The organism is Lactobacillus gasseri ATCC 33323 = JCM 1131 (genome assembly GCF_000014425.1).
Taxonomy (GTDB): domain Bacteria; phylum Bacillota; class Bacilli; order Lactobacillales; family Lactobacillaceae; genus Lactobacillus; species Lactobacillus gasseri.
The window spans coordinates 1,089,754-1,147,424 of sequence record NC_008530.1; the positions used below are offsets into that span (position 1 = coordinate 1,089,754).

Annotated in this window: 56 protein-coding genes and 2 pseudogenes (2 of these 58 only partly in view); 11 read left to right on the forward strand and 47 right to left on the reverse strand. The window is 34.6% G+C overall.

Annotation, left to right across the window (positions count from 1 at the left end):
- Window positions 1–2,640 carry the 3' portion of a phosphoenolpyruvate carboxylase gene (gene ppc / locus LGAS_RS05330; protein WP_003647219.1) on the forward strand. The gene continues 99 nt to the left of window position 1, outside the view, so 2,640 of the gene's 2,739 nt are visible here — the last part of the coding sequence; the start codon falls outside the window, past its left edge; its stop codon occupies window positions 2,638–2,640.
- 30 nt (window positions 2,641–2,670) lie between these two features.
- Window positions 2,671–3,216, forward strand: coding sequence for a cysteine hydrolase family protein (locus LGAS_RS05335; protein WP_003647218.1), 546 nt, complete (start codon window positions 2,671–2,673; stop codon window positions 3,214–3,216).
- Between the two features lie 110 nt (window positions 3,217–3,326).
- Here the strand turns inward: LGAS_RS05335 and pyrR (LGAS_RS05340) are convergent, their stop codons facing one another.
- The 7 genes from pyrR (LGAS_RS05340) to LGAS_RS05370 all read right to left on the reverse strand — a co-directional run bounded on the left by pyrR (LGAS_RS05340) (window position 3,327) and on the right by LGAS_RS05370 (window position 12,171).
- Window positions 3,327–3,863 (reverse strand): bifunctional pyr operon transcriptional regulator/uracil phosphoribosyltransferase PyrR, encoded by a 537-nt coding sequence (gene pyrR, locus LGAS_RS05340; RefSeq protein ID WP_003647216.1) that lies wholly within the window; start codon window positions 3,861–3,863, stop codon window positions 3,327–3,329.
- A 26-nt stretch (window positions 3,864–3,889) separates the two neighbouring features.
- The gene (gene carB / locus LGAS_RS05345; protein WP_003651666.1) at window positions 3,890–7,078 is read right to left on the reverse strand and encodes a carbamoyl-phosphate synthase large subunit; all 3,189 of its coding nucleotides are present in this window, start codon (window positions 7,076–7,078) and stop codon (window positions 3,890–3,892) included.
- Entirely contained in the window at window positions 7,071–8,159 is a 1,089-nt protein-coding gene (locus tag LGAS_RS05350) for a carbamoyl phosphate synthase small subunit (protein WP_003647211.1), read from the reverse strand. Before LGAS_RS05350 ends, carB begins: the two co-directional genes overlap by 8 nt.
- Complete coding sequence (locus LGAS_RS05355; RefSeq protein ID WP_003647210.1) at window positions 8,156–9,433, reverse strand: dihydroorotase; 1,278 nt, start codon at window positions 9,431–9,433, stop codon at window positions 8,156–8,158. Before LGAS_RS05355 ends, LGAS_RS05350 begins: the two co-directional genes overlap by 4 nt.
- Window positions 9,433–10,389, reverse strand: a complete 957-nt coding sequence (locus LGAS_RS05360) for an aspartate carbamoyltransferase catalytic subunit (protein ID WP_003647209.1) — start codon at window positions 10,387–10,389, stop codon at window positions 9,433–9,435. Before LGAS_RS05360 ends, LGAS_RS05355 begins: the two co-directional genes overlap by 1 nt.
- 147 nt (window positions 10,390–10,536) lie before the next feature.
- A complete protein-coding gene (gene pyrR / locus LGAS_RS05365) occupies window positions 10,537–11,079 on the reverse strand; it encodes a bifunctional pyr operon transcriptional regulator/uracil phosphoribosyltransferase PyrR (protein WP_003647208.1) in 543 nt (180 codons plus the stop codon).
- Between the two features lie 168 nt (window positions 11,080–11,247).
- Window positions 11,248–12,171, reverse strand: a complete 924-nt coding sequence (locus LGAS_RS05370; protein ID WP_003651670.1) for a dihydroorotate dehydrogenase — start codon at window positions 12,169–12,171, stop codon at window positions 11,248–11,250.
- Between the two features lie 251 nt (window positions 12,172–12,422).
- Here LGAS_RS05370 and pyrF point away from each other — a divergent pair, with 251 nt between their 5' ends.
- From pyrF to LGAS_RS05385, 3 genes are all read left to right on the forward strand, one after another.
- Window positions 12,423–13,130, forward strand: coding sequence for an orotidine-5'-phosphate decarboxylase (gene pyrF, locus LGAS_RS05375; RefSeq protein ID WP_003647206.1), 708 nt, complete (start codon window positions 12,423–12,425; stop codon window positions 13,128–13,130).
- 1 nt (window position 13,131) lies between these two features.
- Window positions 13,132–13,770, forward strand: a complete 639-nt coding sequence (gene pyrE, locus LGAS_RS05380) for an orotate phosphoribosyltransferase (protein WP_003647205.1) — start codon at window positions 13,132–13,134, stop codon at window positions 13,768–13,770.
- A 247-nt stretch (window positions 13,771–14,017) separates the two neighbouring features.
- Window positions 14,018–15,613: an Mbeg1-like protein gene (locus LGAS_RS05385; RefSeq protein WP_003647204.1), complete on the forward strand. Its 1,596-nt coding sequence runs from the start codon at window positions 14,018–14,020 to the stop codon at window positions 15,611–15,613.
- Between the two features lie 40 nt (window positions 15,614–15,653).
- Here the strand turns inward: LGAS_RS05385 and LGAS_RS05390 are convergent, their stop codons facing one another.
- Window positions 15,654–16,475, reverse strand: coding sequence for a Cof-type HAD-IIB family hydrolase (locus tag LGAS_RS05390; RefSeq protein WP_003654594.1), 822 nt, complete (start codon window positions 16,473–16,475; stop codon window positions 15,654–15,656).
- 4 nt (window positions 16,476–16,479) lie between these two features.
- Window positions 16,480–17,508: a YdcF family protein gene (locus tag LGAS_RS05395; protein WP_003647202.1), complete on the reverse strand. Its 1,029-nt coding sequence runs from the start codon at window positions 17,506–17,508 to the stop codon at window positions 16,480–16,482.
- Window positions 17,509–17,637: 129 nt separating this feature from the next.
- Here LGAS_RS05395 and LGAS_RS05400 point away from each other — a divergent pair, with 129 nt between their 5' ends.
- Window positions 17,638–17,964 carry a heavy metal-binding domain-containing protein gene (locus LGAS_RS05400; protein WP_003647201.1) on the forward strand — a complete coding sequence of 109 codons (327 nt, stop codon included), beginning with the start codon at window positions 17,638–17,640 and terminating at the stop codon, window positions 17,962–17,964.
- A gap of 29 nt (window positions 17,965–17,993) precedes the next feature.
- On the opposite strand, the pseudogene LGAS_RS05405 reads toward LGAS_RS05400, so the two are convergent.
- The 3 genes and pseudogenes from LGAS_RS05405 to LGAS_RS05415 all read right to left on the reverse strand — a co-directional run bounded on the left by LGAS_RS05405 (window position 17,994) and on the right by LGAS_RS05415 (window position 21,093).
- Window positions 17,994–19,388: pseudogene (locus LGAS_RS05405) on the reverse strand (RsmB/NOP family class I SAM-dependent RNA methyltransferase).
- Entirely contained in the window at window positions 19,388–20,365 is a 978-nt protein-coding gene (locus LGAS_RS05410; RefSeq protein WP_003647199.1) for a hypothetical protein, read from the reverse strand. Before LGAS_RS05410 ends, LGAS_RS05405 begins: the two are co-directional and overlap by 1 nt.
- Complete coding sequence (locus LGAS_RS05415) at window positions 20,365–21,093, reverse strand: hypothetical protein (protein WP_003654588.1); 729 nt, start codon at window positions 21,091–21,093, stop codon at window positions 20,365–20,367. The genes LGAS_RS05410 and LGAS_RS05415 overlap by 1 nt, the downstream gene beginning before the upstream one ends.
- 90 nt (window positions 21,094–21,183) lie before the next feature.
- Here LGAS_RS05415 and lepB point away from each other — a divergent pair, with 90 nt between their 5' ends.
- Together lepB and LGAS_RS05425 are read left to right on the forward strand one after the other, a co-directional pair.
- Entirely contained in the window at window positions 21,184–21,753 is a 570-nt protein-coding gene (gene lepB / locus LGAS_RS05420) for a signal peptidase I (protein ID WP_003647197.1), read from the forward strand.
- Window positions 21,754–21,783: 30 nt separating this feature from the next.
- Window positions 21,784–21,969: an LBP_cg2779 family protein gene (locus LGAS_RS05425; RefSeq protein ID WP_003648964.1), complete on the forward strand. Its 186-nt coding sequence runs from the start codon at window positions 21,784–21,786 to the stop codon at window positions 21,967–21,969.
- A 70-nt stretch (window positions 21,970–22,039) separates the two neighbouring features.
- Here the strand turns inward: LGAS_RS05425 and LGAS_RS05430 are convergent, their stop codons facing one another.
- From LGAS_RS05430 to rpsU, 17 genes are all read right to left on the reverse strand, one after another.
- On the reverse strand, window positions 22,040–22,876 hold the full coding sequence (locus LGAS_RS05430) for a hypothetical protein (RefSeq protein WP_003647195.1): 837 nt from the start codon (window positions 22,874–22,876) through the stop codon (window positions 22,040–22,042).
- 9 nt (window positions 22,877–22,885) lie between these two features.
- A complete protein-coding gene (locus tag LGAS_RS05435; protein WP_003647194.1) occupies window positions 22,886–23,704 on the reverse strand; it encodes a hypothetical protein in 819 nt (272 codons plus the stop codon).
- Between the two features lie 2 nt (window positions 23,705–23,706).
- Window positions 23,707–24,414, reverse strand: coding sequence for an ATP-binding cassette domain-containing protein (locus tag LGAS_RS05440; protein ID WP_003647193.1), 708 nt, complete (start codon window positions 24,412–24,414; stop codon window positions 23,707–23,709).
- A 1-nt stretch (window position 24,415) separates the two neighbouring features.
- The gene (locus LGAS_RS05445) at window positions 24,416–24,784 is read right to left on the reverse strand and encodes a GntR family transcriptional regulator (RefSeq protein WP_003647192.1); all 369 of its coding nucleotides are present in this window, start codon (window positions 24,782–24,784) and stop codon (window positions 24,416–24,418) included.
- A gap of 310 nt (window positions 24,785–25,094) precedes the next feature.
- Entirely contained in the window at window positions 25,095–26,342 is a 1,248-nt protein-coding gene (pepT, locus tag LGAS_RS05450; protein WP_003651680.1) for a peptidase T, read from the reverse strand.
- A gap of 10 nt (window positions 26,343–26,352) precedes the next feature.
- Window positions 26,353–27,150: a Nif3-like dinuclear metal center hexameric protein gene (locus LGAS_RS05455; protein ID WP_003647190.1), complete on the reverse strand. Its 798-nt coding sequence runs from the start codon at window positions 27,148–27,150 to the stop codon at window positions 26,353–26,355.
- A complete protein-coding gene (locus LGAS_RS05460; RefSeq protein ID WP_003656194.1) occupies window positions 27,147–27,860 on the reverse strand; it encodes a tRNA (adenine(22)-N(1))-methyltransferase in 714 nt (237 codons plus the stop codon). The genes LGAS_RS05455 and LGAS_RS05460 overlap by 4 nt, the downstream gene beginning before the upstream one ends.
- Before the next feature lie 89 nt (window positions 27,861–27,949).
- Entirely contained in the window at window positions 27,950–29,071 is a 1,122-nt protein-coding gene (gene rpoD, locus LGAS_RS05465) for an RNA polymerase sigma factor RpoD (RefSeq protein WP_003647189.1), read from the reverse strand.
- 15 nt (window positions 29,072–29,086) lie between these two features.
- Window positions 29,087–30,904 carry a DNA primase gene (gene dnaG, locus LGAS_RS05470; protein ID WP_003651685.1) on the reverse strand — a complete coding sequence of 606 codons (1,818 nt, stop codon included), beginning with the start codon at window positions 30,902–30,904 and terminating at the stop codon, window positions 29,087–29,089.
- Window positions 30,905–30,927: 23 nt separating this feature from the next.
- Window positions 30,928–33,000: a glycine--tRNA ligase subunit beta gene (glyS, locus tag LGAS_RS05475; protein WP_003647187.1), complete on the reverse strand. Its 2,073-nt coding sequence runs from the start codon at window positions 32,998–33,000 to the stop codon at window positions 30,928–30,930.
- Window positions 32,993–33,910 (reverse strand): glycine--tRNA ligase subunit alpha, encoded by a 918-nt coding sequence (gene glyQ / locus LGAS_RS05480; protein WP_003647186.1) that lies wholly within the window; start codon window positions 33,908–33,910, stop codon window positions 32,993–32,995. The genes glyS and glyQ overlap by 8 nt, the downstream gene beginning before the upstream one ends.
- A gap of 293 nt (window positions 33,911–34,203) precedes the next feature.
- Window positions 34,204–34,956 carry a DNA repair protein RecO gene (recO, locus tag LGAS_RS05485; RefSeq protein WP_003647185.1) on the reverse strand — a complete coding sequence of 251 codons (753 nt, stop codon included), beginning with the start codon at window positions 34,954–34,956 and terminating at the stop codon, window positions 34,204–34,206.
- Window positions 34,957–35,868 carry a GTPase Era gene (gene era, locus LGAS_RS05490; protein ID WP_003656193.1) on the reverse strand — a complete coding sequence of 304 codons (912 nt, stop codon included), beginning with the start codon at window positions 35,866–35,868 and terminating at the stop codon, window positions 34,957–34,959.
- Window positions 35,869–35,890: 22 nt separating this feature from the next.
- Complete coding sequence (ybeY, locus tag LGAS_RS05495; RefSeq protein ID WP_003647183.1) at window positions 35,891–36,418, reverse strand: rRNA maturation RNase YbeY; 528 nt, start codon at window positions 36,416–36,418, stop codon at window positions 35,891–35,893.
- A 3-nt stretch (window positions 36,419–36,421) separates the two neighbouring features.
- On the reverse strand, window positions 36,422–37,330 hold the full coding sequence (locus LGAS_RS05500) for a PhoH family protein (protein ID WP_223225661.1): 909 nt from the start codon (window positions 37,328–37,330) through the stop codon (window positions 36,422–36,424).
- Window positions 37,331–37,411: 81 nt separating this feature from the next.
- Window positions 37,412–37,855, reverse strand: a complete 444-nt coding sequence (locus LGAS_RS05505; RefSeq protein ID WP_003647181.1) for a GatB/YqeY domain-containing protein — start codon at window positions 37,853–37,855, stop codon at window positions 37,412–37,414.
- A 102-nt stretch (window positions 37,856–37,957) separates the two neighbouring features.
- Window positions 37,958–38,134, reverse strand: a complete 177-nt coding sequence (rpsU, locus tag LGAS_RS05510; RefSeq protein ID WP_003647180.1) for a 30S ribosomal protein S21 — start codon at window positions 38,132–38,134, stop codon at window positions 37,958–37,960.
- 149 nt (window positions 38,135–38,283) lie between these two features.
- Between rpsU and LGAS_RS05515 the strand changes: the two genes are divergently transcribed.
- Window positions 38,284–39,126 carry a pyruvate, water dikinase regulatory protein gene (locus LGAS_RS05515; protein ID WP_003647179.1) on the forward strand — a complete coding sequence of 281 codons (843 nt, stop codon included), beginning with the start codon at window positions 38,284–38,286 and terminating at the stop codon, window positions 39,124–39,126.
- A gap of 75 nt (window positions 39,127–39,201) precedes the next feature.
- Here LGAS_RS05515 and LGAS_RS05520 read toward each other — a convergent pair whose 3' ends face one another.
- From LGAS_RS05520 to msrB, 4 genes are all read right to left on the reverse strand, one after another.
- Window positions 39,202–40,080 (reverse strand): YitT family protein, encoded by an 879-nt coding sequence (locus LGAS_RS05520; RefSeq protein WP_003647178.1) that lies wholly within the window; start codon window positions 40,078–40,080, stop codon window positions 39,202–39,204.
- Between the two features lie 96 nt (window positions 40,081–40,176).
- Window positions 40,177–40,734 carry a peptide-methionine (S)-S-oxide reductase MsrA gene (gene msrA / locus LGAS_RS05525; protein ID WP_003651693.1) on the reverse strand — a complete coding sequence of 186 codons (558 nt, stop codon included), beginning with the start codon at window positions 40,732–40,734 and terminating at the stop codon, window positions 40,177–40,179.
- Window positions 40,735–40,879: 145 nt separating this feature from the next.
- Window positions 40,880–41,641 carry an SGNH/GDSL hydrolase family protein gene (locus LGAS_RS05530; RefSeq protein ID WP_003647176.1) on the reverse strand — a complete coding sequence of 254 codons (762 nt, stop codon included), beginning with the start codon at window positions 41,639–41,641 and terminating at the stop codon, window positions 40,880–40,882.
- A 3-nt stretch (window positions 41,642–41,644) separates the two neighbouring features.
- A complete protein-coding gene (gene msrB, locus LGAS_RS05535; protein ID WP_003651696.1) occupies window positions 41,645–42,076 on the reverse strand; it encodes a peptide-methionine (R)-S-oxide reductase MsrB in 432 nt (143 codons plus the stop codon).
- Between the two features lie 107 nt (window positions 42,077–42,183).
- Between msrB and LGAS_RS05540 the strand changes: the two genes are divergently transcribed.
- Complete coding sequence (locus tag LGAS_RS05540; RefSeq protein WP_003647174.1) at window positions 42,184–43,368, forward strand: aminotransferase class I/II-fold pyridoxal phosphate-dependent enzyme; 1,185 nt, start codon at window positions 42,184–42,186, stop codon at window positions 43,366–43,368.
- A 66-nt stretch (window positions 43,369–43,434) separates the two neighbouring features.
- Here the strand turns inward: LGAS_RS05540 and LGAS_RS05545 are convergent, their stop codons facing one another.
- The 10 genes from LGAS_RS05545 to LGAS_RS05590 all read right to left on the reverse strand — a co-directional run bounded on the left by LGAS_RS05545 (window position 43,435) and on the right by LGAS_RS05590 (window position 52,075).
- Window positions 43,435–43,632, reverse strand: coding sequence for a hypothetical protein (locus LGAS_RS05545; RefSeq protein WP_003647173.1), 198 nt, complete (start codon window positions 43,630–43,632; stop codon window positions 43,435–43,437).
- Window positions 43,633–43,837: 205 nt separating this feature from the next.
- Window positions 43,838–44,755, reverse strand: coding sequence for a M48 family metalloprotease (locus tag LGAS_RS05550; protein ID WP_003647172.1), 918 nt, complete (start codon window positions 44,753–44,755; stop codon window positions 43,838–43,840).
- A gap of 141 nt (window positions 44,756–44,896) precedes the next feature.
- Window positions 44,897–45,322: an HIRAN domain-containing protein gene (locus LGAS_RS05555; protein WP_003647171.1), complete on the reverse strand. Its 426-nt coding sequence runs from the start codon at window positions 45,320–45,322 to the stop codon at window positions 44,897–44,899.
- Window positions 45,323–45,646: 324 nt separating this feature from the next.
- Window positions 45,647–45,844 (reverse strand): PTS sugar transporter subunit IIB, encoded by a 198-nt coding sequence (locus tag LGAS_RS05560; RefSeq protein ID WP_003651702.1) that lies wholly within the window; start codon window positions 45,842–45,844, stop codon window positions 45,647–45,649.
- A gap of 439 nt (window positions 45,845–46,283) precedes the next feature.
- Window positions 46,284–47,270: a dTDP-4-dehydrorhamnose reductase gene (gene rfbD / locus LGAS_RS05565; protein ID WP_003647169.1), complete on the reverse strand. Its 987-nt coding sequence runs from the start codon at window positions 47,268–47,270 to the stop codon at window positions 46,284–46,286.
- Between the two features lie 16 nt (window positions 47,271–47,286).
- Window positions 47,287–47,895: a dTDP-4-dehydrorhamnose 3,5-epimerase gene (rfbC, locus tag LGAS_RS05570; protein ID WP_003647168.1), complete on the reverse strand. Its 609-nt coding sequence runs from the start codon at window positions 47,893–47,895 to the stop codon at window positions 47,287–47,289.
- A 32-nt stretch (window positions 47,896–47,927) separates the two neighbouring features.
- A complete protein-coding gene (gene rfbA, locus LGAS_RS05575; protein WP_003647167.1) occupies window positions 47,928–48,812 on the reverse strand; it encodes a glucose-1-phosphate thymidylyltransferase RfbA in 885 nt (294 codons plus the stop codon).
- Between the two features lie 6 nt (window positions 48,813–48,818).
- Entirely contained in the window at window positions 48,819–49,856 is a 1,038-nt protein-coding gene (rfbB, locus tag LGAS_RS05580; protein WP_003647166.1) for a dTDP-glucose 4,6-dehydratase, read from the reverse strand.
- An 81-nt stretch (window positions 49,857–49,937) separates the two neighbouring features.
- Window positions 49,938–51,113: a MerR family transcriptional regulator gene (locus LGAS_RS05585; protein ID WP_003657170.1), complete on the reverse strand. Its 1,176-nt coding sequence runs from the start codon at window positions 51,111–51,113 to the stop codon at window positions 49,938–49,940.
- 2 nt (window positions 51,114–51,115) lie between these two features.
- Window positions 51,116–52,075: an Abi family protein gene (locus tag LGAS_RS05590; RefSeq protein ID WP_011678908.1), complete on the reverse strand. Its 960-nt coding sequence runs from the start codon at window positions 52,073–52,075 to the stop codon at window positions 51,116–51,118.
- Between the two features lie 438 nt (window positions 52,076–52,513).
- On the opposite strand from LGAS_RS05590, the pseudogene LGAS_RS05600 reads away from it, so the two are divergent.
- A pseudogene (locus LGAS_RS05600) lies at window positions 52,514–53,763 on the forward strand (ISL3 family transposase).
- A 94-nt stretch (window positions 53,764–53,857) separates the two neighbouring features.
- Here LGAS_RS05600 and LGAS_RS05605 read toward each other — a convergent pair.
- The 4 genes in view from LGAS_RS05605 to LGAS_RS05620 are tightly spaced (at most 18 nt apart) and all read right to left on the reverse strand, a layout consistent with a single transcriptional unit that may run on beyond the window.
- The gene (locus LGAS_RS05605; protein ID WP_003657173.1) at window positions 53,858–54,880 is read right to left on the reverse strand and encodes an acyltransferase; all 1,023 of its coding nucleotides are present in this window, start codon (window positions 54,878–54,880) and stop codon (window positions 53,858–53,860) included.
- A gap of 6 nt (window positions 54,881–54,886) precedes the next feature.
- Entirely contained in the window at window positions 54,887–56,314 is a 1,428-nt protein-coding gene (locus tag LGAS_RS05610; RefSeq protein WP_003647162.1) for a flippase, read from the reverse strand.
- Between the two features lie 5 nt (window positions 56,315–56,319).
- Complete coding sequence (gene glf, locus LGAS_RS05615; protein ID WP_003647161.1) at window positions 56,320–57,438, reverse strand: UDP-galactopyranose mutase; 1,119 nt, start codon at window positions 57,436–57,438, stop codon at window positions 56,320–56,322.
- 18 nt (window positions 57,439–57,456) lie between these two features.
- A protein-coding gene (locus tag LGAS_RS05620; RefSeq protein WP_003647160.1) for a hypothetical protein crosses the window boundary here: on the reverse strand, window positions 57,457–57,671 show its 3' portion. The gene runs 946 nt beyond the window's last position; only the last 215 of its 1,161 coding nucleotides appear in the window; its start codon lies off the right edge, out of view; the stop codon is at window positions 57,457–57,459.

Genomic DNA, 57,671 nt, shown 5'->3' on the forward strand with positions numbered 1-57,671 from the left:
AGCGGCGACGTTGTTTTTAATAAGATCCAAGACTTGATCAAGATTTCTGCTCAAAAAGACTACGATGCTCTTGAAAAGCAAATTGCTAGTTTAACTAATCAAGAGATGATGGTGGTTGCTCGCTACTTTGCAACCCTTCCCTTATTAGTTAATATTTCTGAAGATGTAGAATTAGCAAGCGAAGTTAACTTGCTCAACAATACTGATCAAGATTATCTGGGCAAGCTTGAAGATACAATTGATTTAGTTGCGCAAAAAGAAAACGCTAATGAAATCTTAAAGCATGTTAATGTTGTTCCAGTTTTAACCGCGCACCCTACTCAAGTGCAAAGAAAGACTGTTCTTGAACTAACTGACCAGATTCACAACTTATTGCGTAACTACCGCGAAGTTAAAAACGGAACCATCAATCAGGCTGAATGGACTGAAAAGCTCCGTGCATATATTGAGATTTTAATGCAGACAGACATTATCCGTAGTCACAAGCTGCAAGTATCTAACGAAATTACTAATGTTTTAGCTTACTATCCTAAGGCTTTGATTCCAGCAATTACCAAATTTACGGCTCGCTATCAAGAATTAGCTAAGAAGTATAACTTAGATCTTAAAGGCGCAACCCCAATTACGATGGGAATGTGGATTGGCGGCGACCGGGATGGTAATCCTTATGTAACAGCTGACACTTTAAAGTTAAGTGCAAGTTTGCAGAGCCAAGTAATTTTTGAATATTACATCAAAAAGCTAAATAAACTTTACCGCACTATCTCAATGTCTACATCTTATATGAAGACTTCCACAGCTGTTGAAAAACTTTCAGCACTTTCAAATGACGATTCACCATTTAGAACCAATGAACCTTATCGTCGTGCTTTTTACTATATTGAGAGTCGCTTGCTTCATACTGAGTACCAACTTTTAGGTACAGTAGATAAAAATAGTTTTGTTAAAAGACGTGACTTAGAAAACTTAGATAAAATTCCTGTTTATAATAATCCTCAAGCTTTTAAAGCAGATCTAATTACGATTAAAGAATCACTTGAACAAGACCATGATCAAGCAGTTATCAGAAGTTTCTTCACTGAACTTTTAGAAGCAATTAATATTTTTGGCTTTCATTTGGCAACAATTGATATGCGTCAAGATTCTAGCGTAAATGAAGCATGTGTTGCAGAGTTACTAAAAAGCGCAGGAATTTGTGACAATTATAGTGAGTTGCCAGAAAAAGAAAAAGTTCAAGTTCTACTTAAAGAGCTAAATGACGATCCACGCAATCTTCATGCTAATAACAAGCCTAAGTCTGACCTACTTCAAAAAGAATTAAAAATCTACAAGACTGCACGTGAGCTCAAAGATCGTATCGGTGAAGATGTAATTAAGCAACATATTATTTCGCACACGGAAAGTGTTTCCGATCTTTTAGAACAAGCAATTATGCTTAAAGAATATGATCTTTTAGACAATCAAGGTGCTCGCATCCAAGTAGTTCCATTATTTGAAACAGTTGAAGACTTAGAGAACTCGCGTGAAATCATGAAAGAGTTTTTGAACTTAGATATTGTTAAAAAATGGCTTGCTTCCCAGAACGATTATCAAGAAATTATGCTCGGCTACTCTGATTCAAACAAAGACGGCGGCTACTTAGCTTCTTGTTGGAACCTCTATAAGGCTCAAAAAGATTTAACTGCAATGGGCAAGAAATTAGGTGTTAACATTACCTTTATGCATGGACGTGGTGGAACTGTTGGCCGAGGTGGCGGTCCTTCATATGAAGCCATTACCGCTCAGCCTTTCGGTTCAATTAATGACCGGATTAGAATGACTGAACAAGGTGAAATCATTCAAAATAAATATGGTAATCAAGACACTGCCTACTACAACTTAGAAATGCTTGCTTCAGCAACAATCGACCGAATTGTTTCTAAACAAATCGTAAGCGAAGATGACATTGGCGGATTCCGTGATTCAATGGATAAGATTGTGCTTGACAGCAATAAAGTTTACCGCAAATTAGTTTTTGAAACGCCTGCCTTTCTTGACTATTTCTTGCAAGCTACACCAATCAAACAAATTTCTAACTTAAATATTGGTTCTCGACCTGCCGCAAGAAAGAAAATCACTGACTTCTCAGGATTAAGAGCTATCCCTTGGGTCTTCTCCTGGTCACAAAGTCGGATCATGTTTCCAGGTTGGTATGGTGTTGGATCTGCCTTCAAGCATTTTATCGATGCCGATTCTCACAACTTAGAAACTTTACAAAAGATGTATCAGGGCTGGCCATTCTTCCACTCTCTACTTTCTAACGTCGATATGGTTTTATCGAAATCTAACATGGATATCGCCAAGCAATATGCGGACCTATGTGAAGATGAAGATACTAAGCAAGTCTTTGATACTATCTACCAAGAATGGAAACTTACCAAAGAAGTTATTCTTCAAATTGAAGGTAACAAGGAGCTGCTAGCTGATAATCCAAGCCTGCAAATGAGCTTAAATTACCGGATGCCTTACTTTAACATTCTTAACTACATTCAGATTGAAATGATTAAACGTGATCGAGTTGCTGACATCGCCGGAGTTTATGAAAGCATCTTACCAATTACAATTAATGGTGTAACTTCTGGCTTACGTAATTCGGGATAGTTTTAAGAAATTTATTTTGAGGGAAGTAACATGACAAAAGCGCTATTAATTATTGACTATACTAACGATTTTATTGCCGATAATGGTTCACTCACTTGTGGTAAGCCTGCTCAAGCATTGGAAGATTATTTAATTGAGCTTGCAGATCAGTTTTATGAAAATGGTGACTACGTAATTTTCCCAACCGACGGTCACACGGGTGATAAATTCAGCCCTGAGTATAAGCTTTTTCCACCACATAATATCGTTGGCACTCCTGGTCAAGAACTTTATGGTAAATTAAAAGACTGGTACGAAAATCATAAGTCTAGCGACCGCGTTTATAAATTTAATAAAAATCGCTACTCTTCTTTCCAAAATACCAATCTTGATAACTACCTACGTGAACGTAAAATTGATGATCTTTGGCTGACTGGTGTATGTACTGACATTTGTGTTCTTCATACAGCAGTGAGTGCCTATAATTTAAACTACGGTATTACAGTCCCAACTAAAGGTGTGACAACATTTACTGAGCATGGACAAGAATGGGCATTAGACCACTTCAAGAATTCGCTTGGTGCAACCTTGATCTAAGGTTCTGAATTAAGAATAATTACTATACTAATGTACAAGTTAAATAATTAAAAATAAGCTGTATCATTTCTACAAACAATGATACAGCTTATTTTCTTTGCTTAAAATTTCTACTTTAAATTGATTAATTCAATACTATCAACACCATCAATTTCACTGACATTAACTGACACTTGCTCATTAAGTGAAGTTGGAATATTTTTACCAACAAAATCAGCTTTGATCGGTAATTCTCGATGTCCCCGATCGACTAAAACCGCTACAGAAATCGACTTTGGTCGTCCATTTGCAATCAGGGCATCCATCGCTGCCCTAATTGTACGACCAGTATAGAGAACATCGTCTACTAAAACAACATTTTTATTAGTAATATCTAGATCCATCGGCTCTAAATCAGGTATTTTTTCTTGACTAAAATCTTTTTTTCGATCATCCCGATAAGGCGTAATATCTAATTCACCTACTGGAACATCTACTTTTTCGACTTCTTTCAGCCTATCACGCATTCTACGAGCTAAATATACTCCGCGCGTCTTAATACCAACTAAGACTAGATCTTCTACTCCCTTATTTCTTTCAATAATTTCATACGTAATTCTGACAAGAGCTCGCTTCATTGCAAGCTTGTCCCAAATTTCTTTTGTCATTATATCTCTTCCTTAATCAAGGATTTTTATTTTAAGGCGTCTGTCGCAAATGATCTATTTTCAAGAGCAGTTAAAAGAGCATCGGCTGTGTCAAGAGCAGTTAACAAAGGAACATTTTGTTGAATAGCCATCCGTCTAATAATAAAGCCATCTGAATTCTTTTCAATATCATGTCCCATAGTATTAATTACTAAGTCAATCTTTCCATCTCTCAGTTCATTCAAGATATTATCATCTTTATTTTCGCCTTCATGAACTTTAGTTACTAGATCAACATGCAAACCATTACTCTTTAAAAATTCAGCTGTACCCTTAGTAGCAAAGATCCGATAGCCAATTCTAGCAAAACGCTTAGCAATCGGTAAAATTTTGTCTTTATCTCTATCTTCAATTGTCAATAAAACATTTCCGTTTTCAGGTATCTGCATTTTAGCTCCAGCAAAGGCCTTATAAAGTGCTTTAGCAAAAGTATGGTCGCTTCCCATTACTTCACCAGTTGACTTCATTTCAGGTCCAAGATATGAATCAACATCAGCCAACTTACTAAAGCTAAACACAGGAGCCTTAACGCTAATCATTTCTGGCTCTGGTGCAAGACCATCGCTATAGCCTTGCTCAGCTAAGCTTTCACCCATAATTACTCTAGTTGCAACTTGCGCCATTTCAATTCCGGTTATCTTGCTTAAAAATGGTACTGTTCTACTTGCCCGAGGGTTTACTTCAATTACGTATACTTCACCATTTCTAACAATAAACTGAATGTTCATAATTCCAACACAGTTAAGAGTAAGCGCCAATTTCCGAGTAACGTCCATAATCTTCTCTTTAACGTCATCAGTAAATGTTTGCGGAGGATATACCGCCATTGAGTCACCTGAGTGAACACCAGCATGTTCAATGTGTTCCATAATTCCAGGCAACAGAACATCTTTACCATCGCAAATTGCGTCAACGTCACATTCACGGCCATCTAAATAATCATCAACTAAAATTGGGTGATCAGCAGCAATATCTACATGATCGTGTAAGTATTCTTCTAGTTCGCTCTTGTTATAAACAATTTCCATTGCTTTTCCACCAAGCACATAACTTGGACGAACTAAGACAGGATATCCCAACTCTTCAGCTGCTTTAATTACGCCTTCATGCGTCGTAGCAGTCAATCCTTTTGGTTGATTAAGCTTAAGCTTTTTAATAATTTGATCAAACAATTCACGGTCTTCTGCACGGTTAAGATCTTTAACTGTCGTTCCTAAAATTTTAACTCCATGTCTTTCTAAACCAGCTGCAAGGTTAATAGAAGTCTGACCACCAAATTGAACAATAACACCTTCTGGTTTTTCTAAATCACAAACATTCAAAACATCTTCTAAAGTCAAAGGTTCAAAGTAAAGCTTATCTGAAATTGAGAAGTCAGTTGAAACAGTTTCTGGATTTGAGTTAATTACAATTGCTTCATAGCCCATTTTTTGTAGTGCTTTAACACAGTGAACTGTTGCATAATCAAACTCAACACCCTGTCCAATTCTAATGGGACCAGAACCAATAACAACGACTGATTTCTTACCAGATTTATGTGATTCATTTTCACCATCATAAGTTGAATAGAAGTATGGTGTTTTTGATTCAAACTCAGCAGCGCAGGTATCAACCATCTTATAAACCGGGATGATACCATGTTTTTTACGTAAGTCTCTAACTTGGTCAGCTTTTTCATTCCATAAAGCAGCTATAGTTGGATCGCTAAAACCATATTTTTTAGCTAAACGTAAAGTTTCAAGATCATCCTTATTTTCTTTAATGGTCTTTTCCATTTCAACCATATGACTCACAATATCTAAGAAATAAAAGTTGATCTTCGTTAATTCGTGTACATCTTCAAGACTATACCCTCTTCTAAAGGCTTCAGCTAAATAAAAGAGACGATCATCTTGTGCTTTAACTAGTTTTTGCTCAATTTCTTCATCACTTGCTTTGTGAGCTTTTTCTGAATATAAATCTTTTTCATCAATCTCAAGTGACCTTACTGCTTTCTGCATTGCTTCTTCAGCAGTTCGACCAATTGCCATCACTTCACCGGTTGCTTTCATTTGCGTGCCCAAAGTGCGATCAGCCTTAGAGAACTTATCAAATGGCCAGCGTGGAATTTTGCAGACAACATAGTCTAATGCTGGTTCAAATTCTGCATAAGTTGTTCCAGTTACTGGGTTCTTAATTTCATCTAAAGTCATTCCGATTGCAATTTTAGCTGCCATCTTGGCAATTGGATAACCGGTTGCTTTTGAAGCAAGAGCACTCGATCTTGACACTCTTGGATTAACTTCAATCACATCATAATCAAAACTATTTGGATCTAAAGCTAGTTGTACATTACAACCACCTTCGATCTTAAGAGCACGAATTAAGCGTAATGAACAATCTCTAAGCATTTGGTACTCTTTATCGCTTAAAGTTTGACTAGGTGAAAAGACAATTGAATCTCCCGTATGAATACCAACCGGATCAAAGTTTTCCATGCAGCAGACAATCATTGCATTATCGTCATGGTCCCGCATTACCTCAAACTCAATTTCTTTATAACCAGCGATTGATTTTTCAATTAAACATTCAGTCACTGGAGAAAGCTCTAACCCATTCTTAGCGATTTCAGCTAATTCTTCATGACTATGACAGATTCCGCCACCAGTTCCACCCATTGTAAATGCTGGTCTAACAATGATTGGATAACCGATTTCATCCCCAAATGCTAAAGCATCTTCAACGGTATTAACAGTCTTTGATGGAGGAACTGGTTCACCTAATTTTTTACATAATTCTTTAAACTTCTCCCTATCTTCTGCTTGTTCAATGGAAGAAAGTTTTGTTCCTAGTAATTCAATATTTAATTCGTCTAAAATTCCAGTTTTAGCCAAAGCTAGCGCCATGTTTAATCCAACTTGACCACCAAGAGTTGGCAGGATTGCATCAGGATATTCTTGTCTAATAATTCTTGAAATTGATTCTACTGTTAAAGGTTCAATATAGACCTTATCGGCAATAGTCGTATCAGTCATAATCGTTGCCGGATTTGAATTGACTAAGACAACCTCATAGCCCTCTTCTCGAAGAGCTAAGCAGGCTTGAGTACCTGAATAATCAAACTCAGCAGCTTGACCAATAATAATTGGGCCAGAACCAATCACCATAATTTTATGAATATCTGTTCTTTTAGGCATGACGCTCTTCTTCCTTTCTTTGGTCAATCATTGACATGAAATCATCAAATAATGAATCTTCATCATGAGGACCTGGTGTTGCATCAGGGTGGAATTGTACTGAAAATGCTGGATACTTTTTATGGCGTAAACCTTCAACAGTCCCGTCATTTACTTCAACATGCGTAATCATCAGATTTTCTTTATCAATTGAGGCAGGATCAACTGCATAACCATGATTTTGCGAAGTAAAACCAATATTTCCAGTTGCAATTTCTCGTACTGGATGGTTAAACCCACGGTGTCCAAATTTCATCTTGTAGGTTTTAGCACCGTTAGCAAGCGCAAAAACTTGGTGCCCCATACAAATTCCAAACAAAGGAACATGTTTTTCAACTTCTTGAACCATCTTTGCAGCTTCAACCATTTCTTCTGGATCTCCAGGTCCATTAGATAAGAGCACGCCATCTGGATTAAGACTTAAAATTTCATCAGCACTTGCAGTGTAAGGTAAAACAATGCAATTACAATCTCTTTCAGCTAACTCTCGTAAAATACTATGCTTAATTCCAAAATCAACTACAACAATGTTACGTTTAGATCCTGGGACTGGATATGAATTTTTAGTTGAAACGCGGCTAATCACACCTTGAGTAATATTTTTTTCTTTTAATTCTTGAGCAATCTTAACAGCATTTTCTTTAGAATCAGTGATCTTTCCTTTTAATGTACCGTGAATTCGAAGCTTTTTAACCAATTCGCGCGTATCAATTCCTTGTAGACCGGGAATATTTAATCTTTCTAAAAATTTTGGCAAAGTTGTTTGCATTCTCCAATTATCAGGATGACGAGCAACTTGATGACATACTACACCCTTAATTTGCGGTTCAAGTGATTCATAGTCGGCTAAAGTAATCCCATAATTACCAATTAAGGGATTGGTAAAAACTAAAATCTGGTCAGCATAACTTTGATCAGTAATTGCTTCTTGGTAGCCAGTCATTCCTGTTGTAAAAACAACCTCACCACTACTTTCGCAGTCAGCTCCGAAGCCTTCTCCTTCATAAATACTGCCATCTTCTAAAATTAAATAGCGTTTCATTTTGTTCCCCTTTGATATACAACTTCACCATCGACAAGCGTCATTACTGTTTCGCCATATACTTTTTGACCAGTAAATGGTGTATTTACACCTTTTGACTTAAAATCAGCTTCCTTGATTTCGTTTTTATGCTCAATATCAAAAATTGCAACATCGGCATTCTTTCCTGGTTCTAAAACTCCCGCATTCTCGATTCCAAATACTTTAGCTGGTTTGTCGCTGAGAAGTGCTAATAGCTGCTCAAGGCTTAAAACTTTTTCTTCCTTTACGAATTTAGTATAAAGTGTACTAAATGCAGTTTCACTTCCCGTAATTCCAAAAGCGGCATTTTTCATACCGCCTTGTTTTTCACTTTTCGCATGTGGCGCATGATCAGTGGCAATCAAATCAATAGTTCCATCTAGTAAGCCAACCAAAAGAGCTGCTTGATCTTCTTTATTTCTTAATGGCGGATTCATTTTAAAGTAACCATTATCTTTAGGAATATCACTATCAGTCAATAAAATATGATGCGGGGCAACTTCACAAGTTACGTTGATTCCACGCGCTTTAGCTAGGCGCACCAATTCAACGCTTGTCTTAGTTGAAACGTGGCAAATATGATAATGAACTCCAGTTTTTTGTGCTAAAAGCAGGTCACGTGCAATTTGAGTTGTTTCTGCAAGTTCAGTAACTGGCGGTAAATCTAGCTTCTTCGCTGCTACTCCTTCGTTCACGATTCCTTTATTAAAAAGCGAATCATCTTGGGCGTGAGTTGCAATGATTAAGTTATTTTCTTTAGCCTTTTGCATTGCTAAATACATGGTTTGTGCAGTCTGTACGCCATGTCCATCATTACTTAAGGCAAAGGCTCCTGCCTTTTTCAAGGCTGCATAATCAGGGATAATATCAGTTGTTTCATCATTGGTTATCGGTCCATATTGAAAAATATGAACTACACCTTTGTGTTTATTTTCCTCCACCATCTTTTTCATTAATTCAGGTGTATTAGGAACTGGCGTAACATTAGGCATTGCACCTACAGTTGTAAAACCACCACGTGCTGCGGCTTCACTACCAGTCTTAATATCTTCTTTATATGTTTGACCAGGATCGCGGTAGTGAACATGAACATCAACCAAACCTGGACTAACAAGCATCCCTTGAGCATCAATAATTTTTTCGGCATCCAAATCTGTCCCAATAGCCTTTATTTTTTTACCTTCAATTAAGACATCAGCCTTAATTAAGCGCCCATTCTGATAAACTGTTCCATTTTTTATTACAGTTGCCATTAGTTAAGCCCTCCTAATTTTCTTCCCCGCAAAACTGCTTCAATCATTGCCATTCTCATAAATACACCGTTTTGCATTTGGCGGGTAAACATGCACTTGTCACTTTCAACTAAGTCACCACTTAACTCAACATCGTGATTAATTGGGCCTGGGTGCATAATAATCGTGTCGGGTTTTAATTCTTGGTAACGCTTATGATTAATTCCATATTCTTCATGGTATGCTTGGGCATCAAAGTTCTTTTCATTCGGATCATCACTGTGTCTTTCGTGTTGAACTCTCAAGAGCATCATGACATCCATTTCAGGAATTAGCTTGTCTAATTTTTCATATTTTCCATACTTATCATATTCGCTTGAATACCAATACTCAGGACCTGAGAAGTAGACTTCTGCACCTAGTCTAGTCAACAATTCCATATTACTTTTGGCCACACGTGAATTAGTAATGTCGCCAACGATAGCCACTTTCAAGCCTTTAAAATGGCCAAAATGTTCATGAATTGTCATCATATCCAATAAGCATTGACTAGGGTGTTGTCCACTTCCGTCACCTGCGTTAATTACGCCAATATTTAAATGTTGGTGCTTTTTTGGATGAATTAAATCTTGATAGTATTCATTCTGTGAGTGCCGAATCACTTCAATATTTACTCCAACGGCATCCATAATCAAAGAAGTGTCATATAAAGTTTCACCTTTATTAACTGAAGAATGTGCTGGATCAAAAGGAATTACTGTTAAACCTAATTTTCTTTCAGCCATTTCAAAACTAGTATGCGTCCTGCTTGAATCTTCAAAAAACATATTTGAAATATAAACTGGCTGAGTTAAACGCGGTGTTGCTCCACCATTTTTAAAGTACTCTGCTCGATTAATTAAGGCTTCAACTTCTTCAGCGCTTAAATTTTCTACACTAACAAAATGTGGTAAACTAACAAGATTTAATTTTTCCATTTTTATATTCTTTCTAAAACAAAAGGCCTGAAGCATTTAATTGCTCCAGGCCTATTTTTCGTATTCTGGTACACGAAAAATATAGCAACCCTTCTGGCCCTCTCTGGAGTCAATTAAATGGTTGACTATTAAATTAATATTTCCAAACTATTTTGGTAATGACTTCAATTCAACTGAATCCCTACCGTCTTTTTCTACCATGTTAACAGCAACTTGTTCGTCAGCTGCTGTTGGAATGTTTTTACCAACAAAATCAGCACGAATCGGCAATTCTCGATGTCCACGATCTACCAAAACTGCAACTTTAATTGAACTAGGGCGTCCATCATCCATTAAAGCGTCCATTGCTGCTCGAATTGTACGACCAGTATAGATTACGTCATCAATTAAGATAACCTTCTTATCGTTAATATCAACGCTTATTTTATTGGAATTAATTACTGGATCTTGCTTCAATGAAGCATCATGACGATCATCACGATAAAGAGTGATGTCTAGTTCATCAACTGGCACATCAACGTCTTCTAATTTTTGAATACGATCATGAATTCTCTTAGCTAGGTAAACACCACGAGTTTTGATACCGATCAAAACCAGATTATCTGTTCCTTTATTTTGTTCAATAATTTCATAAGTAATTCGAGTTAGTGCACGCTTCATTGCTAATGCATCCCAAATTTCCTTTGCCATCTTTTACCCTCCTGGTCTTGCCCATGAAAAAAGCTCCTAGTGTCAGAGACTAGGAGCTTATAGTAAAGTCATACTTATTTAAGCCTGCCTTGCTAGCCTCACGGGACTAATTTTAAAGGACATTCATTGCTTTAAAATTACTGTAAATTATCTTCTTTGTCAAGCAATTTAATTAAATTCAACTTGATTGACCAAGTCATTAATGTCTTCAATACCTAATTTTTCTAATTCATTAGGCAATTCATCAGCAATATGCTTTGACGCAATACTGTCTTTAAAATGAGCTGTTCCAACCGCAACAGCATTAGCACCAGCAAGCATGAATTTGATTACGTCTTGAGCTGAACTAATTCCGCCCATTCCAATAATCGGCAAACTTGTACTTTGACGAACTTGGTGAACCATTCTAAGCGCAACTGGCTTGACTGCTTCTCCAGAAAGACCGCCAATATTGTGGCCTAAAACAGGTTTTCTTGTTTTAATATCAATATCCATCCCTAAAAGAGTATTAATTAAGGACAAACCATCTGCACCGCCTTTTTCAGCAGCTTTAGAAATTTGTGTAATATCAGTCACATTTGGAGTTAACTTCACATAAATGGGAACATTAGTCACTGCCTTAATTTTCTTAGTTAAAGATTCAACTACATCTGGATGAACACCAAAACTCATTCCGCCTTGGTTTACGTTAGGACAAGAAACATTAATTTCTAAAGCATTAACTAAACCTGAATCAGATAATTTTTTAGCTACTTCAACATAACCTGCTTCATCTTCGCCACCAACGCTAGCCATGATTGGCAAATCAGGATAACTCTGACGTAAAGGTTTTAACTTATCTTCAATTACCGCATCAACTCCAGGATTTGTTAATCCAACTGAATTTAAAACTCCGGTCTCTAAAACAGCTATTTGCGGCTGAGGATTACCTGTTGTTGCATGCGGAGTAGTAGTCTTAATAACCATTGCTCCAAGATCATTTAAATCAAACTTCTTAGCTGCTGGCACATCTCCAAAACCAAAAGTTCCACTTGCTGGCATAACTGGATTCTTTAAATCTAATCCCGGTAATTTTACATGCGTATTAATCATATTTTCCTCCAAAATGAATGCTCACGGTCATTCGATTATTTTTCAAGAACTGATTGTACACGCTTTTTTATTTTTTTCAAAGTTAAAAATTTTATTTGTAATTCTCGACCGAAGGTGCTAAACTTCATTTTGATTAAACTTTAAACGGTACAGAGAGACCGCAAGTTAAAAATTATTGGCTTAAATTATCTGGGAAAGTCTATACCTAGTGTCTCTCTGCGCTCGGTGTAGACTTTTTTTATGGAGGAAAAATGACAAGACCAGTTATCGTTGCCTTAGATTTAGACAATGAAAAGAAATTAAATGAACTCTTACCTAAGCTAGGTAAACCAGAAAATGTTTTTATTAAAATTGGAATGGAACTCTTTTTTAATGAAGGTCCTGCAATTGTTAGAAACTTATCTAGACAAGGCTACCAAATTTTTTTAGATTTAAAGATGAGTGATATACCTAATACCGTCTACAATGGTGCTAAAGCCTTAGCTCAATTAGGAATCACTTATACTACTGTCCATGCTCTTGGTGGTAGTCAAATGATTAAAGCAGCAAAAGAAGGTTTAATTGCTGGCACCCCGGTCGGTAAAAATATCCCTAAATTATTAGCTGTTACAGAATTAACTTCAATTTCTGATGATATTTTGCACGAAGAACAAAATTGTAACTTATCAATGAACCAGCAAGTTTTAAGTCTAGCTGAAACTGCCAAAAAGGCTGGAGCTGATGGAGTAATTTGTTCACCATTAGAAGTTAAGAATTTGCGTCAAAATGTTGGCGATGACTTTTTATACGTAACTCCTGGCATTCGCCCAGCAGGAAATGCCAAAGATGATCAATCTAGAGTAGCTACCCCAGCCCAAGCAAAAGAATGGGGTTCAACCGCTATCGTCGTAGGACGACCGATTACCCTAGCAACTAATCCAGAAGCAGCATACGAAGCAATTAAGAAGGAGTTCAACTAAAATGCATAAAGATCAAATTATCAGCCAATTAATCCAAGAAAAAATTATTACCATTTCACCTGATAAGCCATTTACATACGCAAGCGGAATGCTTTCACCAATCTATACCGATTTACGCTTAACTGTTTCCTATCCTGAATTGCGTGACATGATTGCTAGCGACTTGGCCAACTTAATTGCAAAAGAATTTCCTGAAGCAACAATTGTCGGAGGTGTTGCAACAGCAGGAATTCCACATGCTGCTTTAGTTGCTGAAAAATTGCATCTACCAATGATTTACGTTAGACCTAAGCCAAAAGATCATGGAAAAGGTCGTCAAATTGAAGGCCGCTTCTCAGAAAATGATAAGATCGTTTTGATTGATGATTTAATTACCACCGGTGGATCAGTCCTTAATGCAGTTAAAGCCACAGAAAAAGATGGTGGTCATGTTGCTGGTGTTTCTTCAATTTTCACTTATTACTTACCAGATGCCAAAGAAAACTTTAAAAAGGCAAATGTAAAATATGCACCACTTCTTTCCTACCCTGAATTGCTGAAGAAAGAAAACGAATCTGGTCATATTACTAGTGAACAATATGATATTTTGAAGACTTGGCATGAAGATCCATGGGCTTGGGGTAAAAAGTTCAATAATTAAGACAAATATTTGAAAAGCAGAGATGATAGACAACGATTATGTTGCAATTATCTCTGCTTTTTTGTTTTCTAATCATTTCCTTTATCTTTTGAAATTTCTACAAAAACAAAGTTAATTAATCGCTTTATTTCGCTTGTGTTAGACTTAAGAAGAGTAAGCGATTTTCTTTTTTATTAGCACTTTGTTAATAAAAAATACAACATTTTTATATATAATAATTGTAGCTAGCAGAAAGGATGGATGAAATATGGATACAAATAATATTTTGTCTTACATAAAATGGCGTGGCGATATTTCCCTTTCTGCACGACCATTTGACGAAGTAGATGCATTAGTGATTGCCACATTTTCTTATATTCATCTCGATGGAATCGTCCCAGACTCTAATAAAGAAATTTCAATTAAAGAAGTCGCTAAAAAATATTTTAATTCATCAAATCAAAACTTAGATCACTACAAGTATCAAGATTTACTTAAATTAATGGCTAATTCCGTTCGGTTTGGGGATGCCAAATTATCTTATTTTGCAGACGTTCTAACTGACCGCATTCAGTTTTCTGCGATAAAAATCAGCTTAGATAATGATACTAATTTTATTTCTTTTCGCGGTACTGACGATACATTAGTTGGCTGGAAAGAGGATTTTGAGATTAGTTTTAGAACTACTGGAGCTCAAAAATATGCCTTGAAATATCTCACAAATATTCTTAAAAACACTAATCAGGTGTATAGCCTCGCAGGCCACTCTAAAGGAGGCAATCTAGCTGAATATGCAGCTGTTAATTTACCAGATGATTTAAAAGATAATATTGATACTATCTATACCTTTGACAGTCCTGGCTTGAGTACCCAAGTTGACGGTGTAACCGATAAATTGAAACGCTATGTTCCCGAATTTAGTATTATTGGACGATTGTTTGAGCCAGAAAATATTACTCCAACCATTTTAGTCAGTGATCGGCCTAAACTTGCCCAGCATGATCCAATGAGTTGGGAAGTTTCAGGATCTCACTTTATTACTAGAGCTCACAGGAACCCTACTTCTAAAATATATAATCAAATTATCAATCAATGGATTGGCGAAGCAAATCTACAAGAGCGAGAAGCCTTAACTAATGATTTGTTCAGTGCTTTTGCCGCAAGTGGTGCAACCAAAATTACTGAACTTAATAAAAATGGTTTTGGTGGTTTCGGCGCAATCCTTTTTTCACTTACAGATTCTTCAAGAAGAACTAGGTTCGTTTTAGGTAGTTTATGGGAAACCATTTGGCGAAGCATTAAAGCAACCCACCTTGAAAAACTTTTTATTAACACTAATTCAATTATTGGCTGGGTTCTAATTCTTCTGGGTATTGTCGATCTCACAATTCCTGATTATGCTTATCGTGCGTTTGGTGGCTTAGTCGCCCTCTTCTGCATAGGTTGGAGTGGTTATCACATTGTTGAGGCTGCAAATTCTCATCTCTTACCTAAACCCAAACGATTCTTCATTATTACCTACTTAATAGTCTTTGGTCTCGCAATTGCAATTATTTCAAATAATCGCTTGCTTAACTTCCTAGCACACTACGTTTTAGGTATTTTCTTAATTGGTTTTGCTTACGTAAGATTACGTAGCGTAATTGTCAAAAATAAGAAAAATGGGATTTTTAGAAATATCATTGATGTCCTAGAAAGTTTAATTGCCTTTGCTGCTGGAATTATTGTGATTATAAATCCAAATTACTTTAGTAGGCAAGCAGTAATTAGCTTAGGAATTTTATTAATCATTTATGGCTTTTTCCAACTAATAATGGAATTATTCAAACAAAGAAAATTACGCATGCCATCTAAACATCGCTAAAGTCACAAAAGGCTTTCGGAAAATTCACTCCGAAAGCCTTTTATTTTTCTTGTAAAACTTTTTCAATTGCTGCAGCAACCCCATCATGATCACAATCTTTGGTAATCATTTGAGCATTATCTTTTACAAGCGTTACTGCATTTCCCATAGCTACTCCAATTCCAGCATATTTAATCATACTTAAATCGTTCTCTTCATCCCCAATCGCCATTATATTTTCACTAGTTAAATTCAATTTTTGACAAAGAAATTTCAAGGCATTTCCTTTTGAAACACCTTTTGGATTAGCTTCATAGTAAAACGGTGCAGTTTTTGTAAATGTAATTTTATCGTCTAAATGTGCAAATGGCATATGATCCGCGATTTTTTTATCTAAGTACTTTTGTTCATCAACGTACATGCATTTAATAATTGGAATATTTTTCATTTCAGCCGGTGTTCGATAAGAAATACCTAAATTAACCAAATTAGCCTCATATAGCGTAAAATCTCCGATATCACGATCGGCTGTATAAATTCGATCTGGAGCAGAAGCATGAAAATGCAGTCCTAATTTTAAAGCTATTGTTTCTAAATCAAGATAATTATCATAGGTCAGTTGCTTTTCAAATAAAACATTGCCAGAAGTTGTTACAACCACGCCGCCTCCAAAGCAAACAACATATTCATCATTTTGATTAGCTAAGTCTAATTCATGCAGAATTTGCTTTACACCGCTTAATGGTCTTCCAGTTGCAATCACAATTTTAATTCCAGCTTTTCTCGCCATTAAAATTGCATTCTTTACTCCCCTGGTCAATTGCTTTTTAGAATTCAATAAAGTTCCATCAACATCAATCGCAATTACTTTAATTTCATTCATCCTATTACCTCAATAAAGCTCCTAATAAAACAACTAAGCCAATAAAACCAACTATACTCAGCTGTAAACGCCAAGTAATCGTTAAATAAGCAATAAATTCCCGCACAAATGCATTTAAAGTGAAATACCATTTGGTTTTAGCTCCATAACCGATACAGTCTAGCCCCATTCTTTTAGCTAAAACTAATGCGCGATACACATGATAAGAATTTGTTACAATTGCAAAACGTGAATTGGATTTCATTAACTTATGCGAAAAAGCTAAGTTTTGTCTAGTTGTTTTTGACTTATCTTCAACAATAATATCTTGGTTAGAGATTCCTTTTTCTTCGGCATATTTTGCCATTGCAACTGCTTCTGGAATTTCTTCCCCTGGTCCTTGTCCACCTGACATAATAATTTTTGAACCTGGATTATTGCGATAAACCTCAATTCCACGGTTAATTCTAGCCGCAAGCAGCGGTGTCACCTTTTTACCAATTAAACCAGCTCCTAGAACTACGATGTAATTTAATTTCTTAGTCTTAAAATTGATCAGATTAATCCATGAAGTCAAAGTATACATCATCATAATAAAAATTAAGTAAATGACGGTCAAATTAACAAATAGATACAAGTAAGTACCAAAATTATTGCGTGTCAATCGTCCAACTATAGGGAACAAGAATAAGTAAGCAATAATTCCAATTCCCATTGCTAATGATAAAAAGTTAGTCCAACGATTACCTTCCCGAATTAAAATTTTAATTCCATTATAAATAAACATTACTATTAAGATTGCAATAAATGCAAAGACCAAAACCATCAATGCAATTAAAATTAAAGCAAAAACAAGCAGAACAAATTGATGTGTAATTGGGAAAATTTCTGCGGCAATCATTAAGCTAACTGCTGTGATTAGACCGAAAGTTATTATTGTCCAAACTAACGTCATCCCTGACCACAGACTACGTCTTTCATGGGTCAATACCCAAACAAAGGTTGCTAAAGCCAATAAAAATAAAATTAATACAATTGAAAATGATAAGATCACTTATCATTTCACCACCTTAATGTAACGTAAATATTTCTAGATGTACCCTTTTCTTAATTATACAAAATAAATTGCACTGATACGTTTGCTTCAGTATAATTAAGAAAATATTTTTAGGGAGGAATCAATATGACAGATCAACTTTTAGTAACAACCACTGAAAATATTCCCAACCAAAAATACGAAATTATTGGTGAAGTTTTCGGTGTAACTACTCAGTCAAAGAATGCTCTTCGCGATTTAGGTGCTGGATTAAAAAGCATTGTTGGTGGTGAAATCAAAGCCTACACATCCATGCTAACTGAATCAAGAGATCAAGCAATTAATCGTCTTTGCGAAAATGCAGCGAATCTAGGAGCAGACGCTGTAGTAATGATGCGCTTTGACTCAGGGTCTATTGCAGGAGATATGCAATCGGTAGTTGCTTACGGAACTGCCGTTAAATTTATTGATTAACTAAAAAGACTGGCAAATACCAGTCTTTTTTATTTTCTTAATCCTTTAGGGTAGAAATTCTTTAATATTTGATCATTGCCGATTTTTCCAAAACTAAAGATATGATTTTGATATGCGACTAAAACAGAACCTCGCAATTCACTATTTACCTTAATAGTTTCACCATGTAGATAATGTTCATAATCAGTTTCATTTTTCAAATTGAGCAATTGCTTTTGCTCTTTTTGACCTAAAACTTCAGCTAATTGATGACTAGGTTCAAAGCGTTTTTTCTTAAGTAGGCCTAATTCAACACCATTATTTAAAATGTGTAATTCATTTAATAATTCTGGATCAACAGCTGGGACAAAAACATGACCATTACTTTGTAAAACTGTTTTCTGCCAATTTTCTAAACTATCTGGCAGTACAAAATTATCTAAAACTTTTGCTACTGTTGTAATTTCATCCTTAGTTAAACGCGTAATAGAGCTCTTTTTCTGATGTTTTTTCTATCTCTTCTTAACTTTTTTACCTGAAGCATCTTCAACTGCTTCAGTACTTCTCAAATGGGCTACAAACTGGCCTTCACCTACTCCATTCTGAAACCAAAGTCTAACTGTGTCTTTTAATTCAGGTAAATTAGACTTTGACCAATCAGCTTTACCCATTGACATTCCGGGATATAACTTTAAAGGCTCAATTTTCAAATGATAGTTTTCAACTAGCCAAGCAACAATTTCTTCATCTTCTTCTGGTGAATAGGTACAGGTAGAATAAACCAATTCACCGCCAGGTTTTAACATATTCATTGCTTGTGTCAAAATTTCCTTTTGCCTTGCCTGACAAGTTAAGACATATTCTGGAGACCAGTACTGCATTGCTGCAGGATCTTTTCTAAACATTCCTTCACCAGAACAAGGTGCATCGACCAAAATCTTATCAAAAAAATGGGGTAATTTTTTTGATAAACGTTCAGGACTTTCATTTGTAACTACGACATTTGTAGCTCCCCACCGCTCCAAATTTTCTCGTAAATCTTTAGCCCGACTCTTAGAAATTTCATTAGCTACTAAAAGTCCCTTATTTTCTAGAAAACTTGCTAGTGCAGTTGACTTACCACCGGGTGCAGCACATAAATCAAGCACCTTTTCTCCTGGTTTTACATTAAGAGCAACGGCTGGATACATTGCTGAAGGGTCTTGCGAATAAACATAACCACCAGTCCACTCGCTGTCACGACCTGAAACTTCACCATAGTAACCATCGCTAGTAAATTCAATGGGCTCTTCAAGACTATACTGAACATCCTGATAATTATTCTTTAAAGGATTTAAGCGAAAGCCCTTCTTACTTGGACTATCAATAGACGCAAAGAATTTATTGCTCTCTTCTTCTCCAAGCAGATTTTGATATTTTTTAATAAATTCAACTGGTAATGACATTATTTTTCCTTCTTAATTTTTATCACAAGTAGCATCAACACATAGGTAATAACCTGCATTGCAAATACGACTAAAAACAAAATATAAAGTTGACTATGGTTAGAATAGAATTTCCAAGTCTGTAGCCCTAAACTAGTTAACAAAATTACAATTCCGTTTGCTAGGAAAAAGCGTAGTCCAGAATCAGCCAATAAGTGGGCCCATATTTTTCCAGGTACAAATTTTACGTTTACTGGATTTTCAGCTAAAACAGCGGCTATTGCAGCAACTACAAGAGCAATTACCACACACAAGATAGCTGCAATTAGTTTCTTAGTAGGGCTAATTCCATGCTGCCTATTATAAGTCTTACTGAAATCTTTAGTCTGCATGTTTCCTTTTAAATACGCATGCATAGAATTAGCTTCATTTCTATTCAAACCATCTACTACGATTTTGTAATTATTAATTGACTCTTTAGCCGTGGGCTGATTAATCCCAGTTGAAAGATAATAAACTGCTTGTCCGTTTTGGCTCTCATTGTTTCGCTTTAATTCACCAATAATAGTGACATAATCATTATTCTCCTTTAGATAATGATTATTTTGTAAAGTTACAACTTTACTTTCGGTATCCGCTGAAATAACTGCAAAAGGAATTGATCCATCAAAGTCGCTTTTAGTAAAGTAACGTGAGCTTCCCTTAGCTAGGGGTTGACTCTTTAAGTTATAATTAGCCCAAATCAAGACTCTATCTGGAATATAATTGGATTCAAAATGAATCTGCACTTTATCATGAGCGAAATTTCTATTCACATAGTTTAATAACTGCTTAATACTATGCTTTTTCTTAGATTTAAAAACATAATAAGTGCTCGACAAACCATTATTATTTAAAACTTGATCAGCTCTTTGAGATTGTTGACGAGATAAAATCAACCCTAATCCCAAAAAAGCTACAAAAGAAATTATTAAAAGAATAAGTCGTTTTATTTTCATTATTTTATTTCAAAAACCTTTTCGTCAATGAAATCGAAGCTTTGAAAGCTACGATTAACTTTTGTATTAGTCCTACTTTTTGCTTTCTGCCAAAAAGTAGCAGAATTTGTAGCACCATTTTTTTCGCCAATAAACAGTAACACCGGTTGATGATCAAGACTACGATATAAATCGAGAATCTTTAAATCATCTTCTCCAAAATTAGGCGCCCAGGAGCAAATAATTAGATCAACCTCAGGGTGCTTTTTAATTGCACTCAAAGCATCCAAATTCTCTGTTGTAAAAATCGGAGCTTCGCCAGTTGTTGAGCTTTTAGCCCAAGAAAATGAGTCACTTGCAATTGCATTTATCCCTACCTGACTTAAGGCCTTTGACCAATATGCATTTCCTGCCATAATTTCTAAGCTAGATTTAACATGATACTCTTGTTTAATTAACCTAGCTGTTTCTAAGTTTGGCAAAGACCAAACTCCATATTCTCTTGAGAGAAAACTCCGAAAATTATTAAGGAGATTATTTGCTTCTTGGACTTTATCTTTATTTCCGATATTATCTATCATTATATCTAAGCTATCAGGTAAAAATCCAAGTGAATTAGGTGATTTTGGTAAAATCTTTTTTTGCTGAAGATTAGCAATTATATTATTAATTATGTTAACTTGTTTATGAAGAGGCAAATAATTGAGTTCTTTGTCTAACTGATTTAGTTTAATTTGATACTGTTTCATTTGATACATTCCCTACGAAATGATTTTACCATTCAAAGTTAATAAAAACAGGTATAATAAAAGTGATGTAAGCATTAAGGAGCAAAAGTTATGTCAAAACATAAAACTGAATCGGCTGAATCCCTTGGTCACTGGCTCCTGCAGGTATTTATTTTAGCAATTGTAATTTTCGGTTTATATATTTTTATGTTCCGTGTGCTACTTGCTAATGAAACTATCACTGGACCATCAATGCAGCCAACCTTTGAGAATAATGATCGAATCATTGCAGTAAGACATTCCAAACTCTCACGCGGTGATATTGTGATTTTACGAGCGCCAGATCAACCAGGTGCACTTTACATTAAAAGAATTATCGGCGTGCCTGGTGACAGCATTAAATCAAAAAATGATGTAATGTATATTAATGGGAAGCCAATCAAAGAGCCGTACTTAACAAAATACAAGAAAAAGCTTGCTAAGGGTCAACTGTATACCAATAATTTCAACCTGCAGCAACTTTATCATGTAAAACGAGTACCAAAAGACTGTTATTTCGTAATGGGTGATCACCGGAACATTTCAAAAGACTCACGGATGATTGGTTTTATCAAAAGAAAAGATATTGTTGGTGAAGTCAAATTAAGGTATTTTCCATTCGATCAAATACAATGGTTTTAATTTATAAATTTAGAAAGTGTGAATTATAAAATGAGTCCTGAAGAATTATCTGATGCAATTATTGAATTTGAAGTTAAAAATAATGTCAACGATACTGCGCTTGCTTTTTCAAGTCACCTATCTGTCGAAAAATTGCATGCAATGAAGACTGGCGAAGCAAAATACACAATGGAAGAAGCTGAACAAGTCCTCGACTATATTCAAGCTAATTCTTAATCTGATTTTTAATAATAGCAAAAAAGGAATAGGGTTTTGAAATCAAATTTTCAAAATCTTATTCCTTTTCTTATATCTTAGCCTCATGATATTTATTCAAAAGAAAAATATTAACGATAATCAAAATGATATCAACTACTAGTACTACTGCCATTGTTAAGTAATTCTCAGTTAGGTTTGATCTTACATCAATAGCATCTTTACTCAAGGTGGTTAAAAACATGCCATTTTGCAAAAACCCAGTTAATGAATTCATGACAAACCAATAAACATTCATCAAGAATATTAAGCCAATGCAAGTTAGAGAAACAACTACTAAGAAATAAACAAGTTTGCTTATCTTTTCTGGCAGAAAATCACTAACTATCTTCCCAGTAAAGTTTATCAAACTAACTGCAAGATAAATAAACATTCCAATCAAAATTATTAGTAAAATGACAGAAAGCAAATCTGCTAAATGTATATCCTGCCATAATTTTCCTTCTCCGATTGAGCCAAAATTTTTAAAAGTTGTCTGCCAAAACTCATTTGTAATAATTACAGGCAATCCAGCAATTACAATCATAACTATTTGTAAAATAACTAGAAAAATTCCATCAATAATTGCTGAACCTAAGTTAGCAAATAATAATGCGCTGTTCTTAATCGGCGCTAATCGCCAAGTCTGTGAAGCATAAACTTGCTCATTTTTCCTACTTGAAAGGAATAAATATGCCAAATCAAACAATGGCGTGATTGTGATGAAAGCTGTTAACATATATGATTTACTTTCACCTTGAAAGGCCATTTTTAAAAGTGCCCAAAATCCAAGTAATACGCCAACAACAATCTGCAGGAGTGCTAATCTACGAACAAGCCGCAGTTTACTTTTAGTTAATTCTTTAAATATTGATGAAAAAGATGTCATCAGTATTCCCTACTTTCCTTCGTGGAAATTCTTTAAAAGCCAAATGTTGACTGCTCCTAAAGCAACATCAATCAAGGCAACCATCAAGTTACTCTCGCTAAATGCAAGTAAACTATTTGAGGTTTCTCCCCAACGCAATTGATTTAATAAATTAATCAGATTATCTGATAAGAAAATAAAGATAAAAATCAAAACAATCATAATAACAAAGCGGATTAACTTGCTATGTTTATCAGGAAGAAAGTCTGTAATTGTTCTACTTGAGAGATTTAATGCAGTCACAATACTATAAACTAAGACAGCGAACAACAAAAATGCTAAAAATGCACTCAACATTTCTCCGAATGGAAATGACTCAAGAAACTTTTGCCAAAAGTTACCAGCATGGCTTGACTTAGAAATAGCTTGATTAATTTCCCAGATATTTGTTCGAACGTCTTTACTCAAAAGAGCTGGCAAAAAAGTAATAATTCCCATTCCAATTTGAATTAAAACCAAGTAAAGTCCATTAACAAACGCTGATAAGATATTAGCTAAGTAAAATTTACTTGATGAAATTGGAACAAGGCGCCAAGTTTGTGAGCTATATTCTTTCTCATTTTGCCAAGCAGAAAGTACCACATAAGCCATATCCGCAAACGGAGCAAAAGTAGATAACATTACAAACCAGGCTATTGGTTTAGCTTGACTAGAAAATGCATCGCCATTTGAAAATAATGCCCAAAGCGCGAAAACTGAGGCTGCTACCAATTGTAAGAGAGCCAGTAAATAAACGCTGCGACGCTTCTTTTTTCCCATTTGACTAAATAATGCTTTAAAGGTCGTCATTTTTACTCAGCTCCTTCATCTGTATATAGACTTTCATAATATTCTTCAATACTATGTCCCTTTGCTCTAATATCATCTGCTGATAAGTGACTTGCAATCTTCTTGTCTTTTACAATTACCACTTCATCTAAAATCGTTGTAATTTCATTTACAAAGTGATCAGAAATAACAATAGTGCTGTCTGGACTCTTCCAAAGTAAAATTGAATTAATAATTCTTTTTCTAGCCATTGGATCGATTCCAGAGAAAGGCTCATCAAGTAAATACAATTTTGCTTCTCGACTTAGAGTTACAGCAATTTCCAGCTTTTCACGCATTCCTCGTGATAATTGCCCGAGCTTCATCTCATTGTTGAGTTTCATAAAAGAACGTAATTGCTCAAATTTACTACTATCAAAATCTACAAATAACTTTTGATAAAATTCTTCTACTTCACCAACTTTTGTTGAATCACTTAACCCTTTCAGGTTATCAGTCATAGCAATGTTAGCCTTTCGGTAAACTTCACTGCTATCCCCATTAAGAAGCACTTCACCTTGATAGTGTTTAGCAATACCAACGATCACTCTCATCAATGTTGTTTTACCAGCACCATTTTCACCTAAAAGCGCGATAATTTTACCTGAATCAATGTCTAAATTTACATTATCAAGAATAGTTCTCAAATTTTTGCGATATGTTAATCCCTTTACTTCGAGTAATTTATTCATCTTAGTCTCCCTTCTTCTCTTCAATAAACTTTTTAAGCTCCTCAAGCGTCTTTTCCGGGGTTAGACCTAACTGTGCTGTACTTTCTAAAAACTCGCTTATTGTGTCTTTAATTAATTCCCTGCGCTTTTGTAAAATCAATTCCGTATCAGTTGTGACAAATGAACCAAGGCCCCGTCTAACTTCAAGGATTCCTTCAACATTCATCTGGTTAAGAGCACGTTGAACTGTATTTACATTTACAGTCAAATCAACCGCCAATTGTCGTACTGAGGGAACCTTTTCACCAGGCTTTATCTTTCCTAAAGCGATTTGTCGATAAAGATACTTCTCAATTTGTACATAGATTGGAATATTATCTTGAAATTGCAATCTTTACACCGCCTTCACTAGTGTATGGTTTATCTATTACACTAATATAATACCAACATCTATTTTTAAATACAAGTCTTATTTTTGTTTCACAATTTTTAATTTACATTTTTTAATAAAAAAATAGCAGATAAAATGCTGATATTGCAAGCATTTTATCTGCTATTTAGCAAGTTAATAGTATCAGTGTAAAACTATTTTTAATTTTTAACTAATTTATCAATGTTGATATAAAAGTATTTATCTACTATCAAGAAGAACCTAGAACTAATAAATTTAATCAAAAATAGTTAAAATTGTTTCACTAATTTTATTTCTTATTTCTTTCAACATTCAATTGATTGATTTTACGTAAAACGTCCACAGCTTTCCACATGGATTCAAGGACGGTGTATTCATATCTACCATGCATATTCTCTTCACCGGCAAAAAGATTTGGACAAGGTAAGCCCATATAAGTTAATTGTGAGCCATCAGTACCACCGCGAACTGGATCTTCATTAACAGTAAGCCCCTCAGCCTTGTAAGCATCTCTAGCTAAGTCCACAATCTCCATATGCTTTTCGAGTTCATCAGCCATGTTGTAGTATTGGTCCCACATTTTAAGCTTAATTCTCTCAGTGCCAAATTCGTCATTCATTTTCTTAACGATGTCTTTAACCAAGTTCTTTCTTCTTTCAAGGCCATCGCGTTTAAAATCACGAATAATATAATCCATATGTGCTGAATCAACGGTTCCATCAAAATTCATTAAATGGAAAAACCCTTCTCGACCATCAGTGTGTTCTGGACGATCATGTTCAGGCAATTGATTATGAAAATCAATTCCAACCTGAATTGCATTGATCATTTGTCCCTTAGCAACTGCGGGGTGAACATTTACTCCTTGAATATCTAAGCCAAATTGAGCTGCTGAAAACGTACCCCAGTCAAGTTTTCCTGGTGCTTCACCATCAACTGTATAAGCAAAATCTGCTCCAAATTCTTCAACATCAAAATGTTCTGCTCCAGTTCCAATTTCTTCATCTGGAGTAAAAGCTAATTTAATTTCACCGTGTTTTTCTTCGGGATGTTCCATCAAGTATTCCGCAAAAGTCATAAGTTCTGAAATACCACACTTGTCATCCCCACCAAGTAAAGTATCACCAGAAGCTGAAATAATCATTTGACCCTTATAATTTTTTAAATGTGGAAAGACTTCAGGATCTAAGTAAAATTCGCTATCTCCTAATTGAATTTTAGACTTACCATCATAATTCTCTGTAATTTGTGGCTTGACATCAACTGAATTAAAGTCTGCTGTATCACAGTGTGCTAACAAGCCGAATGTTGGCACTTTATAGTCAATGTTTGATGGAATAGTAGCAATTACGCAACCACTTTTTTGATTATAGTGAACATCTTTAAGACCTAACTCTTCTAGGTCCTTCATAATTACATTCTTTTGAAAGTTTTCTTCTCTTTCAGTTGATGGAAAACGGTCTGAATGCTCATCAGATCTAGAATTTACCTTAACGTATTTTAAAAATCTAGGTAATAAATTTGGATATTCAGTCATTTTAATTCTCCTAAAATAAATCTTGGAATGGGTTAGTTGATACCTCTGAGACTACTACAGGTACCTTCCAATTATAATCCTTATTCCACTTTTCAAGACGATCCCCGACCTTATACTTAAAAAGCTTTTCAGTATAGTGACCCGGATCAACTACAGTTAAGCCACTTGAGATCATGTCATGACCCACATGATAATAAACGTCACCAGTGATAAAGGCATCAACTCCATCAACTAGGGCCTGACGCCAAAACTTACCGCCATCACCGCAAATGAAAGCAACCGTTGAAATCATCTTATCATTATCTGCGGTAATCAAACGTGCCATTTTAATGTGCATCTTATCTTTGACATAGTATGCAAAGTCTTTAGCGGTCATTTCTTTAGGTAATCTACCTTTTCTCCCAATGGCAATTCCATCTGAATCTAAGGCAAAGGGTTCAACATCTTCAAGCCCCAGCTCTTCTGCTTGCCAATCTGCCGATCCATTTTGAGCTTTATCAGAATTAGTATGAATTGAGTACACAGTAATTCCATTTGCAATCAGCTTGCCATACATGGCATTTTGAGGATCAGAAAAGTCTAAATTCTTTGCTGGTCTAAACATTACCGGATGGTGACTAATAATCAGATCAACGCCTTTTTCGATTGCTTCATCTACTACCTGCGGACGAACATCTAAAGTAGTCATCATTTTAGTAACTTCAGCATCCATCGATCCAATTTGCATTCCAACTGGATCACCTTCAGAAGCGATTTCTTCTGGAAAATCTTCTCTTAAACGCTTTACAATATCTGCCACTTTTGTCATTTCAACACTTCCTCAATCATTTTAATTAAGTCATTTATTTTGTTTATCTTATCCTCATCTTTGTTTTTAGCTTTATTTAAATTGGTTTTTAAATTTTGATAGTACTTAAGTTGATTAGTCCACTTTTTAAAAAAAACAGGATTCTTTTCCTTTAATAAAAATGGGCCAAAAACTAAATCTTTTTCAGAAAGCTCAACTTTATTTTTTCCTTGTACAGCTTTAATTATTTCATAAATATGACCAGCTACTTCAATAATTTGCTCAGCTACAATTTCATATTGATGGTCCATCAACCATTTTCTAACCAAATGTTCACCAATATTAGCTTCTAAAATTAATGTTGGGTATGCTTTTCCTTCTTGATATGCCGTCTCTAAAAGATTAGTCATTAGCTTTCCACCCATACCGGCAATCACGACAGTATCAATTTGATCTTCTGTCCTTAAAGTTGCTAAGCCAGAGCCCAATCTTGTTTCAATTTTTTCTTCTAAACCTGCTTCTTCAATATCTTGTTTTGCATTATTCAAAGGACCTGCAGCAACGTCGCTTGCAATCGCAAAATCTATTTTTCCTTCTTTTACTAATGCAATTGGTAAATATGCATGATCAGTACCAATATCAGCCAATCGGCTTTCAGGATCTACCATTTTACCAATTTGAGCTAGTCTTTCTTCTAACACACTCTCACCTCTTACTAAAAATTTTAGCATAGATAGTCTAAAACTTAGTTGAAAAATTTTTTATAAGAAACAAGCCTTGCAGCAACTTATACTACAAGGCTTGTCTTTATATAAATATCTTAATCTAAGAAATCCTTTAATTGGTTTGAACGACTTGGGTGACGTAACTTCCGCAAAGCTTTAGCTTCGATCTGTCTGATACGCTCACGAGTTACTCCAAATACCTTACCAACTTCTTCAAGAGTACGAGTACGTCCATCATCTAGACCGAAACGTAAACGCAACACATTTTCTTCACGGTCAGTTAAAGTATCAAGAACTTCTTCAAGTTGTTCCTTCAATAGTTCATAAGAAGCATGTTGTTCAGGACTAGTTGCATCTTTATCTTCGATAAAGTCACCTAAGTGAGAATCATCTTCTTCACCAATTGGAGTTTCAAGAGAAACAGGTTCTTGTGCAATCTTCAAGATTTCACGAACCTTATCAGTTGGCATGTCCATTTCAGCACCAATTTCTTCCGGAGTTGGTTCTCTTCCCAAATCTTGCAAAAGTTGTCTTTGAATTCTAATCAACTTGTTGATTGTTTCAACCATGTGCACTGGGATACGGATAGTTCTAGCTTGGTCAGCAATTGCACGAGTAATTGCTTGTCTAATCCACCAAGTCGCATAAGTTGAAAATTTGAATCCTAAACGATAATCAAACTTGTCAACAGCTTTCATTAAGCCCATGTTACCTTCTTGAATTAAGTCTAAGAAGGACATTCCACGACCAACATAACGCTTAGCAATAGAAACAACTAAACGTAAGTTAGCTTCTGCTAATTCTTGTTTAGCTTCTTCATCGCCTGCTTCAATTCGCTTAGCTAAAGCAATTTCTTGATCCGCATTCAACAATGAAACACGTCCAATTTCCTTCAAGTACATCCGCACCGGATCGTTCATTCTGACGCTTGAAGGTGCAGACATATCTTTCAATTCAGCTTTTTCAACATCTTTTTGCTTCTTTAAAGCTAATTTAGAAGGTTCGCCTTTTTCATCAACGATACTAATTCCATTGTCTTCAAATTCTTGTACAAGTTGATCTACCGCTTTTCCTTGAAGATTATATGGCTTAATTAGTTGAGCAGTAAATTCTTTTTCAGTGATTTGTTTATCTTTTTTAACTTCCTTAACAACTTCCTTGACCTTCTTATCAAGTGTCATTGTTGCTTCTTTTTTGGTAGTCTTACTCTCTGCCATGTAAAAAAGCCCCCTCTAAAACTTCTTTCTTCTTAACGCAATTACTTTTTGCGCTATTTCAAGCTCTAAACTATTATCTTGTTTTCTTTGAGCTTCCTTTAATTGATTAAGCAAGTCGTTTAATTGCTCATCAATCTTGCTCTTTTCCAATGCCCTTAATTGATCATCTAGCTCACGTTTAGAATAATCAGGAGGCATCGTAATCATTTCCATATTAATAATTATACCTTGAAGTTCCTCAGGAATAAAATCAATAAAGCCCTTCACTTCTGCTTCATCATGGGTTTGATGATATTTTAGCCAAAATTCTGCTAATTTTGCATAACGCTCATCTGGGAATAAAAACTGTCGACTTAAAAGATAATCTCTTGCTTCATCACTATGTATAAATAGATACAGCAAGCGATCTAAAGCTGGATTTCTAGTTTCACTATCAGTTCCTGCTTGAGCTTCTTTAGGCTCTGCTGTCTCACCTATATTTTCCATTAATGTAGATGCTTGATAAGCTTGCTGATGATTTCTAGCTCTTTGTAACTTTCGTCTCTCACGTACGAACGTTACTTTTAGAGATTCACGCGTTACTCCAGTTTGACGCGCCAATTTATCAAGATATAAGTCAGCAGCCACAGGATCATTTAATCCAGCAATCATTTGAACAGCTGCTGTTATATAAGTTAGTTTTTCTCGATCATTATGTAAATTATACTGATTTGCTAATCTTTCAAGTAGAAAATCTGTTGAACTAAGAGCACCTGCAACTTCTGCACGGTACTTTTCTTTTCCATATTTTTTTACATATTCATCAGGATCAAGATTTTCTGGTAAAACAATTATTCCTAAATTAAAGCCTTGAACTTGTCCAAATAATTTCGTTGCACGTTCGGCAGCATGAATTCCAGGTGGATCTCCATCATAGTTAACCAAGATATTAGGTGTAATTCGTCTTAGCATATAAACTTGTTCGGTCGTTAAGCTAGTTCCCATTGAAGCTACACCTGATTGAATGCCAGCTTTATAAGCGGCAATAACATCCATGTAGCCTTCATAAAGAATCAAATGTTTTTCACTTCTAGCTGCTTTTTTTGCTTCAGCAAAATGAAATAGTAATTTAGATTTATTAAAAATCTTAGTTTCTGGACTATTCATATATTTAGCAATAGTTTTATCATTGCTAATTCTTCGACCAGAAAAACCAACTGTATAGCCAGATTCATCGCCTAATGGAAACATCAAACGATCACGAAAACGATCAAATAATTGTCCATCTTGAGATTCAATAAATAGACCACTTTCTCTTAGATCGTTATCAGTATATTCTTTCTTCTGCTGCAAATAAGTAAGTAAAATCTTATCATCGTCTGGAGCATAACCTACTTTAAAATGCTTTAGCAAGTCATCGGTTAATTCACGCTTTCTGGCGTATTCCAGCGCTCTTTCACCAACTTTAGTGGTTAACAAAATATGTTGGTAAAACTCTGTTGCTTGCCGATACATCTTCTTTAATGGACTAAGTGGCTTGGCCGCTTCTCCGTAACCTTCTGGCATTTGAAGATGCGCCAATTCAGCTGCTTTTTTAACACTTTCAGGAAAAGTAAGATGATCCTGATACATTAAAAACTTAAATACATTTCCGCCTTTGCCACATCCAAAACACTTAAAAAACTGCTTACCTTCACTAACAGTAAAAGATGGTGTTTTTTCTTGGTGGAAGGGACAAAGTCCTAGATAGTCTTTACCTTTTTTTTCTAAAGAAACATATTGACTTATTACATCAACAATATCGACAGAATTGCGAACTTCATCGATAAATTGTTCAGGAATACGTCCTGCCATCAATGGATCATCCCAATCAATTATTATTTAATTACTAATTTACTCAAGTCACCCATTCGATCAGCCAAGTTATTAACCTTTAATAATTGTGCTAAACGATTATTCTTTACTTTTTCATCTTTATCAAGAATCATATTACTTTCAAAGTAATTGTTAATTACAGGTTGTAATTCAACAAAGCCTTTGTATAGATCGGCAATACTCAAATCAGTATTTTCTTCTAGTGCATTTACACCAGCATTTAATTCTTCTTCACTTACATCTTGGAAAAGACTTTCATCAACTTTAGCAGCATTTCTATATTTGGCCTTCTTCAAGATGTTAGTAATTCTAGTCAAACTTTCAACTACCGGCTTAAAGTCAGCATCGTCATGATGCATTTGCAAAGTCTTAGCTGCTGCTAAAATTTGAATTGGATCTTGCTGGCTAGATGCAAGGACTGCATCAATAACGTCGTAATCATATTTTTCAACTTGTAATTGCTGTTTTACACGGTCACGGATAAAGTCAGCAATTTCATTTTCAGCTTCAGCATCCTTAGGTAATTTAGCTGCAGTTTTGCCAGACAATAATTGAATTAATTCTGGTAAAACATCTTTAACAGGAAGTGACCAACCTTCGTTTAATAAGATTCTTACAATTCCATATGCATTTCTTCTTAAAGCATATGGGTCATTAGATGATGAAGGGATCATGCCTGCACCGAAGAATGAAATAATTGTATCTAACTTATCAGCAATTGAAAGAAGTGAACCAACAGTTGTACTTGGCAAATCTCCCTCAGCACTAGTTGGCATGTAACTTTCTTTAATTGCTACACTAACATTTTCATCTTCACCAGTTAAGCGAGCATAATGCATTCCCATTACACCTTGTAATTCGGCAAATTCACCAACCATTGAAGTAACAAGATCGAATTTGTAAATATCACTAACTCGATCAAAATCCTTCATTTCAGTTTCTGAAATATTAAATTTCTTACCAAGGTAGTCACCAATAATATGAACACGTGCCATATGTTCGGCAACTGAGCCAATCTTGTCGTGGAAGGAAACATTCTTAAGCTTGTCAACAAAGTGAGCTAATGGGTATTTTTTATCTTCATCATAGAAGAATTGAGCGTCATCTAAACGTGCAACAAGAACTTTTTCGTTACCGGCAATTACGTTATCTAAGTACTCACTATTACCATTTCTAACAGCAATAAAGTGATTAATCAACTTGCCGTTTTCATCATAAACTTCAAAGTATCTTTGATTATCTTTCATTGAAGTAATTAAAACTTCATCTGGAATATTCAAATACTTTTCATCAAAAGAACCAGCAAAGACAGTTGGATATTCAACTAAGTTAGTAACTTCTTCAAGTAATCCCTTATCAATATTTACTTTCCAGTTATGTTGAGCAACTAGTTCTTGAATTTGATTAAGAATCATGCCCTTACGTTCATCAGCATCAGCAATTACATATTGACTCTTCAAAGCTTCTTCATAGTCATCTGCATTTGCAAGTACCACACTATCACCTAAAAAACGGTGACCTTGAGTCTTGCGGCCAGCAACTACATCAAGTAACTTAACTGGTACAACTTCACTACCAAGTAAAGAAACCATCCAATGAATTGGACGTACAAACTCAAAATCATTGCTGTCCCAACGCATTTTAGTTGGGAAAGTCATGGCTTTAATGATATCGCTCATGCCCATTAAAATGTCAGAAGCTTTTTTACCTTCTTTTTGAACATGAACATAAGCATATTCAGTTCCTTTAAGCTCTTCAAAATAAATATCATCAGTAGTCATCCCTTGACCACGAGCAAAACCTTGAGCAGCTTTTGTCCAATTGCCGTCTTTATCTTGAGCGATCTTCTTAGCAGGACCTTTTTTAACTTCATCAATATCATCTTGTTTTTCAGCTAAGTCTTCAACCAAAATAGTCAAGCGACGTGGAGTTGAATAAGTCTTAATGTCCTTAAAAGAAAGACCATTTTCCTTAAGATACTTCTTAGTACGATCCGCTAATTGCTTAACACTTCTAGAAACAACGTGAGCTGGCATTTCTTCAGTGCCAATTTCAAATAAATAATCTTTAGTCATTGTTCTGCCCCGCTTTCTTAGTTTCTTCTTGGTGTTTCAATAATGGGAAGCCACGTTTTTCACGTTCTTCAACAAACCCCTTTGCGGCAAGGTGAGCCAAGTTTCTAATTCTTGATAAGTAACCTGCTCTCTCAGTAACTGAAACAGCACCACGTGCATCAAGTAAGTTAAATGTATGGCTACATTTTAAGATGTAATCATAAGCTGGGTGAATCAAGTTTTGACTCAACAAGCGTTTAGCAGTAGCTTCATAAATATCAAAGAACTTAAGTAACTGCTCTTGGTCGCTTTCTTCAAATGCATACTTAGAATGTTCATATTCAGGTTGCTTGAAAATATCACGATACTTAACGCCATCGCCCCATTCAAGATCAAAGACTGAATTGACATCTTGAATATAAGAAGCAAGACGCTCAACACCATATGTAATCTCACTCATTGTTGGTTTTACATCGAGCTCGCCAACAACTTGGAAGTAAGTAAATTGAGAAACTTCCATTCCATCAAGCCATACTTCCCAACCAACACCGGCACAACCCATAGATGGGTTAGCCCAGTTGTCTTCAACAAATCGAATATCATGTTCAAGAGGTTCGATTCCTAAAACTCTTAAACTATCTAAGTAATATTGTTGAATGTCTTTTGGTGCAGGCTTAATAACAACTTGGAATTGATGGTGTTGGTATAAACGGTTAGGGTTATCACCATATCGACCATCAGCGGGTCTTCTTGAAGGTTCAACATAGCAAGCTGCCCAAGGTTCCGGCCCAACAGCACGTAAAAATGTATATGGACTCATTGTCCCGGCACCTTTTTGCTCATCATATGAAGGCATAATCATACAACCTTTAGAGGCCCAGAACTGTTCCAATTTAAAAATCATATTCTGGATATTCAGTTTTTCTGACATCTATCTCTCTCCTCACAACATAGGCATAAAAAAAGCCTATGCAAAAATTGCATAGGGACGATTTACTTCGCGGTTCCACCCTAATTCAGGAAAATATTCTTCCTGCCCTTAATTAACAACTTTGACTAAAAGGTGCCTTTTCCCAAATGCACTTCCACCATTCTGCACTCGCTGTCTTGGTACTTTTCTATTCCTTTATAGTTGTCAAAATACGTTTATATTCTATCATCTTTTTCAAAAAAAGACTAGTAAGAAACCTTACTAGTCTTTAAACGAATATAAAAAGTCAACAGCTAAAAAAGCGCCAATTCATCAAGAAATTTTTTAGTTTTCAAGTTAAGATCTAAATAGTTAGCGTACATCCGATCAATCACTTTGCCAGAGTTCTTTTTTAATTGCGGATTAATTTTCACTTTTCCTAAACGATCAATATCAATTAAAGCTAGAGTCCGTATCAAAGCAACTACTTTAGGATCTAGATGCATCCTTTGACTGACACTATTAAAGTGATCACTACAAATAATTCCACCTAATTCCAATGAATAGTCAAATGTACCTTGCACCTTCCCGCAAATTAAACAACGATCTAATTGCGGTGCTACTCCATATGCATTAAGCAACTTCAATTGCACCATTTGGGTAATAACTGCCACATCTTCCCCAGAATTTATCTTCAGCAACGCTTTCATAATCAAATCATAAAAGCTTCCAATGTCCTTATATTCAACAAAAGCATGGTCAAGCAAGTCTAAAACATAACTCGAATACGCATTCTTAGTTAAATCTAAATATAATTGGTCTAACTGCTTTACATCCTTGAAAGTCCGTAGCGAACTGATTCCTTTCCAATTTGTATTTACAATATATTTTCCGTAAGAGAAGTTAAGGGTTGCAGCTCCTAATCGGGATTTTGGTCTCAGTGCTCCTCTAACATCTATTGTAAAAATACCATGATCTTTAGTCATGATCTTGGTTAGAATATCAGCCTCTTTATATTTTTTTCTTTTAAAAATTAATCCTTGAACCTCACAAAGTTCACGTACCATCTATCTTAATTCCTTGGCATTGTAACCAATAGATTTAAGAAAGGCAGGATCAGAACGCCAATTCTTTTGAACCTTAACCCATAGACGCAAATTAACTTTTTCGCCTAATAAAGCTTCAATTTCTTGACGTGCAGCAATTCCAATCTGCTTCAACATTTGACCTTTTTTACCAATTATAATGCCCTTTTGACCCGGACGTTCAACATAAATTGTAGCCTCAATTTGAAGCTTACCACCTTCATGATCCCGCATTCGGTCAACTACCACGGCCGTTGCATGTGGGACTTCTTCATGAGTGAGCTTCAAAACTTGCTCGCGAATTAATTCAGCCACAATAAAATATTCTGGACGATCAGTCAATTGGTCTGCATCATAAAATTGCGGACCTTCTGGCAGATACTTGGCAATTGTTTTAATCAGCTCGGAAACATTGTTTCCCTGAGAAGCAGAAATTGGAACAATTTCAGCAAAATCGCCTAGATTCTTGTACGAATCTATAATAGATAATAACTTATCTGGGTGGACTTTATCAATCTTATTTATCACTAAAAATACAGGTTTTTTAATTTTCTTAAGAAGTTCGGCAATATATTGGTCTCCCTTGCCTGCTGGTTCTGGTTCAACCATAAATAAAACAACGTCGACTTCGTCCAAAGCCGAATAGCTCGACTTATCCATAAAGTCATCTAACTTATTCTTAGGCTTGTGAATTCCAGGAGTGTCAATAAAAACAATTTGCTCCTGATCATCAGTATAAATACCAGATATTTTGTTTCTTGTCGTTTGTGGTTGTGGTGACATAATCGCTACTTTTTGACCTACCAAAAAGTTCAAAAGTGTCGACTTACCAACATTTGGTCTACCAATTAAAGCTACAAAGCCTGATTTATAGTCTTTTTTTTCATCCATCATTGTTACATCCTTTATTTAAGTCTTAGTGAATTTGCTTTCCGTGATTTTCCTGATCTGGATGAAGCGGAAGTCCATATTCACGTAAAACTTTGCCTTGGATACCAAACATTACTTTAGCTTCATCATCTTCAATATGATCAAAGCCATTTAAATGCAAGTATCCATGAACTAGTGTATATCCAAACTCACGGTTAAATCCAGTTTCATACTCGACACTATGTCTTTTTATTACCTCTGGACAAAGGAATAGATCTCCAATATCTTCAACAAAATCAGGATCATCATTAAAGGCAGCCATAAAGTCTTCGTCTAATCCATCTTCTATTGCAAAGGAAATTACATCGGTTGGTCGATCTTTTCCACGATATTTTTTATTGATTTCGTGAATTTTTTCGGAGGAAACAAAATTAATACTCATTTCTTGAGCATTCTTCTTATTAATTTCTTTTTTGGCAGACAAAAGCAGATTGGTAATCCAAGGAATCCAGTCTTTATCATCATTTTTTAAGAAATTAACCTCATCATTGAAAGAAATATCTAAGTTATTCAAATTTTAGTGTCCTTCTTTTTCATAAGCTCTAACAATTTTGGCTACTACTGGGTGACGAACAACATCATTGAAAGTAAAGTTAATGAATTTTACTTGTTCAATATTTGCAAGTATATGTTCGGCTTGCAATAATCCACTCTTTGCCTTTCCTGGTAAGTCAATTTGAGTCTGGTCGCCATTAACAACCATCTTAGAATTAAAACCTAATCTAGTTAAAAACATCTTCATTTGAGCTTGAGTAGTATTTTGTGCTTCATCAAGAATTACAAAAGCATCATCTAAAGTTCTACCACGCATATAAGCAAGCGGTGCAACTTCGATTACTCCTCGCTCCATCAAGCGATTAGTTGTTTCAACTCCTAAAATTGCATATAAAGAATCGTAAATTGGTCTTAAATATGGGTCAACTTTTTCCTTTAAATCTCCAGGTAAAAATCCCAGTGATTCTCCCGCTTCAACAGCTGGTCTGGTTAGAATTATGCGTGATACTTCACCTTTCTTAAAGGCCGCAATTGCCATAACTACTGCTAAAAAGGTTTTCCCTGTACCAGCAGGTCCAATTCCAAAAACAACGTCATATTTTTGAATAGCTTCAATATAGCGCTTTTGTCCCATATTCTTAACTCGAACAGGGCGACCCTTAGCATCCCTAATTAAAATCTTATTGTATAACTCACCAAAGAACTCCAAAGTTCCTTTGTCGGCCATTTTAATTGCACTTACGACATCAGTTGCGGTAATAGTAACTCCTCGGGTAACAACCTTATCTAAAGCAGTAAAAATTTGCATAATTTTCTTAACAAGGCTTTCTTCCCCAGTTACTTCAATCTCACTACCAGTATCAGTAACTTGCACATCGTAAGATTCTTCAATTAAACGCAAATTTGCATCGTTAATTCCAACTAAGTTCATAATTGTTTCAGGTTTAGTTGGTGTAAATGTTGCTTCTACAGTTTGTCCCACTTAAAATTGATCCTCCATTATATCAAGCGATTAGTTAAGCTTCTTACCAACAATTGAAGAAGCGGCTTTACCATCAGCCTTACCTTTAATTTTTGGCATTAAAGCTTGCATAACTTTACCAAAGTCTTTCTTAGAACTTGCACCGACTTCTTTAATTGTCTCTTCAACTGTTTGTTCAAGTTCTTCTTTAGACATTTGTTTTGGCATATATTTTTCAATTAATTGCATTTCTTTTTTAGTTTGATCAATTAAATCATCTCTGCCTGCCTTTGAAAATTCTTCTAAAGATTCCTTACGTTGCTTAAGCGCACTAGACAAGACTGTTAATTCGTCATCACTAGTTAAGTCATGTCCCACTTTAATTTTATAATTCATTACTGCAGCCTTGAGTGAACGAATAGTTGTTAAAGCTTCCTTATCTTTAGCCTTCATAGCTGCTTTCATATCTTGCATTAAAGTATCATTTAGTGACATTTATTTTTCTCCTCTTTAATCAAAACTTACAAAGTCTATTCTAAACTTTTTAAACAAAAAAAGCTCTTGATAGAGCGAATTTCTATCAAGAGCTTTTTTATATTAATAATGTCTACGCTTACGAGCAGCTTCGGATTTTAACTTTCTCTTAACGCTTGGTTTTTCGTAGAATTCACGCTTGCGGTATTCTTGCAAGGTACCACTTCTAGAAACGGAACGTTTGAAACGACGAAGAGCATCATCAATAGACTCGTTTTCGTGAACGATTGTCTTAGCCATGTGAGATCCCTCCTTCCATTTCTTGGCACACAAATATGTGCCACAACAATATAGTTAAATTATAGCTAAACGAGAAAAGTCGGTCAATAGTCGATTAACATTTTTCTCACTTATTTTGGTATAATTAGGTAAACAATGAGGTGAAATATATGACTGAAGAAAAGAAAGAAAATCAAAAAATCGTTAACTTAATTATTATCTCTGACTCTGTCGGGGATACTGCCTTTAACATGGTTCAAGCCGGTGCTGTTCAATATCCAGACGTGAAATTTAATTACCGTCGCTATCCATTTATTACTAATCGTGAAAAACTAGAGAAAGTTTTCAACGAAATCACAGAATTTGAAAATGTATTAATCGCATTTACGCTAATTCACGAAGATGAACAATTAGCCGCAATTAAATTTGCACGTGAACATAATATGAAGTATGTAGACCTTCTTTCTGGTGTAATTGAAAATATTCATTCTTTAACTGGCGAAGAACCAAAACACGAAATTGGTGCTGTTCACCACATGGGACAAAACTATTTCGACAGAATTTCCGCAATGGAATTTGCCGTAATGTATGATGATGGAAAAGATCCTAAAGGTTTCTTAGAAGCAGACGTTGTTTTGCTTGGAGTTTCAAGAACTTCAAAGACCCCTCTTTCATTGTTCTTAGCAAACAAGAATTTGAAAGTAGCTAACTTACCTCTTGTTCCTCAAACTCATATTCCAGATGAAATTTATAAAGTTGATCCTAAAAAGATTATCGGTTTGACTAATGACCCATCCGTCTTAAATGAAATTAGACGTCAAAGAATGATTGCTTACGGCTTGAATCCTGATACGACTTACTCAAATATGGATTCTATCAATGCCGAACTTGACGCTGCTAATAAGCTTTATAAGAAACTTGGTTGTTACGTAATTAATGTTGCTCATCGTTCAATTGAAGAGACAGCTGCTTTAATTATGGAACACCTCGGCATCGATGACTATGCGAAATAATTAGTTTTATGAATGTATTTCAAAAGGCTTAATCTACAACTAACTCATGTAGATTAAGCCTTTTTTCTTATACTATTAAACTGGTTTCTGCTCCTTGAAGCGTCCGTATACTTTATCAACTTCACTTACACTCATAAATGCATAAGGATCAGATTGAATAACAATATTATAAATATCGAACATATCGTAACGATCAATGATTGTCATTAAGACGGTCTTTTCCGTATGACTATACGCACCTTCAACATCATGAAAGATCGTAATACCTCGGTGCATCTTGCGCTGAATACCTTCAATAATATGTTTCGGGTGTTCAGTAACGATAAAGACCTGCATTTTTTGATGCTGCGTATAAACAGCGTCAATTACTCTACCATTAACAAAAATGTTTAAAGCAGTATATAAAGCTCTCGTCCAGCCAAATACAAAACCAGCACAGATAACAATGATTAGATTAAAGAAAATATTAATTTGGCCGAAACTCTTGCCAGTCTTTTTTCTTAAAATAATGCCTAGAACATCTAAACCACCTGTAGAAATTCCTGATTTCAAGGCAATTCCCGTTCCGACCCCATTAATTACGCCACCAAATAAGGCACAAATGATTGGATCATAAGTAATCTTAATCGGAGCAATTACTCGCATCATGATTGATCCAAGTAATACGGCAATAATGGTAAAAATTGTAAAGCGATGTCCTATTTTACACCATCCCAAGATAAAAAGCGGAATGTTTAAAACAAAGTACATCACTGAGGTCGATAAGGTAAATGGCATGAATCGTTCAGACACTGATTGAATAATCTGTGCAAATCCCGTAATACCAGAGGCGTAGATCTTACCAGGACCCCAGAAAAAGTTCAGGGCCACAGCAACCGCCAAAGCATAGAGGAATGCCGCAGATAATTTTGAAATTAGATAGTGTCTACGAGACAGCTTTTCTAATTGACTCATCTTGATTTTCCTTTTTTATATCAAATAATCTTTTGCACTATCTATTCTAACAATCATTATCAAAAAAGAAAGATAATTCTAGTGCCTATTTGACTATTATTTTTTCCAGTGCTTTTCAATAAATTGAGCCCTTCCTCCGGCCTCTTCAATTTGATAACGTAATGGATCCTTTTTATAGAAATCTTGATGATAATCTTCTGCTGGATAAAAAGGTTCAGCAGGTTCAATTTTGGTTACGATTGGCTCATCAAACCTGTGTGAATCTTCAAGCTGCATTTTAGATTCTTCGGCAATTTCTTTTTGTTGTGGAGAATTATAAAAAATTATCGGTTGATATTGACTACCACGATCTTGAAATTGTCCCATTGCATCTGTTGGATCAGTCACTTGCCAATAAATATCAACTAGTTTCTTATACGAAATAATTTTGGGATCGAATGTTATCTCTACAGCCTCAACATGACCTGTTGTCCCAGTACAGACTTCTTCATAGCTAGGATTTTCAACATGACCGCCAGTATAGCCAGAAACAACACTGACAATGCCTGGATAAGTGTCAAAAGGCTCAACCATGCACCAGAAACATCCGCCAGCAAAGATAGCTGTGTCATAGTGCGATTCTTTAGTATTATCAAGGGGTTTAGCTACTTCCATTTTATTAGTACTTCTTTCTAATTTTGAATAATTCTGAATTATTTCCACTATTTTTTCACTATAGCTTTATATCAAAAAATAGCGAACCAATTATTTAGTTCATAATCAATTCACTATTTAGCTTAAAGTATTTATTTGATTTTTACTATTTTTTTATCTTTAATAACTCTTCTTCAATTACAGGCAACCAACTTAACTTATACCCTGCACGCGTTGGGTGGATCGGATCAAGCATATAAAGTTCTCTGTCTTTTTCATTATAGTTAAAAGCATCATCATCCCACAAATTAAGGAAATCAAAATTCCACTTATTTTGTAATTCCTTAACTCTCTCAACCATTTGACCATAGAATTCTGAATCAAATTTTGGATTACTAAAAATCAACACAGGACAATTCCAGTTTTTCTTTACATAATTTAAAATATATTCAATTGCACCCGTTACTGTCTGCTTGTCAAAATTATCATCTTGTGCAATTTCGCCTAGATCTTCTTTTCCTTTAATTGCATCATTAGTTGAAAGTTGCAAGACAAATGCTGTTAATTTTTCTAAAACTGGCAATCTTCCGATTCTTCCAATATATGAATTAGAGTCATTATCAACTAATGTCGTCCCCGAAACGGCATCCTCAAAAGCACAAATATTATCTTTTTTACTTAAATAATCAACAAAAGATTCACCTAAAGCACCAGCACCATAGGTCACTGAACTACCCAAAAAAGCAATCTGATTATTAATCAAATCACTGGGTTCCATCTTAGTTTGAGCAACACTATATTTTTTAGCATTTCCTTCTGCTTTAATTGCCTTTGTTAAAAATTCAGGATTATCCTTACCAAATTTCAATAACTCGGGAATATGTTCTTCAGGTACATCTAAATTATAAAGTTCTTCTTCAAAATTCATTTTCTATCGTCCTTTGAATAACTTCTGATAATTTTCATAACCTTCCTCCTCTAGCTTATCATATGGAATGAACTTTAACGCAGCAGAATTAATACAATATCTCAAGCCGCCTTGATCAACGGGACCATCTGTAAAAACATGCCCTAAATGAGAGTCAGCTAGCGGACTTTTTACTTCAGTTCGTTCCATTCCATGCGATTGATCCCGATGATAAACAAGTTTTTCAATTGGTTTCGTAAAACTCGGCCAACCACAACCAGCATCATACTTATCTTCACTAGAAAATAAGGGCTCCCCAGATACCACATCAACATAAATTCCCTTTTGATTAAATTTGTCATACTTTCCAGTAAAAGGATATTCAGTCGCAGCATGTTGAGTAACTTCATATTGCTCTGAGTTTAATTTTTTAAGTGCTTCTTCTTTATTAAACATTTTCTCACCTTCTTTTTTAAACATATCAAATTTTAATAGAAAATTGTTGTTTCATGATTTTTGTTTCTATACAATAATCTATAATATTAGCGGAGGGATTTAATACTATGCCAAAATTAGCAAATGACTTATCACTTACAAAAAATACACGACTAAATTCTTTAGGACCTTCAAAAATCAGAGCTTTTGATGCAAAGGCCTCTCAAATTCCTGGAATTATTAAATTAACAATTGGTGAGCCAGATTTAAATACACCAGATCATGTTAAAGACGCAGCAATTGCTGATATTAAAGCAAATGATTCTCATTATGCCCCACAAGCCGGTAAACCAGAATTGCAAGACGCAATTAGCAAATATCTTAACCGTAGCCTTAATATAAAATATGATCCAGCAACAGAAATTTGTGTAACTGTTGGTGCTACAGGTGCCTTAAATGATGTATTCATGTCAATCTTAAATCCGGGAGATAAAATTTTAGTCCCTACTCCTGTTTGGGCACTTTACTTCCAATTGATTAAATTAACTGGTGCTATCCCAGTTCAAATGGATACCTCAAAAGATGGCTTTATTCTCACTCCCGAACACCTTGAAAAAGTTTTACAAAATGAAGGAAAAGGTGCTAAAGCAATTATTTTAACTGATCCATCAAACCCTACTGGGCGAGTATATCCAGAAGAAACTTTAAAGGCACTGGCAGAAATTATTACTAAATATCATTTATTTTCTGTAACTGACGAAATTTATGGAGAATTAGTTTATGACAATAATGTCCATCATTCTCTATCACAATATATTCCCGAAAGAAACATTTTAATTTCCGGCCTGTCAAAAGCCTACGCAATGACGGGATGGAGATTAGGATATATCGCTGCTCCCGCAGATATTATGAAAACAATTCAAAAAGTTAATGCCTTTTTAGTCACTTCAGTTACCGATAATGTACAAGCAGCAGCAATTGAAGCGTTAAACAACGGTCAAGCTGACCCGCTTGAATCTAGAAAAATTTACGAGGATCGACTCAAATTCATGAAAGCCGGATTAGAAAAATTAGGCTTTGAAATGTCTACCCCACAAGGAGCTTTCTATATTTTTGCTAAAATTCCAGATGCTTTTGGTACTGATGATGAAGCATTTGCAAATGAATTAGCTACCAAGGCAAAAGTTGGTGTAACTCCTGGTCGCTACTTCGGTCAAGGTGGCCAAGGCTACGTAAGAATGTCATACGCTTCTTCAACTGAGCAATTAAAAGAAGCATTAAAGAGAATCGCTGAATTTGTTAAGAATATTTAGAATTACACAAAATAACGCACTGATAGGCTTAAATTAGGCTTATGAGTGCGTTTTTATTATGCTCTTTCAATACTCAACTATATTCCAATACCCACCTTTTGAACTACCATCTAGTGGAGCAGGATTAGTCTTCGAATACAAATAATCTTCTCCACTATCATCGATTATTCTATAAAAAGGTCCTTTTTTATCAACTACATATACCTTGCCATTTGTTAAACCTAACCCACTATAAAAACTTTCACCAGCATATCTAACTTTCATTTTTTATACCTACTAAATTCTTACTTTAGCCTAAAAGCTGATATATTTGTCTATCAGGAGTCCTCCACACTCGTAGAGAACACACTAAAAGATCCTTGATTTATCAGACATCATTAATTCAAATAATAGCATTTTTAATTAATTTTGATCAATCAGCAATAAAACAAAAAGATCCAACATCAAAAAATGATGCTGGTCCTCTCTTCTACTCAATCTTATCGCTATTCTTCAACCGTTCTATCCTCTTATCTAGCGGTGGATGATCAGAAAATAGTCGATCAATCCAATTACCTGGATGTGGTAAGTTAAAGTATAAATGCTCTAAAGCTAAATCTTGTGAACTAATTTCTGGTGTTGATTCACTTTCTTCCTTTTTTTCAAGCTTAGATAAAGCTGAAATCAATCCACTTGGTTCACGTGTTAAATCAACCGAACCTATATCGGCCAAATATTCTCTTTGACGCGAAACTAGTAAAAACAATAACTTAGCTAATGGAATACCAATAATAGAAATAATCCCACCAACTATAATTAAAAACATAGCAAAGAATTTAATAATCAATCCTAGCCATCCTTTACTCTCACTAGTCAATACACCCCAGCTAAATAATACAATTCCAATCCCAGTGATGGTAATTAAACTAGTCAAAGCACTCGCAAGAACTGTAATGCGTGTATCATAATTTCTAATATGAGAAAGTTCATGTCCGATAACGCCTTGCACTTCTTTCTTATTCATCATGCTCAACAGCCCTTGCGTAAGAGCTAAACTTGCATGTTCAGGATCGCGTCCCGTTGCAAAAGCATTCGGATCTAGATCAGGAGTAATGTAAATTTTAGGAACCGGTAAGCCTCCTGCTAGACAGAGCTCTTCAACAAGCTCGTATATTTCAGGTTCGCTTTCTTTAGTAATCTCAACCGCATTCGTAACTTTCATTAAATGCTGCGTGGCATCAAAATATACGTGTGCAATATAGATCAAACCAATGATAAAAAATCCAATCCCAACATATCTTGTAAAAATCATTCCAAGAAAAATACTTAATACAAGTAATAAAGCAGTATACAATCCCAAAATGATCCATGTATTCCGCTTATTTTGTTCTATTTGTTTATATAGCATTTCCTACTCCAACTATTATGCTAAAAATCGATGAGTTTAATTACCTAAAACCTTAATAAAGGTTTCTAATAAAATTGCAACAGCAATTAATGCATAATAACGATTCATTTTTTCTTTATGCGTCATTTTGCCTACCTTATTCTAATTTGCCAAGTAAACTTTGATTATCAACTCCAAGTTTTTACCATCCCAATGGAAGTTTTTTACTCGACCAAATAAAAGATTACCAGAGTCAATCAAACGACTAAAAATTAAATTATGTTCACGTGGAATATAACCTAATTTTAGTCCAGCCGGCGTAGCTACAGAAATCGCATTTTTATCGTATTTATTATCAGCTTCACGTATTAATAGAACGGGATCATTCTCTTTTAGACGAGGAACTACCTTATCTTCAAGATGTAAATAATCAGAACCACGCACTTCACAACCATATAAAAATGTGCTGTGACTTTCTCCTGATTGTTTATAATAGATTTTTTTCAAATCAGTAACCTGATTTTCTAACTTATCAATTCTATCCATTAAATCTGTGATTAAAACATCATCATTTCTATAAATACTCATTGTCTGGTCGACCTCCTCTTTTATATAAAAATCATATCGATTAAATACTTTCTAATCCTATGCTTACTATAAATTTTTTAAATCATTTATTCAACAGAATCATGAATTTTATCTTTGGGTGAAATATCTTTAAATCTTTCTAATTAAAATAGTTGTATTGTAATAATACTGGGAGATGAATGAGATAAACATACCGCGCCCTGAGGAAAAGATCCGCGATGATCCTTTGCTTATCTAATTTCATGTAATCCATAAAATTAAATGGAAATTGAATAGTAATCTAGTTTCATTAAAATTACTTTTACCTTGTCAGGTACTTGTAATTTAATCACACCAAATTCTGTCTTTAAATGAAGAACTCAACATTAAGACAGCAATTTGATCTACATTGTCACCTAATTTTACTCCACCTCGAGCTTGAATTTTGTAATCTAATCCAGCCCTCTTTGCTGCTTTTCTCATGTTAGTAGCCATTAAATTTGATGATGCAATATCATTCTTAGTTGTTTTTAAATTCTCCATTAATATTATTTCTCTTGACACTTATATGGTATTAAACAGCACTTACATTTAAAATACACTTTTTCACTAAAGAGGTGAAAAACGATTCGGAATATAATAAAAAGGCCCATTGAAAAACAATGGACCAGTAGTGTAATTACGACTAATTAACGTAACTCACCACAAATTAAACTTTATTGATCTAACAACCATCTAAAACAAAAAAATAATTGGAGGACCAGAAAAATGAGTTAAGTAATGTGGGGATTGCATAAAATTCTCCAAAAAAAACCTTCGTTCTTCAGGACGTACCTGCGCAAAAAGCGAAACGAAGGGATTGACTTTTCAAAACAATCATACCAAATATGCTACTTATTGTCTAGCTTTTAATGCATATCGCCCCAACACAAAAAAGACCAAGCCTACGCTTGATCCTTTTATTCGGTATTATTCAATTAGTCTATTTCTTCAATTCGTCGAAGAAACCGTCATCTTTTAAGATATCTAAGTAACGGCTAATAGCATCGGTCCAAGTTGGAAGTGGCTTGAAGCCATTTTCTTCTAACTTACTCTTGTCTAAACGAGAGTTAAATGGACGAACTGCCTTAGATAAGCCATATTCTTCAGTAGTTACAGGAGTAACTTTTGTCTTGTAGCCAGCTTGACGATAAATTTCTTTAGTGAAATCGTACCAAGAAATGTAACCAGTCTTAGTACCATTTTCGTCGTAGCCACTTTCAGTTGCTGGTAGTTCTGCATTAGTTGCGTGGTAGTAGCCATACTTATCAGTCTCAATCATGTCTACCAAAAGACGTGCTAAGTCAAAAGTATAAGTTGGGGTACCAATTTGATCACTAACAACTTTAACTTCATCGTGATTTGAACCAACCTTAAGCATAGTCTTGATAAAGTTTGAGCCATTTACACCAAATACCCAAGCAATTCTAACAATGAAGTACTTATCTAAAGTGTTTGAAACAGCTTCTTCTCCGCCAAGCTTGGTTTGACCATAAACATTCAAAGGCTTATAACCCTTAAAGTCTGGTTCCCAAGGAGTAGTTCCTTGACCATCAAAGACATAGTCAGTTGACAAGTAAACCATTGGTGCATCTAGTTTCTTAGCAACATTAGCAATATTCTGAGTTCCGTCAACGTTAACCTTGCGAACAGCTGCAACCTTGTCGTCATCTTCGGCCATATCAACTGCAGTCCAAGCAGCACAGTGAACAATAACATCAGGATTAACTTCAGAAATAACCCTGTCTACAGCTTCTGCATCAGTAATATCTAAAGAAACATAAGGTGCCTTGGTAACGCTGCTTCCGTCAGCAACACCAGCATATTCAGGTGCTAAATCAGAACCTACGCCTTCATAACCACGCTTAGCAAGTTCATTCATTACGTCATGACCAAGTTGACCATTAACGCCAGTTACAAAAACTTTCATTCATTTACCTCACTAATTAAAACTTAAAAGTATCCTTTAAGCCCTTCCATTCTTGATCACGTTCAGCCATGTTGAGCTTGGTACCATCATCAAGAGTATAACCAGAAGCATCTGGACTACCTGGGTAATCACCCTTAAGGTGTGGCCATTCAATACCAATTTCAGGATCGTTCCAAGCCATACCACCTTCATCGTTTGGGTGCCAGAAGTCATTAACTTTGTAACAAAATTCTGCTACATCACTTAAAACAAGAAAACCATGAGCAAAACCTTGTGGGATTAAGAATTGTTTTTTATTTTCTGCAGTTAATTCAACACCGTACCACTTGCCATAGGTCTTAGATTCACTACGAAGATCAACAGCAACATCAAATACGCTACCACGAACTGCACGAACTAATTTAATTTGTGGGTACTTCTTTTGGAAGTGTAAACCGCGAAGCACACCCTTAGTTGAACTTGATTGGTTGTCTTGAACAAAGTTAATGCTAAAGCCGGCATCCATCATGTCTCTTTGGTTAAAAGTTTCCATGAAGTAGCCACGATCGTCTCCATGAACAGTTGGTGTAATAACTGCTAAACCTTCAATACCACCAACATTTTTTTCAACTTTAATTTGTCCCATTTTTTAAAAGCTTCTTTCTTTAATTAAAAATATTAATAACGAACTTTACCTTCAGCAACTGACTTTAAGTGCTTGCCGTACGGACTCTTGCCATAGTGCTTTGCTGCTTCAAGAAGTTGATCTTTATCAATCCAGCCGTGTACATAGGCAATTTCTTCAGGAGCAGATACTGAAACTCCTTGACGCTCTTCAATCATTTTTACGTAGTTTGAAGCGTCAACTAAACTTTGCATTGTACCAGTGTCAAGCCATGCATAACCACGACCTAAAAGCTGTACTCTTAAGTTATCATCTTGTAAGTACATATCGTTTAAGCTAGTAATTTCTACTTCGCCACGTGCACTTGGCTTAACTTGAGCAGCCTTTTCACTTACTCCAGCTGGGTAGAAGTAAAGACCAGTAACAGCGTAATTACTCTTTGGATGTTCTGGCTTTTCTTCAATAGAAACTGCTTTTCCATTTTCATCAAAGTCAACTACACCAAAACGTTCAGGGTCATTTACATAGTAACCAAATACTGTCGCCTTACCCTTTTGTGCATCTTCGGCAGCATTCTTAAGTAAATCAGTAAAACCGTTACCGTAGAAAATGTTGTCACCTAAGACCATGGCACAAGGTTCACCATTAATGAAATCTTCCCCCAAAGTAAATGCTTGTGCCAAGCCATCTGGAGTTGGTTGCACCTTGTAAGAAAGGTTAATTCCAAATTGTGAACCATCACCTAATAACTCCTTAAAACGTGGAGTATCAGCCGGAGTAGAAATTACTAAGATATCTTTAATACCAGCTAACATTAAAGTAGATAATGGGTAATAAATCATTGGCTTATCGTAAACTGGCAATAATTGCTTACTAGTTACTAGAGTCAATGGATATAAACGAGTACCTGAACCGCCTGCTAAAATAATTCCCTTCATGCTGAATTAGTCCTTATCTAAAACTTGCTTCTTGCCGTACATTTCGTCGTAGTAGTTTTGGTAATCACCAGAAATGATGTTTTCCCACCATTCTTTGTTGTCAAGGTACCATTGAATAGTCTTCTTGATACCATCTTTAAACATAGTTTCTGGAAGCCAACCTAATTCATTGTGGATCTTTTCAGGATCAATTGCGTAGCGACGGTCATGTCCCTTACGGTCAGTAACGTGTTCAATTAATGAGTAAGGCTTGTCTAAGTAGTCACAGATAAGCTTAACAATATCAATGTTGTGCATTTCGTTGTGTCCACCAATGTTGTAGACTTCGCCTGGAGTACCTTTTTCTAAGATAAGATCAATTGCTTTGCAGTGATCTTCAACGTATAACCAGTCACGAACGTTCTTGCCATCACCATAAACTGGTAATTTTTCATTATTTAAGGCTCTTTGAATCATCAAAGGAATCAATTTTTCAGGGAATTGATATGGACCATAGTTGTTAGAACAACGTGAAATAGTCACTGGCAAGTGGAAAGTTCTACCATATGCACCAACCAATAAGTCTGCACTAGCTTTACTTGATGAGTATGGGCTTGAAGTGTGAAGTGGAGTATCTTCGTGGAAGAAAAGATCTGGACGGTCTAATGGTAAGTCACCGTATACTTCGTCAGTTGATACTTGGTGGAAACGCTTGATACCGTACTTGCGGCAAGCATCCATCAAAACAGAAGTACCAATAATGTTAGTTTCCAAGAAAATTTCTGGATTTTCGATAGAACGGTCAACGTGACTTTCAGCAGCAAAGTTAACTACTACATCGGGCTTTTCTTCTTCAAATAACTTGTAAACACCTTCACGGTCACGAATATCTAATTTAACAAACTTGAAGTTAGGGTTATCCATGACATCCTTCAAAGTAGACAGGTTACCTGCGTAAGTTAAACTATCTAAACAGATAATTTCATAGTCAGGATGCTTCTTTAACATGTAAAAAATAAAGTTTGAACCGATAAAACCGGCACCACCAGTAACAATAACTTTCATATTATTCCTCCAAATATTTTTGAGTTCATATGAAGTATATAACATTACGTTACGTCACCTTCAAGCTTAAAAATAAAAAAACTATGTTTTTTTACAAATAAAGTATCCAACATCTTTAGTAATGTGAAATCCTCCACTTACTTTTTCGTCAACATAGTTTTTAAATTCATTGTAATGGTCTAGCAAAATTGCATTCTGATTACCATGACAGGATAAAATGTAAGAAATTACAGGTGTAGATTCAGATAGCTCAATTGCATCTTGATATTTATGACAAGAAATGTCAGTAAAGTCTTTACTTAAAATTTCTGCACCATTATCAAGACCAAAACGATCATATAAATTGGTAGAAGATAAAACTATTTCAGGATTGAATTCTTGAACTAAATCAGTGATTTCATGCATATGACGCTTTGAATAAGTTGCACAGGCAAAAGATGCCCCCTTCTTCATTACCCTGCGAACTTCTTTTAAAGTCTTGGGAATGTCATCACAATAAAAAAGCATATGATTAGCAATCACTAAGTCAAAAGTATTATCAGCAAAAGGAATCTTTTGAGCATCAAAAACTGCATATTGAAATTCAGAGTTATCGCCAATTTCATTCTTAGCATCGGCTAAGATTCCCTCTGAAATATCAGATAAAACTATCGTTAAACCTTTTGGCAATTTATCTAAATTCTGAGACCATAAGGCACCATTGCCAGCGCCCAATTCAAGAATCTTCATCCCTGGCTTTAAGTCAAGCTGCTTAAACAGCCAATGAAACCATCCCTCTTTATTGAGAGAATAATCTCGGTGTAGCCTAATTCGAGCAGAAATATTTGAAGCATTCTGATATTGCGTACTTAATGATTGATTCATTGAAGTTAAGTGAATTAGATCTAGCATCTTACTCCAGTCAACTTCTTGACCAGCCTTCAAGGTGCTACTCGTAGAATCAATAGCAGTTGCTACATTTTGCATTTCTTTAAGTCGTTCTTCTACTAGTCTTTTTTGAATCTGCAGTGAGTCAAGCAACAGCTGTCTATCTCCTGAACCCAAAGTCATCTCTCGAATATCGCTTAGAGAAAATCCTAGGTATTTTAATAGAAGAATTTGTTGCAGCTTTGCAAAATCTGCATCAGTATACCGTCGAGCACCACTTGCAGTATGCGTGGATGGTTTTAATAAATTTTTTTGGTCATAATAGCGAATTGTACGAATCGACACATGTGCCTTTTTCGCAAATTCACCACTTGTGTAGTATTTTTGCATTTTTAATCCCACTGCTGTTTTAATCTAGGTTGAGTCAACCATTCATTTGGAAATTTTAATAAATTTAGTATTTCTTGTATATCTATAGAGTTCAAGTGTTTTTTTAGCAAATTTAGTCTTTTTCGAATAGTATTACTCAGAATTTTAAATTCAGTCGGACTTAAAAAACATTGCATACTTACAAAGACTGAGTATGCATACCTTCTACTATTATTATCTTTAATATTATACTTTAAATGTAAAGCGCTAAAATATCTTGAATCTGCCTTACACCTAAAATCTAGTAAACGATTATTATGCGCACAAACATTTCTTAATTCATGAATATTCTCAATAAATGAAATCATAATTTCTGGTGTAAAATGTTCGTTTAAATCTCCTATATTCTCATGAATAAAAGTCATTAGATCTTTACAAATTTTATTTTGAATACTCCTCTTAGAATTTTTAATCATCGCACATAATTTTCCGAAATCTAGAAATTCAACCATAATCCAAATAGGTACATCATTATATTTTTTAACATAATGATGAATCGGATTATTAGACTTATCTTTATAAAAATTAATTATTCGCGACAAATCACTAATTAATCTTCCGACGGAAAGTATTTTATTTGAATCATAGGAATTAATATCTAAATACGCATATCTTTTATTCTTAAATTTTTCTGCAAATCGATACGCAAAAATAGACTTTAGGTGATGTTCTACATTCGAGATAGAATTAAAAAAAGCTTGTTTTAATTGTTTATCACAAAAATATAAGCTACGAACTTCATCAAAAGTTGTCCCTTTAATAAATAAATCAGTATTATTTTGAAAATACTTTCCATACCCATTAATAATATTATAGTAATTATTAGTAAGAAGATATCTTTTAGCTAAGTCCAAGTCTTTAAAAACTAAACCACGATTTTTCAAAACCTCAATTTGTTCATCAATATTTTTAAATTCTTTCATACAAAAAAAACACCTCTATTAATAAAATAGAGGTGTTTTTCCGCAACGGCCTCACTTAGAGTCCACCGCCACTTTTTTACTCTCTATTCTACAATTTTTCTAATTATTGTCAATCATCAGATACGTATTCATTCTTAACTAATTCAAATTATATCGAATATGCGTTCGAAGAACAATAGATTAAATATTTAGATATATAGTAGATTAAAAATAATTTTTTATCTTTTATTTCTAAATTCCCCTGTATACAAAAAAGGATATGCCATAAAACATACCCCCCAATTTTATGATCGCATAATAATGGCTCTATAATAAATCCTGTTGATGGATATCTATGATATTCTATCGACAGGATTTTTTATTGCATAAATAAAGAGGCCATAAGCCTCACTGCATTAAATCTTCTGATTCCACTCTAAAGAATAAAGGTGATTGCTTATGTCCTCTAACAATGGTTGTATTAAATTTCATCTTAATATTGAAGACCCTAATATTGTTTTTCCTGATTATTTTAAAAAATATATTAACGGCAAATATCATAACGTTTATCAAGCCGAGCTTATTCAGCCTTCTTGTCCTTTTTGCCATTCAACTAATCTTAAACATAATGGACACTATACTTCTAATGTGCGCATTATTACTGCTGATGTTAGCAAGCCGATTACTATCAAACTTAAAAAGAACGTGTTCTTTGCAATGATTGCCTTAAAAGGTCTATGACTCAATCTAACCTTGTTAATAAATATTGCCATATCTCTAACGCATCTAAACGTAAAGCATTAGCTGCTCTTACAGAAGATCGCTCTATGACTAGCATTGCTCGAGAGCATGACTTAGTAGTTAATACGGTTCAAAGAGTCTTAGAATCTTGTTCTTCTAAGTTTTATGATGATTTAGATCGTCTTCCTGAGCATTTAGCTTTCGATGAGTTTAAAGGTGTGAGCAAAAAGCTCCACTTTATCTGCTTAGATGGCGATTCTCACCAAGTAGTCCAAATTCTTAGAACGCGTTTTAAGCCTGAAATCTTGCGTTACTTTTATAAGTTTTCTCCTAATGCTCGCGCTAGGGTCAAGACTGTCACTATGGACCTTAACTGCTATTATCCAATAGTAGCTCAAGAGCTCTTTCCAAACGCTCAGATTGTTATTGATCGTTTCCACATGGTTCAAATGCTCACTAGATCTTTCAATAGCTTACGAGTTCAGACTATGAAGCATTTTAAGAAGCAAAGCCGTGAATATAAACTATTAAAATCTACTTGGAGGCTTTATCTCATGAAATATGACAAACTTAATAAGATGACGCCTTACTACGAGGTTATGCAGGACTTTATGGCTGCTATCAAAAACAAAGATAAAAAGCAGATTATTCGCTTGCTTCACTCAAAACAAGCTGTAGGCAAGCAAATGCATCAAACATTATTAACTTTTAAATACAATTATACTGGCATTCTAAACAGTATCTCCTCCCGCTACTCCAACGGCTGTCTTGAAGGTGTCAATCGCAAGATTAAGCAAATTGAACGTACCACTTATGGCTACAGCAATTTTAGACATTTATTAATTAGAATCAGGCTAGAAGAAAATATCATCAAAGAAAAAGAACCAAACAGCTTTTTCAAGTTATCTGATTCTTTTTCAAAAACTATCCATCAACAGAATTTGATTAATAGTCCGTATTTCTACTGAGCTTAATCACAAACCCAACTACTTATCAATTATAGCGATCTATAAAATATCATCGAAAGACATTAAATTATCCAATTTATTATGTTACTTTAAATTAAAGTTTAAAAAAACGCTTAATAACAGGAATACGTAATGCGATTTCTACAATTATTAAACAAAGAACAAATAAGATCGGTACCATAAAAACGGGATATTCATAAAAGAAATGAATTTTCATTAACTTATTAATGAAAAACGGATGTATCATATATATTCCCATTGTTGCAGGTATAATAAACTCAATTAACTTTTTATTTTTAGGATTTAATACAGAAAAAATAATTAATATCAAAACTGAAGTAAAAATAACTAAAATATTTCCATAATTAGCTTCAGCATAATCCCAATGAATTACATTTCTATTCCATATTGAATATATAATTACTATAAAATATAAAAATATAGCACTAAAACTAATTATCATTATATGTTTTTTTACATATTCCTTTATTTTTATAAATCGTAGATTACCGATCAATCCTCCTAAAAGATAATATTCAATATATAAATATATTCTAAAAACTTGCGGTATATTCTGAATATTTATTGAGTTATCCAAATGAAGAGATATATCAACTCCAACACAGATTAAAGTTAATATAAAAGTTAAAAATAGGTATCTTTTAAAATTATTATGTAATATATACCATAATAAAGGTGAAATTATAAGCATAAAAATTAATGCCCAAAAAAACCAAAAATGATAAAAATGATTGCTTGAAGTCGTTACAAAAGCTGTCCCTTTTAACTCTTCTAAAAAGATAAAACGATGTTTTACAATTAACTGACAAATACTATAAACTAATACCCAACCAACTATTATAAAGAAGATGTCTACTACTCTTCTTAAAACATAATAAAACGAAATATCTTTTTTATTTAAAACAAAATAACTACTTGCCATAAAAAAAATAGGGATAGCTATAGTTCCCGAATAATAAACACTTGAATTAAAAATATTATTTTTTACAACTAAACTTGTAGGAGTTAATGAATGTAAACATATTACTAAAATACAAGCTAAAACTTTAACTAAGTCTAATCCAAAATTTCTACTTTTTCTTTTACTCACAACCATATACTTCTATCTTCTTATTTTATTTTCAACTAATTTTTTCAACTGATTAATTATATCTGCTTTTAATAAATATATTAAAAATGTATATATTAATATACCTACAATTACTTCTAACCCAAGCGAAATCCAAGTATTACTTAAATGTTGATTCATCCCAAACACAACGACGAACATACAAAAACCAGATAAACCATATTTCCATGTACTAGAAAATAATTTTGAAATATTTAATAAGCCATGAACCGCCCATAATTGATACAAAGTTACGGCAACTTCAGATAAAACGGTGGACCACATAGCACCATTTAATCCCCATACTTTAATAAGTGGTACATTGAGTATTAAATTAATAACAGCACCAAAGGTTACCGAGAACGTAAATGCGCGTTGTTTATGTATAGGAAGTAAATATTGAACTCCTAAGACATTACTCCAAGCAATTATTAGAATGACTATAGATTCTATCATCATTGCTGGGCCTACTTCTTCATAACCTGGGCCATAATACTTTGTGGCTAAAGTCAAAGAAACAGCTGCTAATCCAAACATTAATGGATATGAAACTGCTGATACAAAATCAAATGACTTATATAACATGTTGTTAACTTTATGCATATCACCATGAGAAACAGCATTAGCCACATGAGGTAGCATAACCGTCCCTGTTGCTGTAACAAGTGCTAAAATCAATTTAACCAAATTGTCAGAATACTGATAATAGCCTGAGGAAGTCTCGTTTACCATTACACCAAGCATCGTTTTATTAAGCTGAACATAAACTTGGGTTGCAATTTGTGGAATGAACAATTCTGCCATTGGTAAAAAATGCTTCCATGGATTTAGGAACCTCAGAGAAACCTTGTTAAGATCCCGTCTTATATTTGGCCATAACGTCAAATTACCGATTAATGTCGAGAGAGCAAGTACAATAATGTACAAGGTTACGTCATTGGGTCCTTTTATAAAGACAAAAATAGCAATCATTGATAAGACTTTCACCAATGAATTTTTTAATACCGTAACTTTGAAATCTTCTATACCTTCATAAAACCATGAAATGTCAAAAGCTATTGCTATTAAATTAAGAGATTGTGCCCACATATACTCTGGTTGACGAGTATAAAAAATCATAAAAATCTCAAATGCTACAAAAGCATAAAGTGTCATAATTGTTTTAACTATTTGGATTTCCCAAAAAGTTTTTGACATTTGATCTTTATTTTCTCTAACATAAGCAATTTGTCTATTCCCATAATATCCAATGCCCATATTTGCAAATAAAATAAAGTATTGAATTATGGAATTTGTAAATGAATTTGCACCGACACCTTCTGGACGCAAAACACGACTAACATAAGCTGATGTAATTAACGGTACAATTATTGCTAATACTTGATATCCAACATTGTAAAGGTAATTTTTAATGACCTTCATAAAAACTATTCACCAAATTCATTTTTTACAGATTCTAAAGCAGCTGCAATTACTTGATCCATATTATAATACTTGTATTGACCTAAACGACCGCCAAAAATAACTTTATCGTTTTCTTTTTCAGCTAAGTCTCTGTATTGTCCATACAAAGTATTATTTCTTTCATTGTTAACTGGGTAATATGGTTCATCTCCACGTTTCCAATCAGCAGGATATTCACGAGTGATAATAGTCTTGTCTTTATCACCCTTACCAAATTCAAAATGCTTGTGTTCAATTACACGAGTATATGGAGTCTCTGCATCAGTATAGTTAATTACTGCATTACCTTGATAATTATCTACATCTTTTTCTTCAGTCTCAAAACGAAGAGAACGATATTCAAGTTCGCCTAACTTATAATCAAAGAACTTATCAATCATGCCAGTGTAGACAATCTTATCAAAGTTCTTTAAATATTCATCCTTCTTATCAAAGAAATCAGTATTCAACTTAACTTCAATATTTTCATTATCAAGCATTTTTTCTACTATTTGAGTGTAACCACCTTTAGGAATTCCTTGATAATCATCATTAAAGTAATTATTATCATAAGTTAAACGAACTGGAAGTCTTTTAATAATAAATGCTGGCAATTCTGTAGCTTTTCTGCCCCATTGCTTTTCTGTATATCCCTTAATTAGTTTTTCGTAAATATCACGACCAATTAAAGAAATTGCTTGTTCTTCAAGATTTTGTGGTTCTTTACCAGCCATTTCTTGACGTTGATCGTTAATTTTATCCATAGCTTCTTGTGGAGTTCTTACTCCCCACATTTCACTAAAAGTATTCATATTAAATGGTAAATTGTACATCTTACCGTAATAATTTGCTACAGGACTGTTAGTATAACGATTAAATTCAGCAAATTGTTGTACATAGTCCCAAACTTCTTTATTTGATGTATGGAAAATATGAGCTCCGTATTGATGAACTTGAATGCCATCAATTTCTTTAGTATAAACGTTACCTGCTAAATGATCTCTTTGTTCAATTACGGTAACTTTATTACCACGTTTTGCTGCTTCGTGAGCAAATACTGCTCCAAATAAGCCCGATCCAACTACTAAATATTCTTTTTTCAATTCCTTACCTCATTTACCTTACAAATTATTACCCAGTTTTCTTATTGAAAAAGTATTTCCTAACAATAAACAAAACGGCGAATACCATGGCATCAATAGCTGTGGGTCAAACATTGAATGGATAGCAATTAAACATAAAGCTATTGATAAAAATATATTTTTTTGTTTTATTGCTTCTCTGCATACTTGAGTAAATAAAATTAGGATTATACCAAAAAATAACCATCCATTAA

What these genes read in the sequence shown, in the direction of transcription:
- LGAS_RS05335 (WP_003647218.1), top strand. Translation starts at nt 2,671, where the DNA reads ATGACAAAAGCGCTATTAATTATTGACTATACTAACGATTTTATTGCC.
- pyrR (WP_003647216.1), bottom strand. Translation starts at nt 3,863, where the DNA reads ATGACAAAAGAAATTTGGGACAAGCTTGCAATGAAGCGAGCTCTTGTC.
- carB (WP_003651666.1), bottom strand. Translation starts at nt 7,078, where the DNA reads ATGCCTAAAAGAACAGATATTCATAAAATTATGGTGATTGGTTCTGGC.
- LGAS_RS05350 (WP_003647211.1), bottom strand. Translation starts at nt 8,159, where the DNA reads ATGAAACGCTATTTAATTTTAGAAGATGGCAGTATTTATGAAGGAGAA.
- LGAS_RS05355 (WP_003647210.1), bottom strand. Translation starts at nt 9,433, where the DNA reads ATGGCAACTGTAATAAAAAATGGAACAGTTTATCAGAATGGGCGCTTA.
- LGAS_RS05360 (WP_003647209.1), bottom strand. Translation starts at nt 10,389, where the DNA reads ATGGAAAAATTAAATCTTGTTAGTTTACCACATTTTGTTAGTGTAGAA.
- pyrR (WP_003647208.1), bottom strand. Translation starts at nt 11,079, where the DNA reads ATGGCAAAGGAAATTTGGGATGCATTAGCAATGAAGCGTGCACTAACT.
- LGAS_RS05370 (WP_003651670.1), bottom strand. Translation starts at nt 12,171, where the DNA reads ATGATTAATACGCATGTAAAATTACCGGGATTAGATTTAAAGAATCCA.
- pyrF (WP_003647206.1), top strand. Translation starts at nt 12,423, where the DNA reads ATGACAAGACCAGTTATCGTTGCCTTAGATTTAGACAATGAAAAGAAA.
- pyrE (WP_003647205.1), top strand. Translation starts at nt 13,132, where the DNA reads ATGCATAAAGATCAAATTATCAGCCAATTAATCCAAGAAAAAATTATT.
- LGAS_RS05385 (WP_003647204.1), top strand. Translation starts at nt 14,018, where the DNA reads ATGGATACAAATAATATTTTGTCTTACATAAAATGGCGTGGCGATATT.
- LGAS_RS05390 (WP_003654594.1), bottom strand. Translation starts at nt 16,475, where the DNA reads ATGAATGAAATTAAAGTAATTGCGATTGATGTTGATGGAACTTTATTG.
- LGAS_RS05400 (WP_003647201.1), top strand. Translation starts at nt 17,638, where the DNA reads ATGACAGATCAACTTTTAGTAACAACCACTGAAAATATTCCCAACCAA.
- LGAS_RS05410 (WP_003647199.1), bottom strand. Translation starts at nt 20,365, where the DNA reads ATGAAAATAAAACGACTTATTCTTTTAATAATTTCTTTTGTAGCTTTT.
- LGAS_RS05415 (WP_003654588.1), bottom strand. Translation starts at nt 21,093, where the DNA reads ATGAAACAGTATCAAATTAAACTAAATCAGTTAGACAAAGAACTCAAT.
- lepB (WP_003647197.1), top strand. Translation starts at nt 21,184, where the DNA reads ATGTCAAAACATAAAACTGAATCGGCTGAATCCCTTGGTCACTGGCTC.
- LGAS_RS05425 (WP_003648964.1), top strand. Translation starts at nt 21,784, where the DNA reads ATGAGTCCTGAAGAATTATCTGATGCAATTATTGAATTTGAAGTTAAA.
- LGAS_RS05430 (WP_003647195.1), bottom strand. Translation starts at nt 22,876, where the DNA reads ATGACATCTTTTTCATCAATATTTAAAGAATTAACTAAAAGTAAACTG.
- LGAS_RS05435 (WP_003647194.1), bottom strand. Translation starts at nt 23,704, where the DNA reads ATGACGACCTTTAAAGCATTATTTAGTCAAATGGGAAAAAAGAAGCGT.
- LGAS_RS05440 (WP_003647193.1), bottom strand. Translation starts at nt 24,414, where the DNA reads ATGAATAAATTACTCGAAGTAAAGGGATTAACATATCGCAAAAATTTG.
- pepT (WP_003651680.1), bottom strand. Translation starts at nt 26,342, where the DNA reads ATGACTGAATATCCAAATTTATTACCTAGATTTTTAAAATACGTTAAG.
- LGAS_RS05455 (WP_003647190.1), bottom strand. Translation starts at nt 27,150, where the DNA reads ATGACAAAAGTGGCAGATATTGTAAAGCGTTTAAGAGAAGATTTTCCA.
- LGAS_RS05460 (WP_003656194.1), bottom strand. Translation starts at nt 27,860, where the DNA reads ATGCTAAAATTTTTAGTAAGAGGTGAGAGTGTGTTAGAAGAAAGACTA.
- rpoD (WP_003647189.1), bottom strand. Translation starts at nt 29,071, where the DNA reads ATGGCAGAGAGTAAGACTACCAAAAAAGAAGCAACAATGACACTTGAT.
- dnaG (WP_003651685.1), bottom strand. Translation starts at nt 30,904, where the DNA reads ATGGCAGGACGTATTCCTGAACAATTTATCGATGAAGTTCGCAATTCT.
- glyS (WP_003647187.1), bottom strand. Translation starts at nt 33,000, where the DNA reads ATGACTAAAGATTATTTATTTGAAATTGGCACTGAAGAAATGCCAGCT.
- glyQ (WP_003647186.1), bottom strand. Translation starts at nt 33,910, where the DNA reads ATGTCAGAAAAACTGAATATCCAGAATATGATTTTTAAATTGGAACAG.
- recO (WP_003647185.1), bottom strand. Translation starts at nt 34,956, where the DNA reads ATGGTACGTGAACTTTGTGAGGTTCAAGGATTAATTTTTAAAAGAAAA.
- era (WP_003656193.1), bottom strand. Translation starts at nt 35,868, where the DNA reads ATGATGGATGAAAAAAAAGACTATAAATCAGGCTTTGTAGCTTTAATT.
- LGAS_RS05500 (WP_223225661.1), bottom strand. Translation starts at nt 37,330, where the DNA reads ATGAACTTAGTTGGAATTAACGATGCAAATTTGCGTTTAATTGAAGAA.
- LGAS_RS05505 (WP_003647181.1), bottom strand. Translation starts at nt 37,855, where the DNA reads ATGTCACTAAATGATACTTTAATGCAAGATATGAAAGCAGCTATGAAG.
- rpsU (WP_003647180.1), bottom strand. Translation starts at nt 38,134, where the DNA reads ATGGCTAAGACAATCGTTCACGAAAACGAGTCTATTGATGATGCTCTT.
- LGAS_RS05515 (WP_003647179.1), top strand. Translation starts at nt 38,284, where the DNA reads ATGACTGAAGAAAAGAAAGAAAATCAAAAAATCGTTAACTTAATTATT.
- LGAS_RS05520 (WP_003647178.1), bottom strand. Translation starts at nt 40,080, where the DNA reads ATGAGTCAATTAGAAAAGCTGTCTCGTAGACACTATCTAATTTCAAAA.
- msrA (WP_003651693.1), bottom strand. Translation starts at nt 40,734, where the DNA reads ATGGAAGTAGCTAAACCCCTTGATAATACTAAAGAATCGCACTATGAC.
- LGAS_RS05530 (WP_003647176.1), bottom strand. Translation starts at nt 41,641, where the DNA reads ATGAATTTTGAAGAAGAACTTTATAATTTAGATGTACCTGAAGAACAT.
- msrB (WP_003651696.1), bottom strand. Translation starts at nt 42,076, where the DNA reads ATGTTTAATAAAGAAGAAGCACTTAAAAAATTAAACTCAGAGCAATAT.
- LGAS_RS05540 (WP_003647174.1), top strand. Translation starts at nt 42,184, where the DNA reads ATGCCAAAATTAGCAAATGACTTATCACTTACAAAAAATACACGACTA.
- LGAS_RS05545 (WP_003647173.1), bottom strand. Translation starts at nt 43,632, where the DNA reads ATGAAAGTTAGATATGCTGGTGAAAGTTTTTATAGTGGGTTAGGTTTA.
- LGAS_RS05550 (WP_003647172.1), bottom strand. Translation starts at nt 44,755, where the DNA reads ATGCTATATAAACAAATAGAACAAAATAAGCGGAATACATGGATCATT.
- LGAS_RS05555 (WP_003647171.1), bottom strand. Translation starts at nt 45,322, where the DNA reads ATGAGTATTTATAGAAATGATGATGTTTTAATCACAGATTTAATGGAT.
- LGAS_RS05560 (WP_003651702.1), bottom strand. Translation starts at nt 45,844, where the DNA reads ATGGAGAATTTAAAAACAACTAAGAATGATATTGCATCATCAAATTTA.
- rfbD (WP_003647169.1), bottom strand. Translation starts at nt 47,270, where the DNA reads ATGAAAGTTTTTGTAACTGGCGTTAATGGTCAACTTGGTCATGACGTA.
- rfbC (WP_003647168.1), bottom strand. Translation starts at nt 47,895, where the DNA reads ATGGGACAAATTAAAGTTGAAAAAAATGTTGGTGGTATTGAAGGTTTA.
- rfbA (WP_003647167.1), bottom strand. Translation starts at nt 48,812, where the DNA reads ATGAAGGGAATTATTTTAGCAGGCGGTTCAGGTACTCGTTTATATCCA.
- rfbB (WP_003647166.1), bottom strand. Translation starts at nt 49,856, where the DNA reads ATGAAAGTTATTGTTACTGGTGGTGCCGGTTTTATCGGTTCAAACTTT.
- LGAS_RS05585 (WP_003657170.1), bottom strand. Translation starts at nt 51,113, where the DNA reads ATGCAAAAATACTACACAAGTGGTGAATTTGCGAAAAAGGCACATGTG.
- LGAS_RS05590 (WP_011678908.1), bottom strand. Translation starts at nt 52,075, where the DNA reads ATGAAAGAATTTAAAAATATTGATGAACAAATTGAGGTTTTGAAAAAT.
- LGAS_RS05605 (WP_003657173.1), bottom strand. Translation starts at nt 54,880, where the DNA reads ATGGTTGTGAGTAAAAGAAAAAGTAGAAATTTTGGATTAGACTTAGTT.
- LGAS_RS05610 (WP_003647162.1), bottom strand. Translation starts at nt 56,314, where the DNA reads ATGAAGGTCATTAAAAATTACCTTTACAATGTTGGATATCAAGTATTA.